This window comes from Streptomyces sp. NPDC059696 (genome assembly GCF_042733745.1).
In the GTDB taxonomy this organism is placed as follows: Bacteria; Actinomycetota; Actinomycetes; order Streptomycetales; family Streptomycetaceae; genus Streptomyces.
Genome location: NZ_JBHWFG010000001.1, coordinates 1 through 57,043 on the forward strand (window position 1 = coordinate 1; position 57,043 = coordinate 57,043).

At 72.4% G+C, this 57,043-nt stretch carries 48 protein-coding genes and 1 riboswitch (1 of these 49 cut by a window edge); of the genes, 30 read left to right on the forward strand and 18 right to left on the reverse strand.

Features of this window, described 5'->3' with window-relative positions; genetic code table 11:
• Positions 1-384 precede the first annotated feature (384 nt).
• Positions 385-693 carry a hypothetical protein gene (locus ACFV20_RS00005; RefSeq protein ID WP_385650480.1) on the reverse strand — a complete coding sequence of 103 codons (309 nt, stop codon included), beginning with the start codon at positions 691-693 and terminating at the stop codon, positions 385-387.
• A 345-nt stretch (positions 694-1,038) separates the two neighbouring features.
• Entirely contained in the window at positions 1,039-1,194 is a 156-nt protein-coding gene (locus tag ACFV20_RS00010) for a hypothetical protein (RefSeq protein ID WP_385650481.1), read from the reverse strand.
• Positions 1,195-1,891: 697 nt separating this feature from the next.
• Between ACFV20_RS00010 and sucC the strand changes: the two genes are divergently transcribed.
• A complete protein-coding gene (gene sucC, locus ACFV20_RS00015; protein ID WP_385650483.1) occupies positions 1,892-3,070 on the forward strand; it encodes an ADP-forming succinate--CoA ligase subunit beta in 1,179 nt (392 codons plus the stop codon).
• Positions 3,071-3,091: 21 nt separating this feature from the next.
• Positions 3,092-3,976: a succinate--CoA ligase subunit alpha gene (gene sucD, locus ACFV20_RS00020; RefSeq protein WP_385650485.1), complete on the forward strand. Its 885-nt coding sequence runs from the start codon at positions 3,092-3,094 to the stop codon at positions 3,974-3,976.
• A 279-nt stretch (positions 3,977-4,255) separates the two neighbouring features.
• Here the strand turns inward: sucD and ACFV20_RS00025 are convergent, their stop codons facing one another.
• Entirely contained in the window at positions 4,256-5,533 is a 1,278-nt protein-coding gene (locus tag ACFV20_RS00025) for a sigma factor-like helix-turn-helix DNA-binding protein (RefSeq protein WP_385650488.1), read from the reverse strand.
• Positions 5,534-5,629: 96 nt separating this feature from the next.
• Between ACFV20_RS00025 and ACFV20_RS00030 the strand changes: the two genes are divergently transcribed.
• Positions 5,630-7,585 carry a DUF6350 family protein gene (locus ACFV20_RS00030; RefSeq protein WP_385650490.1) on the forward strand — a complete coding sequence of 652 codons (1,956 nt, stop codon included), beginning with the start codon at positions 5,630-5,632 and terminating at the stop codon, positions 7,583-7,585.
• Between the two features lie 265 nt (positions 7,586-7,850).
• Here the strand turns inward: ACFV20_RS00030 and ACFV20_RS00035 are convergent, their stop codons facing one another.
• Entirely contained in the window at positions 7,851-8,660 is an 810-nt protein-coding gene (locus tag ACFV20_RS00035; RefSeq protein ID WP_385650493.1) for a hypothetical protein, read from the reverse strand.
• Between the two features lie 319 nt (positions 8,661-8,979).
• Here ACFV20_RS00035 and purN point away from each other — a divergent pair, with 319 nt between their 5' ends.
• Together purN and purH are read left to right on the forward strand one after the other, a co-directional pair.
• Entirely contained in the window at positions 8,980-9,618 is a 639-nt protein-coding gene (gene purN / locus ACFV20_RS00040; protein WP_385650495.1) for a phosphoribosylglycinamide formyltransferase, read from the forward strand.
• Positions 9,615-11,177: a bifunctional phosphoribosylaminoimidazolecarboxamide formyltransferase/IMP cyclohydrolase gene (gene purH, locus ACFV20_RS00045; protein WP_385650497.1), complete on the forward strand. Its 1,563-nt coding sequence runs from the start codon at positions 9,615-9,617 to the stop codon at positions 11,175-11,177. Before purN ends, purH begins: the two co-directional genes overlap by 4 nt.
• Positions 11,178-11,452: 275 nt before the next feature.
• Here purH and ACFV20_RS00050 read toward each other — a convergent pair whose 3' ends face one another.
• Together ACFV20_RS00050 and ACFV20_RS00055 are read right to left on the reverse strand one after the other, a co-directional pair.
• Positions 11,453-13,075 (reverse strand): protein kinase, encoded by a 1,623-nt coding sequence (locus tag ACFV20_RS00050; protein ID WP_385650498.1) that lies wholly within the window; start codon positions 13,073-13,075, stop codon positions 11,453-11,455.
• 255 nt (positions 13,076-13,330) lie between these two features.
• Complete coding sequence (locus tag ACFV20_RS00055; protein WP_385650500.1) at positions 13,331-13,906, reverse strand: proline-rich domain-containing protein; 576 nt, start codon at positions 13,904-13,906, stop codon at positions 13,331-13,333.
• Between the two features lie 274 nt (positions 13,907-14,180).
• Here ACFV20_RS00055 and ACFV20_RS00060 point away from each other — a divergent pair, with 274 nt between their 5' ends.
• The 4 genes from ACFV20_RS00060 to ACFV20_RS00075 all read left to right on the forward strand — a co-directional run bounded on the left by ACFV20_RS00060 (position 14,181) and on the right by ACFV20_RS00075 (position 18,766).
• Positions 14,181-15,035 carry a bifunctional methylenetetrahydrofolate dehydrogenase/methenyltetrahydrofolate cyclohydrolase gene (locus ACFV20_RS00060; protein ID WP_362046808.1) on the forward strand — a complete coding sequence of 285 codons (855 nt, stop codon included), beginning with the start codon at positions 14,181-14,183 and terminating at the stop codon, positions 15,033-15,035.
• 190 nt (positions 15,036-15,225) lie between these two features.
• Positions 15,226-15,696 carry a DUF3017 domain-containing protein gene (locus ACFV20_RS00065; RefSeq protein WP_385651233.1) on the forward strand — a complete coding sequence of 157 codons (471 nt, stop codon included), beginning with the start codon at positions 15,226-15,228 and terminating at the stop codon, positions 15,694-15,696.
• Positions 15,697-16,061: 365 nt separating this feature from the next.
• Positions 16,062-17,423, forward strand: a complete 1,362-nt coding sequence (locus tag ACFV20_RS00070) for a DUF2690 domain-containing protein (protein ID WP_385650502.1) — start codon at positions 16,062-16,064, stop codon at positions 17,421-17,423.
• A gap of 353 nt (positions 17,424-17,776) precedes the next feature.
• A complete protein-coding gene (locus tag ACFV20_RS00075; protein WP_385650505.1) occupies positions 17,777-18,766 on the forward strand; it encodes a malate dehydrogenase in 990 nt (329 codons plus the stop codon).
• Here the strand turns inward: ACFV20_RS00075 and ACFV20_RS00080 are convergent.
• Positions 18,759-20,207, reverse strand: a complete 1,449-nt coding sequence (locus tag ACFV20_RS00080) for an MFS transporter (protein ID WP_385650506.1) — start codon at positions 20,205-20,207, stop codon at positions 18,759-18,761. The two genes, ACFV20_RS00075 and ACFV20_RS00080, sit on opposite strands and share 8 nt — an antisense overlap.
• A 94-nt stretch (positions 20,208-20,301) precedes the next feature.
• Here ACFV20_RS00080 and ACFV20_RS00085 point away from each other — a divergent pair, with 94 nt between their 5' ends.
• The 6 genes from ACFV20_RS00085 to ACFV20_RS00110 all read left to right on the forward strand — a co-directional run bounded on the left by ACFV20_RS00085 (position 20,302) and on the right by ACFV20_RS00110 (position 28,666).
• Positions 20,302-21,225, forward strand: coding sequence for a LysR family transcriptional regulator (locus ACFV20_RS00085; RefSeq protein ID WP_385650509.1), 924 nt, complete (start codon positions 20,302-20,304; stop codon positions 21,223-21,225).
• A 266-nt stretch (positions 21,226-21,491) separates the two neighbouring features.
• Positions 21,492-23,012 (forward strand): aldehyde dehydrogenase family protein, encoded by a 1,521-nt coding sequence (locus ACFV20_RS00090; protein ID WP_385650511.1) that lies wholly within the window; start codon positions 21,492-21,494, stop codon positions 23,010-23,012.
• Positions 23,013-23,126: 114 nt separating this feature from the next.
• A complete protein-coding gene (locus tag ACFV20_RS00095; RefSeq protein WP_385650513.1) occupies positions 23,127-24,656 on the forward strand; it encodes a GMC family oxidoreductase in 1,530 nt (509 codons plus the stop codon).
• Positions 24,653-25,759: a glycine betaine/L-proline ABC transporter ATP-binding protein gene (locus tag ACFV20_RS00100; RefSeq protein WP_385650515.1), complete on the forward strand. Its 1,107-nt coding sequence runs from the start codon at positions 24,653-24,655 to the stop codon at positions 25,757-25,759. The genes ACFV20_RS00095 and ACFV20_RS00100 overlap by 4 nt, the downstream gene beginning before the upstream one ends.
• Positions 25,759-27,708 carry an ABC transporter permease gene (locus ACFV20_RS00105; RefSeq protein WP_385650518.1) on the forward strand — a complete coding sequence of 650 codons (1,950 nt, stop codon included), beginning with the start codon at positions 25,759-25,761 and terminating at the stop codon, positions 27,706-27,708. Before ACFV20_RS00100 ends, ACFV20_RS00105 begins: the two co-directional genes overlap by 1 nt.
• 1 nt (position 27,709) lies before the next feature.
• A complete protein-coding gene (locus ACFV20_RS00110; protein WP_385650519.1) occupies positions 27,710-28,666 on the forward strand; it encodes an ABC transporter substrate-binding protein in 957 nt (318 codons plus the stop codon).
• 6 nt (positions 28,667-28,672) lie between these two features.
• On the opposite strand, the gene ACFV20_RS00115 is transcribed toward ACFV20_RS00110, so the two are convergent.
• Together ACFV20_RS00115 and ACFV20_RS00120 are read right to left on the reverse strand one after the other, a co-directional pair.
• Complete coding sequence (locus ACFV20_RS00115) at positions 28,673-29,389, reverse strand: isocitrate lyase/phosphoenolpyruvate mutase family protein (RefSeq protein ID WP_385650522.1); 717 nt, start codon at positions 29,387-29,389, stop codon at positions 28,673-28,675.
• A gap of 26 nt (positions 29,390-29,415) precedes the next feature.
• A complete protein-coding gene (locus ACFV20_RS00120) occupies positions 29,416-29,934 on the reverse strand; it encodes a carboxymuconolactone decarboxylase family protein (protein ID WP_385650524.1) in 519 nt (172 codons plus the stop codon).
• A 47-nt stretch (positions 29,935-29,981) separates the two neighbouring features.
• On the opposite strand from ACFV20_RS00120, the gene ACFV20_RS00125 reads away from it, so the two are divergent.
• Positions 29,982-31,370 (forward strand): PLP-dependent aminotransferase family protein, encoded by a 1,389-nt coding sequence (locus ACFV20_RS00125; RefSeq protein ID WP_385650526.1) that lies wholly within the window; start codon positions 29,982-29,984, stop codon positions 31,368-31,370.
• A 130-nt stretch (positions 31,371-31,500) separates the two neighbouring features.
• Here ACFV20_RS00125 and ACFV20_RS00130 read toward each other — a convergent pair whose 3' ends face one another.
• Positions 31,501-32,346 carry a hypothetical protein gene (locus tag ACFV20_RS00130; protein ID WP_385651235.1) on the reverse strand — a complete coding sequence of 282 codons (846 nt, stop codon included), beginning with the start codon at positions 32,344-32,346 and terminating at the stop codon, positions 31,501-31,503.
• Positions 32,347-32,472: 126 nt separating this feature from the next.
• Here ACFV20_RS00130 and ACFV20_RS00135 point away from each other — a divergent pair, with 126 nt between their 5' ends.
• The 3 genes from ACFV20_RS00135 to ACFV20_RS00145 all read left to right on the forward strand — a co-directional run bounded on the left by ACFV20_RS00135 (position 32,473) and on the right by ACFV20_RS00145 (position 35,738).
• Entirely contained in the window at positions 32,473-32,826 is a 354-nt protein-coding gene (locus tag ACFV20_RS00135; protein ID WP_385650529.1) for a hypothetical protein, read from the forward strand.
• Positions 32,827-32,842: 16 nt separating this feature from the next.
• Entirely contained in the window at positions 32,843-34,027 is a 1,185-nt protein-coding gene (locus ACFV20_RS00140) for a glutathionylspermidine synthase family protein (protein ID WP_385650531.1), read from the forward strand.
• Between the two features lie 147 nt (positions 34,028-34,174).
• Positions 34,175-34,261: riboswitch (ZMP/ZTP riboswitch) on the forward strand.
• A gap of 31 nt (positions 34,262-34,292) precedes the next feature.
• Entirely contained in the window at positions 34,293-35,738 is a 1,446-nt protein-coding gene (locus ACFV20_RS00145; protein ID WP_385650532.1) for a glycine hydroxymethyltransferase, read from the forward strand.
• 186 nt (positions 35,739-35,924) lie between these two features.
• Here the strand turns inward: ACFV20_RS00145 and ACFV20_RS00150 are convergent, their stop codons facing one another.
• A complete protein-coding gene (locus ACFV20_RS00150) occupies positions 35,925-36,056 on the reverse strand; it encodes a hypothetical protein (RefSeq protein ID WP_385650534.1) in 132 nt (43 codons plus the stop codon).
• A gap of 92 nt (positions 36,057-36,148) precedes the next feature.
• Between ACFV20_RS00150 and trpS the strand changes: the two genes are divergently transcribed.
• Positions 36,149-37,162, forward strand: coding sequence for a tryptophan--tRNA ligase (trpS, locus tag ACFV20_RS00155; protein ID WP_385650536.1), 1,014 nt, complete (start codon positions 36,149-36,151; stop codon positions 37,160-37,162).
• Between the two features lie 140 nt (positions 37,163-37,302).
• Positions 37,303-37,881, forward strand: coding sequence for a 2'-5' RNA ligase family protein (locus ACFV20_RS00160; RefSeq protein ID WP_385650538.1), 579 nt, complete (start codon positions 37,303-37,305; stop codon positions 37,879-37,881).
• A 310-nt stretch (positions 37,882-38,191) separates the two neighbouring features.
• Here ACFV20_RS00160 and ACFV20_RS00165 read toward each other — a convergent pair whose 3' ends face one another.
• A complete protein-coding gene (locus ACFV20_RS00165) occupies positions 38,192-38,947 on the reverse strand; it encodes a decaprenylphospho-beta-D-erythro-pentofuranosid-2-ulose 2-reductase (protein WP_385650540.1) in 756 nt (251 codons plus the stop codon).
• A 20-nt stretch (positions 38,948-38,967) separates the two neighbouring features.
• Complete coding sequence (locus tag ACFV20_RS00170) at positions 38,968-40,350, reverse strand: FAD-binding protein (protein WP_385650542.1); 1,383 nt, start codon at positions 40,348-40,350, stop codon at positions 38,968-38,970.
• A gap of 133 nt (positions 40,351-40,483) precedes the next feature.
• On the opposite strand from ACFV20_RS00170, the gene ACFV20_RS00175 reads away from it, so the two are divergent.
• From ACFV20_RS00175 to ACFV20_RS00190, 4 genes are all read left to right on the forward strand, one after another.
• The gene (locus tag ACFV20_RS00175) at positions 40,484-41,005 is read left to right on the forward strand and encodes a phosphatase PAP2 family protein (protein ID WP_385650544.1); all 522 of its coding nucleotides are present in this window, start codon (positions 40,484-40,486) and stop codon (positions 41,003-41,005) included.
• On the forward strand, positions 40,998-41,942 hold the full coding sequence (locus ACFV20_RS00180) for a decaprenyl-phosphate phosphoribosyltransferase (RefSeq protein ID WP_385650546.1): 945 nt from the start codon (positions 40,998-41,000) through the stop codon (positions 41,940-41,942). The genes ACFV20_RS00175 and ACFV20_RS00180 overlap by 8 nt, the downstream gene beginning before the upstream one ends.
• A 125-nt stretch (positions 41,943-42,067) precedes the next feature.
• On the forward strand, positions 42,068-42,472 hold the full coding sequence (locus ACFV20_RS00185) for a GtrA family protein (RefSeq protein WP_385651238.1): 405 nt from the start codon (positions 42,068-42,070) through the stop codon (positions 42,470-42,472).
• Positions 42,460-43,377, forward strand: a complete 918-nt coding sequence (locus ACFV20_RS00190) for a YihY/virulence factor BrkB family protein (RefSeq protein WP_385650549.1) — start codon at positions 42,460-42,462, stop codon at positions 43,375-43,377. The genes ACFV20_RS00185 and ACFV20_RS00190 overlap by 13 nt, the downstream gene beginning before the upstream one ends.
• Here the strand turns inward: ACFV20_RS00190 and ACFV20_RS00195 are convergent.
• Positions 43,325-44,626 carry a D-alanyl-D-alanine carboxypeptidase family protein gene (locus tag ACFV20_RS00195; protein WP_385650551.1) on the reverse strand — a complete coding sequence of 434 codons (1,302 nt, stop codon included), beginning with the start codon at positions 44,624-44,626 and terminating at the stop codon, positions 43,325-43,327. The two genes, ACFV20_RS00190 and ACFV20_RS00195, sit on opposite strands and share 53 nt — an antisense overlap.
• Positions 44,627-44,717: 91 nt before the next feature.
• Between ACFV20_RS00195 and ACFV20_RS00200 the strand changes: the two genes are divergently transcribed.
• Positions 44,718-44,957 carry an SCO4848 family membrane protein gene (locus ACFV20_RS00200; RefSeq protein WP_385650552.1) on the forward strand — a complete coding sequence of 80 codons (240 nt, stop codon included), beginning with the start codon at positions 44,718-44,720 and terminating at the stop codon, positions 44,955-44,957.
• Between the two features lie 23 nt (positions 44,958-44,980).
• Positions 44,981-46,567 carry a metallophosphoesterase gene (locus ACFV20_RS00205; protein ID WP_385650555.1) on the forward strand — a complete coding sequence of 529 codons (1,587 nt, stop codon included), beginning with the start codon at positions 44,981-44,983 and terminating at the stop codon, positions 46,565-46,567.
• Between the two features lie 10 nt (positions 46,568-46,577).
• On the opposite strand, the gene ACFV20_RS00210 is transcribed toward ACFV20_RS00205, so the two are convergent.
• From ACFV20_RS00210 to ACFV20_RS00220, 3 genes are read right to left on the reverse strand one after another with little or no spacing between them, the layout of a single operon-like run.
• Positions 46,578-47,324 carry a TetR/AcrR family transcriptional regulator gene (locus ACFV20_RS00210; protein ID WP_385650556.1) on the reverse strand — a complete coding sequence of 249 codons (747 nt, stop codon included), beginning with the start codon at positions 47,322-47,324 and terminating at the stop codon, positions 46,578-46,580.
• Positions 47,325-47,356: 32 nt separating this feature from the next.
• Positions 47,357-47,866 (reverse strand): thiol-disulfide oxidoreductase DCC family protein, encoded by a 510-nt coding sequence (locus ACFV20_RS00215; RefSeq protein WP_385650558.1) that lies wholly within the window; start codon positions 47,864-47,866, stop codon positions 47,357-47,359.
• Between the two features lie 19 nt (positions 47,867-47,885).
• On the reverse strand, positions 47,886-48,293 hold the full coding sequence (locus ACFV20_RS00220) for a hypothetical protein (protein ID WP_385650561.1): 408 nt from the start codon (positions 48,291-48,293) through the stop codon (positions 47,886-47,888).
• Between the two features lie 119 nt (positions 48,294-48,412).
• On the opposite strand from ACFV20_RS00220, the gene ACFV20_RS00225 reads away from it, so the two are divergent.
• Both ACFV20_RS00225 and ACFV20_RS00230 read left to right on the forward strand, forming a co-directional pair.
• Complete coding sequence (locus ACFV20_RS00225; RefSeq protein ID WP_385650563.1) at positions 48,413-48,805, forward strand: hypothetical protein; 393 nt, start codon at positions 48,413-48,415, stop codon at positions 48,803-48,805.
• Entirely contained in the window at positions 48,805-51,294 is a 2,490-nt protein-coding gene (locus ACFV20_RS00230) for a DUF4132 domain-containing protein (protein WP_385650566.1), read from the forward strand. Before ACFV20_RS00225 ends, ACFV20_RS00230 begins: the two co-directional genes overlap by 1 nt.
• A gap of 58 nt (positions 51,295-51,352) precedes the next feature.
• Here the strand turns inward: ACFV20_RS00230 and ACFV20_RS00235 are convergent, their stop codons facing one another.
• Positions 51,353-54,841 (reverse strand): DNRLRE domain-containing protein, encoded by a 3,489-nt coding sequence (locus ACFV20_RS00235; RefSeq protein ID WP_385650570.1) that lies wholly within the window; start codon positions 54,839-54,841, stop codon positions 51,353-51,355.
• A 496-nt stretch (positions 54,842-55,337) separates the two neighbouring features.
• On the opposite strand from ACFV20_RS00235, the gene ACFV20_RS00240 reads away from it, so the two are divergent.
• Positions 55,338-57,043 carry the 5' portion of an HNH/ENDO VII family nuclease gene (locus ACFV20_RS00240; protein WP_385650572.1) on the forward strand. It continues 5,536 nt past the right edge of the window, so the window shows 1,706 of its 7,242 coding nt (coding positions 1-1,706); its start codon is at positions 55,338-55,340; the stop codon falls past the right edge of the window.

Consider the following 57,043-nt stretch of genomic DNA (forward strand, 5'->3'; position numbering starts at 1 on the left):
CGTGGGGGGTCGGCGGGGGGCGCCGCCGGCTCCGGCGCGGCGCGGGGCGCGGGGCGGGGGGGGCGGGGGGGGGGGGGGGGGGGGGGCGCCCCCCCCCGCGGCTCTCACGGGAACTGCTCCCACGAGAGCGACTCCCCCTGGGAGCGGCTGCCAGGGTCAAGGGCGAGGAACGGATGGCGACTTGTCGACGCATCGTCGTCCGCTGTGCGACAGCACAACGGACATGACGGCCCATCGGTGACGGACCTGACGATCCACCGGTAGCAAGGGCTTGCGCGACCTGCGCACCCCCGTGCGAGGATCGGCGCCTGCCTGACCGCGCGTGTGCCGGCCGGGCGGTGCCGCTTCCGTCGCACGGGAGGAAGCTTCCCCCTCTTGACCTGGTCAGCAGCCCTGTCTGATGCCGCTGTGCGCCTGCCGCGCACAGCGGCCGGACGCCGTGCCGTCCAACTGGTCCTGTTGGTGGGCGGGTTGCTGGCGGTCGGGCTGATCTGGGGCGACCGGGCGCATGCCGAGAGCGGCGTGGGCGCTGCGCTGCCGGGAGGCCGGGCCGTTCAGGTCGACAGCGGGGTTCACGACGCAGGGCCCGAGGGGGACCGGCTCCTCCGGCCCGAGGGTGTTCGGCTCCGCAGGCCCGCCCCGGACCGGCTTGTCCGGCCTGAGGGTGACCGGCTCCCCAGGTCTACGGCGCACCGGCTTGTCCGGGCTGCGGAAGTCCGGACCGTTCGGGTTGCCGCGGATGGTGTGAGGGAGCTGGTGGGTGAGCTGCCGGCTCCCCCGCGGGTGGGGGTGTCGCCGCCTTCCGCCCCAAGGGTGCCGTCGCTGCCGGTGGCGGACGCGGTGGCCGACGGGCATGAGCCACCCCCCACCGCAGCGACAAGCCCGGTCGGTCGCGATGAGACCCCCGCCCACCACCTCAGACGCGCGGACCACCGCACCAGTCGCGCCACTCACACAAGCGGCATGAGTCGCATCAGCATCAGCCTCAGCCGCAACAGCGATCCCAGCCACCTCGGTCACTTCCGTCACTCGACCCACTCACACCACCCAGACCACCCAGACCACCCACGCCATCTCCGCCACCCCGAACCGCTCACCCACTCCGGGCCTGCTCCGGCCGAGCACGCGCCCGGCGGGCAACCCGGCGGTCTGCTCGGCGAGCGGTGCGTCGTGGACGGCGGCGCGTCGCGGCACGGTGACGCGTACGCCGTCACAGTGAGCCTCGTGGCGCCGCTCGGGTTGGTGCCCGGCGCAGGGGCCCCGACGGACGAGGCAGGGGCTGGGAACGCCCACCGGGACATCTCGCTCTTCCCCGCCTAGCGCGCTGGCGCGGACCGGCCCCGTCGAGGCCGCACCGCCGTGAGCCGGTCCACGGGGCGCGGCGTCCGGTCGGCCGACCCCCGGGGTGTCACGGCGCCCCCTTCCCCCTCCTGCTTCACGAGGCGTCACGTCCGGACCGCTGAAAGCCGTCGGCGGTCCGCGGCCGAAACCTCGTGGAAGGGCCGGGTGGTTCCCAAAGGGGTGGGGACGACCCGGCCCGCGCTCCCCGGGAGCCGGGCCCTGAGCAGGGCCTTCCCGCTCCTGCGGGGGTGTCCGGCGGGCCTCACCGGGTCAACCCCAGCCCGGTGAGGCCCCTCACCCACCCGCCACTCGCGCCTCACGCCCGGCACGCCGTGCCAGAGAGGGCGGCATCATGTGACAGGTATCACCGCTCAGGTGTGACCCTCGATTTAGAGGCCCCCCGGAAGCAGCGATAACCTGCGAGACGGACATGCCGCGCGCTCGGACACCGTGTGCGCCTCCCTTGTGACAGACAGCGGACGTCACGTTGCCCTCGCGGCACGCCCACGCAGACAACGAACCGCGAGATCACTGATAGGGACGGAAGCGCGTGGACCTGTTCGAGTACCAGGCGAGGGACCTCTTCGCCAAGCACGATGTACCGGTGCTGGCCGGTGAAGTCATCGACACGCCTGAGGCGGCCCGCGCAGCCACCGAGCGCCTCGGTGGCAAGTCCGTCGTCAAGGCCCAGGTGAAGGTCGGCGGCCGTGGCAAGGCGGGCGGCGTGAAGCTCGCCGGCAGCGCCGACGAGGCGGTCGAGCACGCGACCAACATCCTCGGCATGGACATCAAGGGCCACACGGTCCACAAGGTGATGATCGCCGAGACGGCCCCGGAGATCGTGGAGGAGTACTACGTCTCCTTCCTCCTGGACCGTGCCAACCGCACCTTCCTCTCCATCGCGTCCGTCGAGGGCGGCGTGGAGATCGAGGAGGTGGCGGCCACCCGTCCGGAGGCCGTCGCCAAGACGCCGATCGACGCCAACGAGGGCGTGACCGAGGAGAAGGCCCGCGAGATCGTCGCGGCCGCCAAGTTCCCGGCCGAGGTCGCCGACAAGGTCGTGAACGTCCTGGTCAAGCTGTGGGACACCTTCATCAAGGAGGACGCCCTCCTGGTCGAGGTCAACCCGCTGGCCAAGGTCGCCTCCGGTGACGTCATCGCCCTGGACGGCAAGGTCTCCCTGGACGAGAACGCCGAGTTCCGCCAGCCGGAGCACGAGGCCCTCCAGGACAAGGCCGCGGCCAACCCGCTCGAGGCCGCCGCCAAGGAGAAGAACCTCAACTACGTCAAGCTCGACGGCGAGGTCGGCATCATCGGCAACGGCGCGGGTCTCGTCATGAGCACCCTGGACGTCGTCGCGTACGCCGGTGAGGCCCACGGCGGCGTGAAGCCGGCCAACTTCCTCGACATCGGTGGTGGCGCGTCCGCCGCCGTCATGGCGAACGGCCTGGAGATCATCCTCGGCGACCCGGACGTCAAGTCCGTCTTCGTCAACGTCTTCGGTGGCATCACCGCCTGTGACGAGGTCGCCAACGGCATCGTCCAGGCGCTGCAGCTCCTCGCGGACCGCGGTGAGGAAGTCACCAAGCCGCTGGTCGTCCGTCTGGACGGCAACAACGCCGAGCTGGGTCGCAAGATCCTCTCCGACGCCAACCACCCGCTCGTTCAGCGCGTGGACACCATGGACGGAGCGGCCGACAAGGCCGCCGAGCTCGCGGCTGCGAAGTAAGGGACGAGGGACTAAACAGCCATGGCTATCTTCCTCAACAAGGACAGCAAGGTCATCGTCCAGGGCATGACCGGTGCCACGGGCATGAAGCACACCAAGCTCATGCTGGCGGACGGCACGAACATCGTCGGTGGCGTGAACCCGCGCAAGGCGGGCACGTCCGTCGACATCGACGGCAACGAGATCCCGGTCTTCGGCACCGTCGCCGAGGCGATGGAGAAGACGGGCGCCAACGTGTCCGTCCTCTTCGTGCCGCCGGCGTTCGCGAAGGCCGCCGTCGTCGAGGCCATCGACGCCGAGATCCCCCTCGCGGTCGTCATCACCGAGGGCATCGCCGTCCACGACTCGGCCGCGTTCTACGCCTACGCCGTGTCCAAGGGCAACAAGACCCGGATCATCGGCCCGAACTGCCCCGGCCTCATCACGCCGGGCCAGTCCAACGCCGGCATCATCCCGGGCGACATCACCAAGCCGGGCCGCATCGGCCTGGTCTCGAAGTCGGGCACGCTGACGTACCAGATGATGTACGAGCTGCGGGACATCGGCTTCTCCTCCGCCGTCGGCATCGGTGGCGACCCGGTCATCGGCACCACGCACATCGACGCGCTCGCCGCGTTCGAGGCCGACCCCGACACCGACCTGATCGTCATGATCGGTGAGATCGGCGGCGACGCCGAGGAGCGGGCCGCGGCCTTCATCAAGGAGAACGTGACCAAGCCGGTCGTCGGCTACGTCGCGGGCTTCACCGCGCCCGAGGGCAAGACCATGGGCCACGCCGGCGCCATCGTCTCCGGCTCCTCCGGCACGGCCGCCGCGAAGAAGGAGGCCCTCGAGGCCGCCGGCGTCAAGGTCGGCAAGACCCCGACCGAGACGGCCAAGCTGGCGCGCGCGATCCTCGCGGGCTGAATCAGCCGCCGCGCTGAAGCACCGCCGTGCTGAAGCACCGTCGTGCTGAATCAGCCCCAGCGCTGAATCAGCCCCAGCGCTGAATCAGCCGTAGGGCCGAGCCTCGGAGCTCAGCGATGGGCCCGCCCCCATGCACGGGGGCGGGCCCATCGTCGTTTCCGGCCCCTCGCCCCTTGCCCCTCGCCCCTCACCCCTTGCCCCGAGCCCCTTGCCCTTCGCCCTCCTCCCGTCCCGTCCCTCGTCCTTTGTTTCCGAGGGGCGGCCATGGCCGTGTGCCGGTCAGCGCGGCTGTGGAAGCAGTCGGTCCGGCCCCTTCTGCTCCTCCTTGCGCAGCTTCGCGCGCAGTTCCCGCTCCGACTCCGACAGCGGTCCGGGCGCGACGGGCGGCGGTACTCCCTGCACCGTCTCTCCCGCCGGTACCGGTGGCTCGTAATGCGTGGGGGCCGTGCGGACGGTGAGGGCCGTCGTGCCGATCAGGGCCACCGTGAAGGCGATGGCGGCCCGGGTCCAGAAGCGGGCCCGGCGTTCCCCGCTCTTGCGTACCGCCGGCGGTTTGGCGGCGCGCAGCCGGTCGGTGGAAGCCAGTTCGACCAGCCGCCAGTGCAGCGTCTCCGGGTCCGCGAGCTCCGGCAGCCGCTCCGCCAGCGCCTCGCGCGCGTGTGCCAGCCGGTTCACGGCCGCGCGGGTGCTCGCCTCCGTCTCCGCCGCCGTCTCCGGCAGGCCGAGTCCGACGCCGTCGTAGAGCACGACGGTGCGGCGGTAGGACGGCGGGAGCTTCAGCAGGGCGTCCAGCAGCGCCCGGTCGAACACGTCCGGAGGTGGCGGCTCGGGGTGCCGGTAGCGCGGCCGGAGCCGGTGCCAGGGGGAGAGTGCGCACTCGTACGCCGTCGCGCGGACCCAGCCCGCCGGGTCGCGGTCGCGGGCCACCTCGGGCCAGCGTTGCCAGGCGACCTGGAAGGCCCGCTCCACCGACTCCCGGGCCAGTTCGCGGCGGCCGGTCAGCAGGTAGGTCTGCCGGACGAGCGCGGGGGCGCAGAAGGCGTAGAGCGCGTCGAAGGCCTGATCGGGGGTCAGCGCGGCGACGGCGTCGTCCGGCCGGCGCGGCGGTGTCGTGCGCGGGCGCTCGGTGAGGATGACGCGGTGTCCGTGCGGGACGGGGGTGTGGCTGCGGTCGGGGACGGTGACAGGGCCCCGTCCCCGGTCCTTCGCGGCGGGCCGCTTCCGGTCGGCGGCCGCGGTCTTGCGGCGGGCCCGGGCCGACCGGCGTGCGGACGCCGCCGCGGGTGCCGGCCCCGGGTCCGGGTCGACGTCGGCGTCGGCGTCGGCGGGCTCCTGAGGTGGAGTCATCTCCGGCTCGTCGCCCAGCGAGAGGAGCAGCTTCACGTACTTCTCGCCCTTGCGGCCACGCGGCGTGGAGCGGCCGGTCTCCCACCCGCGCACCGTCTCACTGGTGACGCCCACCCGGGAGGCCAGCTGAGCCCGCGTCAGCGAGGCGGCCTCGCGCAGGCGTCGGCGTTCCTTGGGGGCGGGGAGCGGGCGGGCAGGGCTCTGCGTCACAGGGCACGCCTCCGTCCGGAAAAGTACATAAACATATTTTTAGCGACACAGCGAAGGTTCGCCTGTTACGCCGGTAAAGCGCGTGTCGTTGGGAGCATGGCCGTCGTGATCGAGATGACCGCTCGCCGACGTTCGCCGTCACCCCTGCTCACCCGGATGCGCGACCGTTCGCCCGGACTGGCCGGTTGCCTGCTGGCGGGCGCTTTCGCGGCGGGCCTCGGACTCGCGTCGTTCGCCGTGCTCGTGACGCTGCTGTGGATCAGCTCGCCCTACCCGGACAGCGGACCGGGCGGGGCCATGCATGTGGCGGCGGCACTGTGGCTGCTGGCCCACGGCGCCGAGTTGCTCCGCACCGACACGCTCTCCGGCGTCCCCGCACCCCTCGGCGTGCCGCCCCTGCTGCTGCTCGCGCTGCCGGTGTGGCTGCTGTACCGGGCGGCGCGGGACGCCACGGACGGCGGCGGGGACGAGGACGACGACAGCTGCGAGGAGGACACCCGGACGGCCGCGAACTTGTTCCTGGTCCCCGCCCGCACCGCGTGGACGGGTGTCGTCGTCGGGTACCTCGCCGTCGCCGCGCCCGCCGCCCTCTACGCCGCGGGCGGTGTGCTGCGCCCGTCGTGGATGTGGGCCGGGGGGTGCGTTCCCGTGGTCGCCGTCGTGGCGGCGGGGGCGGGCGTGTGGTCGGCGTACGGCCGTCCGGGCCGGCCGCTGCGGCGGCTGCTGGGCGTGCTGCCCCGGGGCGTACGGCTCCTGGTGCTCGGCCCGGACGGGCGCCCCGGCGTCGCCGCCCGGGCCGCGGCGGCCGGGGCGTCGGTGCTCCTCGGGGGCGGGGCGCTGCTGCTGGTGGTGTCGCTGGTGGGGCACGCTGCGGCGACCCGGACGGCGTGGCTGGGGCTGACCGAGGGGTGGTCGGGGCGGTTCACCGTGCTGCTGCTCTGCGTGGCCCTGGTCCCGAACGCGGCGGTGTGGGGCGCCGCCTACGCCCTCGGACCGGGCTTCGCCCTCGGTGCGGGTCATGCGGTGGGCCCGTTGTCCTCGGCGCCGGCCCCGTTCCTGCCGCCGTTCCCGCTGCTGGCGGCGGTGCCGGAGGCGGGGGAGGGGACGCCGGTGCACTGGGCGGCCGGGGCGGTGCCGTTGGCCGCCGGGGTGGTGGTGGGCTGGACGGTGGTCAAGGGGGCGGCCTGCGCGGAGCGCGGCGGGGCGGGCCCGGGGGCTGCCGGGTCCGTGGCCTGGTCGGCCGGTCGCGGGGCCCGGGCCGCCGCCTTGGCGTCGCTCCTGTGCGCGGCCGTGCTCGCGGGGCTGGCCGCGCTGTCGGGCGGCCCCCTCGGCTCTGCCGTGCTGTCCCGCTTCGGGCCGGTGTGGTGGCAGGTCGGCGCGGCGACGCTGGCCTGGCTGGGCCTGCTGTCGATCCCGACGGCGTTGGTGGCGCGGGCCTGGCGGCGGCGGACGCCCCGGGCCGAGGAGCCGAGGATCGGCGAACAGCGGAAGAAGGCCGACCCGGACCCTCGAGGTCAGGGCAGGATCCGGCGGACCGGCCGCGGTTGGTTCACGCGTACCGGGGTCGCGGGGGTCGCGGGGGTCGCGGGGGTGGCCGGGGGGAGTGGCAGGGGCGAGTCCGCCCTCACGGACTCCAGTGGTCCCCGGGTCCGCGAGGGCTCCGCAGACCGCCGCGAGGTCGAGGTCGAGGTCGAGAACGACGGAGCCGCGTGGAGCACCGACCAGAGCCGGGAGCGAAACCAGGACCGGGACGGGAGCCCACGCCGGGAGGGGAGTCCAAGCAGGGACGGGAGCCCAAGCAGGGACGGGAGCCCAAGCAGGGACGGGAGCCCAAGCAGGGAGGGGGGCCCGGAGAGCAGCCGGAGTCGGAGCCGGGGTCGGCAGTGGGAGTTTGACCGGGACCCCGACCCGGGCCGGCAGTGGGACCCGGAGACGGACTTCGGCCTCTACGACTTCCTGCCCTTCGACCCGAATCCGGACCCGGACCCGAACCCGGACCCGACCGACCGATCCCCGCGCAGGAAGGCCCCTGAGGCGCAGGAAGGCCCTTGAGGCGCGGAATGCTCTGCGCGCCGAAAAGCCCCTCAACCCGATGCGCCCGAGCCGCACCAGTTACGCCCAGCCGCACCAGTTGTGCCCGAGTCCCACCCGAAGCGCCCAAGCCCCCGAGCCTCAGCCCTCCCTGCCCGCAAGCCCCCGAGCCGCACCATCTTGCGCCCGAGCCGCACCCGAAGCGCCCAAGCCCCCGAAGCCCCAGCCCTCTGTGCCCGGCAGCCCCCGAAGCCCCAGCCCTCCCTGCCCGGCAGCCCCCGAAGTCTCAGCCCTCCGAGCCCAGCAGACCTCGCAGTTCCTCCGGCAGCAGCTTGGAGCAGGACTGCTTCGCCTCGTTGGTGAGGGCGTCGTTGGTGCAGGTGTAGTAGTCGCGGTAGACCAGCTGCGCCGTGAAGGACGCGGCGACCAGGGCGATCGCCAGGGACGCTGTGACCAGGCCGGTCACCGCCGCCGTCGTCTGGGGGCGGCCGCCGCCCTGCTGCTCCGGGGCGGGGGCGTCCGGGTCCGTCCCGCGGGGCCCCGCGCGCAGGGCGCTGATGGCCCAGTAGAGGGCCAGCGCGCCGAGCAGCAGCGCCACGTACGGCCAGCTGAAGAGGGCGAAGAAGAAGGCCCACATGCCCGACAGCAGGGCGTAGCGCGCCCGGCGCTGCGCCGGATCCGTGGGGTCCCAGCGCATCGCGGGGCCGCCGCCGCCCTGGGGGCCGCCGCCCTGGCCCTCGGGCCCGCTGCGGGGACGCTCGCCGAAACCGCCCGAGGAACGGCCGGGCTGCTGGTCGCTCCACTGGCTGCCCCAGGGCGAGCGGTCGCGCCCGTCACCGTCCTGGGAGTCATGCCCATCCTGGGAGTCCTCGCCCGACGGGCGCCGCGGCTGCCAGGGCCGGTCCGGCGTGCCCTCGGGCGGCGGGGCGAAGGGGTTGTCCTCCTGGGAGCCGCGGCCCTTGCGGTCCTCGCCGTCGCTGCCCGAGGGCGCGTCGGGCGGTGAGCCGGGGCGCTCCCGCAGCAGCACGGCGCCGCGCTCCCCTCCCTGCGTCGACAGCTGGGGGAACGTGAGGAGTCGCAGGCTGCGGTCCGGCATCAAGTGAGCGTCTTCCCGTTGGTGAGGAGGAATCGGTGAGGAGGAACGAGTGGACAGAACGGAACGGCGTCGGACCCGGGTCCGTCACCTCCTGAACGCACCACGCCCGGACGTCGTTCCCGAACCGGCTCCGCCCAGACGCTACCTTCCGGCCCTGCCCCCGTCCCGTGGGGGCCGTCCGGTGTGCCGGTATCGTTGCTGACGGCCGGCCGGTTCGTAGGCTTCCCCGTATCCGGGGACGCAAAGCATTCGTATGAATGCACAAAGCGCCGGGTGCCGGCCGCCCTGGACAGACGCTCCCCCGAGAAAGGCCTCCACCGTGGCCGCCAAGCCCGTGGCCCCGCGCGCCAAGCGCCTCGTCGTGCTGGTCTCCGGATCCGGCACCAATCTGCAGGCGCTGCTCGACGGGATCGCCGCCGTCGGCGCGCAGGAGTACGGGGCCGAGGTCGTGGCCGTCGGCGCGGACCGCGAGGGCATCGAGGGGCTGGCGCGGGCCGAGCGCGCGGGGCTGCCGACCTTCGTGTGCAAGGTCAAGGACCACGGCAGTCGCGAGGAGTGGGACACCGCCCTCGCCGAGGCCGTCGCCGCGTACGAGCCCGACCTCGTCGTCTCCGCCGGGTTCATGAAGATCGTCGGCAAGGAGTTCCTCGCGCGGTTCGGCGGGCGGTTCGTCAACACCCACCCCGCGCTCCTGCCCAGTTTCCCGGGAGCCCACGGTGTGCGGGACGCGCTCGCGTACGGCGCCAAGGTCACCGGCTGCACCGTCCACTTCGTCGACGACGGCGTCGACACCGGGCCGATCATCGCGCAGGGCGTGGTGGAGATCCGGGACGAGGACGACGAAGGCGCTCTGCACGAGCGCATCAAGGAAGTCGAGCGAAGGCTGCTCGTCGAGGTCGTGGGGCGCCTCGCCCGCAACGGCTATCGCATTGAGGGACGAAAGGTAGTTATCCAGTGACCGCCGAGAGCAACAAGCGGCCCCTTCGCCGGGCGCTCGTCAGCGTCTACGACAAGACCGGACTCGAGGACCTCGCCCGCGGGCTCCACGAGGCCGGGGTCGAGCTCGTCTCCACGGGCTCCACCGCCGCGAAGATCGCCGCTGCCGGCGTCCCCGTCACCAAGGTCGAGGAGCTCACGGGCTTCCCCGAGTGCCTCGACGGCCGAGTGAAGACGCTGCACCCGCGTGTGCACGCCGGCATCCTGGCCGACCTGCGCCTGGACAGCCACCGCGAGCAGCTCGCCGAGCTGGGCGTCGAGCCGTTCGACCTGGTCGTCGTGAACCTCTACCCGTTCCGCGAGACCGTCGCCTCGGGCGCCTCGCCCGACGAGTGCGTCGAGCAGATCGACATCGGCGGTCCCTCGATGGTGCGCGCCGCCGCCAAGAACCACCCGTCGGTCGCGGTCGTCACCAGCCCGGCCCGGTACGCCGACGTGCTCAAGGCCGTCCAGAGCGGCGGCTTCGACCTCGCCACCCGCAAGCGGCTCGCCGCCGAGGCCTTCCAGCACACGGCCGCCTACGACGTGGCCGTCGCCTCCTGGTTCGCCTCCTCCTACGCGCCGGTCGACGAGTCGCAGTTCCCCGACTTCCTCGGCGCCACCTGGGAGCGCGAGCACACCCTGCGCTACGGCGAGAACCCGCACCAGCCCGCCGCGCTCTACGTCTCCGGCACGGGCGGCCTCGCCCAGGCCGAGCAGCTGCACGGCAAGGAGATGTCGTACAACAACTACACGGACACGGACGCCGCCCGCCGTGCCGCGTACGACCACGCCGAGCCCTGTGTCGCGATCATCAAGCACGCCAATCCCTGCGGCATCGCGATCGGCGCGGACGTCGCCGAGGCGCACCGCAAGGCGCACGCCTGCGACCCGCTGTCGGCGTTCGGCGGCGTGATCGCCGTCAACCGCCCGGTCAGCAAGGAGATGGCCGAGCAGGTCGCGGAGATCTTCACCGAGGTCATCGTCGCGCCCGGCTACGAGGACGGCGCCCTGGAGGCGCTCACCAAGAAGAAGAACATCCGCGTGCTGCGCTGCGCGGAGGGGCCCGCCGCCCCCGTCGAGGTCAAGCCGATCGACGGCGGTGCGCTGCTCCAGGTCACCGACCGCCTCCAGGCCGACGGGGACGACCCCGCCAACTGGACGCTGGCGACCGGCGAGGCGCTGAGCGAGGCCGAGCTGGCCGAGCTGGCGTTCGCCTGGAAGGCCTGCCGCGCGGTGAAGTCCAACGCGATCCTGCTCGCCAAGGACGGTGCCTCGGTGGGCGTCGGCATGGGTCAGGTCAACCGCGTGGACTCCGCGAAGCTGGCCGTCGAGCGGGCCGGGGCCGAGCGGGCCGCGGGCGCGTACGCCGCGTCGGACGCGTTCTTCCCCTTCCCGGACGGCCTGGAGATCCTCACCGCCGCCGGGGTCAAGGCCGTGGTCCAGCCCGGCGGTTCGGTCCGTGACGAGCTGGTCGTGGAGGCCGCGCAGAAGGCCGGCGTGACGATGTACTTCACCGGCACGCGGCACTTCTTCCACTGACGGTGCCCGGGCGGGCCGGCAGCAGACCGGCCCGCCCCGCACGACTCCGCGACCGAACCCCCACACGACTCCGCGACCGTGGCCCCACGAGCCGGTGGTCGTCCCCGCACGACTCCGCGACCGTGGCCCCACGAGCCGGTGGTCGTCCCCGCACGACTCCGCGACCGTGGCCCCACGAGCAGGTGGTCGTCCCCGTACGACTCAGGGCCGGCATGTTCCGTCCGGCCGCCGGACCGGTCAGTCGTGACGATGCGCCAACCGCCCTGCTCCTGCTGTCACTTCCGGCCCTCGGGGGTGTACAGCGCCAGGAAGTGTGCGACGCGGTCGGCGTAGGCGCGCACGTCCGGGGGGACGCCGCCCGTCGTGTTCACCGTCCGGTACGACGTGCGGTACGCGGCGGCGATCAGGACGCGCCGGTCGCCCGGCAGGTCCTCGTGCAGGCGCGGGGCGATCCAGCACAGGTAGCGGCCCATCGCCGGGATGGACTCGGCGGGCGGGAAGGGCGGCTGGGGAACCGTCTCGCCGGGGGTGCCGTCCTCGTTCATCCACCAGCGCAGGACGCGCGGGGTCCAGCGGGCGATGCCGTACTCGTCGTTGCCGGGGTCCGACAGGTCCGGGTCGAAGTCGCTCTCCACCTTCAGCATGGCGGCGATCAGGACCGGACTGACCTCCCGCTGGTCGCAGTCGTGCGCCGTCTCCACGATCAGCAGCCGGTAGGCGGGCGGAACACCCCGGTCGGTGCGCAGTTCGGACGCGCCGTACGCGGCCGCCGAGACGTTCGCGGTCGCGCCGGAGCCGCTGCCGCCGCCTCCGGCAGCGGAACCGGAACCGGGCCAGATCCCCGTGCCGTACGCGAGGGCGGTCACGGCCGCGACCACCCCGGCCAGGCCGGCCGCGACGGACCAACGACGCCGACGGCGGCCGGGGCGCGGGTGGCGGCCGGGGGGCAGGCGCAGGTGGGGCAGGCGGAGGGCGGCGCGCAGGCGGGGCAGGCGGACGGTGTGCCCGTCCGGGCCCGCCACCGAGGTCACCCGGCGTAGCAGTGCCGCGCCGCCGATGCGCTGCTGGTGCGTCCGGGTCAGGCAGGCGCGCACGATCTCCCGCCAGTCGTCGGGCAGTTCCGGCGACAGCCGCAACTCGTCGGCGCCGCGGGCGTACGCCACCGCCGCGTCCCGGCGGGCGGCCGGGGTGGCGCCGGGCAGTGGGAAGGCGCCGGTGAGCACGAGGTGGGCGAGGACCCCGAAGGCCCAGATGTCGGCGGAGGGCCGGATACGGCGGCCGCGCTCGCCGATCTCGGTCCACAGGAGTTCCGGCGGGGTGTAGTCGGGCGTGGAGAAGGCCGGGGTGTAGGCGTGGGTGCCCTCCAGTTCGGCGGCCATGTTGAAGTCGGCGAGGCGGGCCGAACCGTCGGCCATCAGCAGCACGTTGGCCGGCTTCAGGTCGCCGTGCACCCAGCCGGCGCCGTGCACCTGGGCGAGGCCCTCGGCGATCTGCCCGAGCAGCCGGGGTCCGGCGGCGGGCCGGGGCGAGGCGGCGAGCAGGGCCGACAGGGAGCCCGCGGCCCGTTCCAGGACGAGGACGGTGGCGCCGTCCAGGTCCGGACGGCCCGGGTCGTCGACCGTCAGCGTCTGGTACATCCGCACCAGCCGCGGATGCCTCAGCCGCCGGTACAGCTCGACCTCCCGCTCCATCAGTTCGCGCAGGTGGGTCAGCCTGCGGGGCGTGGCCGTGCCGGTCGGCAGGAACTTCAGCGCGGCCGTGGACGGCAGTCCGGTGCCGTCGCCGACGCGCCGGGCCGCGTAGACGCTGCCGAAGGCGCCCGTCGCGATGGGCTCGCGCACCTCCCAGACGCCGACCCGGTACCCCTTGGGCACGGGCACGGCGTACGCCTCGGTCACCGGATCGGCCCGGCCGGACGAAGGCCGCCGAAGAGCCGGACGGCGCGGCGCGCGAGCGGGTCGGGAGTGGGGTTTCGCTCGTCCTCCGTGGTCGGCGGAGGTACCACGACGATGCTGTACAAGGTGCTCTCCCCGTGCCTGAACAGCTACCACCGTCAGACTAGGGCGACGCACCAGGGCCGTGCCCCCCTCGTACGGGTGAGACACGGCCCTTGGAAGTGAATGGCGAGAACCGGTCCTGTCGACCGGGTCCGTTCAGTAGCGGGGGCGGTTGAACCAGGCCTTGCCGGCCGCGTTGCCGACGAACACGGCGACCAGGACGGCCAGGACGGTGTGCACCAGGCCGACGATGACGAACGGGTAGATGCCGAGGACCGCCGTGATGATGGCGAAGACCAGGATGGTGACCCGGGCGCCGTTGCCGCCGTTCTTGAACTTCGTCGCCAGGACGGCCGCGAACACCAGCCAGGCCAGGCCGAACACCACGTAGCCCCAGATGACGCCGGTCGAGTCGCCGACCAGGTCCTGGAACGCGGTGTTGTCCTTGAGCGACTCGTCGTCCTTCGCGGCGTTCAGGGCCACGGCGGAGAAGGCGAAGATGGCCACGCCGAGGACCTGCAGACCGACGATCACCCACATCATCACGCGGGCCGCGCTCACCGAGCCGGGCATCGTGGTCGGCGCGGCGGGGCCGCCGTAGGGGGAGACCGGAGGGGCCTGCGGGTAGCCGTAACCGGGAGCCTGCCCCTGGTCCTGCGGGTAACCGTAGCCCGGCTGCTGCGGCTGCCCCTGGGGAGCGCCGTAGGGGTTGTTGGGGTCGCCGTAGCTCATGGGGGCTTTCCTCCGTTGGTCCTGGTGCGGGGACGACGCGTGACATCCGCACGGAGGAAAACCTTCAGTATTGCGACCGTCCCCCCGTTGAGCTGCCCGCGGCACTTGTCAGGTCATCGTTCTGCACCACTGACCGGCTTGTCCAGCCGCATTCCCGATGTGTTGTGCAAGTGCAACATCACCGATCATGGGCGGATACGGGGCGGGGGAGCCCCCGGTGCCCGGATTGCGGGCGGATTGGAACCGCGGCGGGGTCATCCGCGAGGATGGGGTCATGACCGCCCAGATTCTCGATGGCAAGGCCACCGCAGCCGCGATCAAGTCCGATCTGACCGCCCGCGTGGCGGCGCTGAAGGAGAAGGGCGTCACGCCCGGCCTCGGCACGATCCTGGTCGGGGACGACCCCGGCAGCCAGAAGTACGTCGCCGGCAAGCACCGCGACTGCGCGCAGGTGGGCATCGCCTCCATCCAGCGCGAACTGCCCGCCACGGCGACGCAGGAAGAGATCGAGGCGGCCGTCCGCGAGCTGAACGAGGACCCCGCCTGCACCGGATACATCGTGCAACTGCCGCTCCCCAAGGGCATCGACGAGAACCGCATCCTCGAACTGATGGACCCGGACAAGGACGCGGACGGTCTGCACCCGATGAACCTCGGGCGCCTCGTCCTCAACGAGCCCGCCCCGCTGCCCTGCACCCCGAACGGCGTGCTCACGCTGCTGCGCCGCTACGGCGTGGAGATCAAGGGCGCCGAGGTCGTGGTCGTCGGACGCGGTGTGACCATCGGCCGGCCGATGCCGCTGCTGCTCACCCGCCGCAGCGAGAACGCGACCGTGACGCAGTGCCACACCGGCACGCGTGACCTGTCGGCACACCTCAAGCGCGCGGACATCATCGTGGCCGCGGCCGGCTCCGCCCACCTGATCCGTGCCGAGGACGTGAAGCCCGGCGCGGCCGTCCTCGACGTCGGTGTCTCGCGCAGCGCCGAGGGCAGGATCGTGGGCGACGTCCACCCCGACGTCGCCGAGGTCGCCGGCTGGATCTCCCCGAACCCCGGCGGAGTCGGCCCGATGACCCGTGCCCAGCTGCTCGTCAACGTGGTCGAGGCGGCGGAGCGCAGTGCCGGCTGAGCACCAGGCCCCCAGCGGGCACCGGGCCACCGGCGGGCAGCGGGCCACCGGCGGGCAGCGGGCCACCGCCGGTCACGAACCTCCCGGCGATCACGAGGCTTCCCCCCGGCCCGAGTCCCTGGGCGGGCACGAGTCCCCTGACAGGCCCGAGTCCCTGGGCGGGCACGAGTCCCCTGACAGGCACGAGTCCCTGGGCGGGCACGAGTCGCCGGAGGACATCACCGTCCGGGACCCCGTCAGCGCGCCCGACGCCGAGGGGCGGCCGCGCCGGGTCACCCGGCGTTTCCCACTGTTCACCAGGGACACCGCACGGCCCGAGGGCGGTGGCCGGGCCGCACCCGGCGACGCTCCCGCGCCGGCCCGGCAGTGGCCGGTGCTCGCCGTGCTGGGACTGGCCGGACTCGGACTGTTGGTGACCGCCTTCGGACAGTTCCGGCTGGGGACGCTGCTGATCGGCGTCGCGCTGCTCGGCGGCGGGGCGATGCGCTGGCTGCTGCCGGGCGTCGGCATGCTCGCCGTACGCTCCCGGTTCACGGACATCGTCACCTACGGCCTGCTGGGCACCGTGATCGTTCTGCTGGCGCTCATGGCCCAGCCGAATCCGTGGCTGCAGATCCCGTTCCTGAAGGACACCCTGCACTTCACGGTCACCAGCGAATGACGGGACGGCGGCCCGTCCTCTCCCCCGAGGAAGGACGGGCCGCCGTCACACACCACCCTCCTGCACGGCGAACGGCCTGTTCAACGGCTGTCTGTGCGCTGTGGCACGGAGGTGACCGTTCCGGTACGTCTGTCTTCCGATACCACACAAAGTGGTGCGACGGCGGGGTTGGCATGGACAATCGGGACGGTCCAGGGTGTATCGCGCGCGGTCACCACGCTCCTGTGCGCCCCTCGTCAGGGAACTGAGATCCTGACTGGGCGCATCCCTGTGGGTATCCAGAACGGGGACTCGGCCAAGGCCGCCACGCGCGGGGCGAACAGCGCGAGAAATATCAGCACGTTTCGGGGGGAAGAGGGGGAGCAATGCCTCGTTGGAAGGCCTTGCCGGATGAGCTCGATCCACAGATCAGGGAGTTCACCAGCCAGCTGCGCAGGCTCGTGGACCGGGGTGGGCTGAGCATCGCGTCGGTCGCGGACCGCACGGGCTACAGCAAGACGTCCTGGGAGCGTTATCTGAACGGCCGGCTGCTCGCCCCGAAGGGCGCGATCGTGGCCCTGGCCGAGGTCACCGGCACCAACCCGGTGCACCTGACCACGATGTGGGAGCTCGCCGAGCGCGCCTGGAGCCGCTCGGAGATGCGGCACGACATGACGATGGAGGCCATCCGGATCTCCCAGGCGCGCGCCGCGCTCGGGGAGTTCGGCGGGCAGGACTTCAGCGACCCCGCCGCCGGGGGCAAGACGTCCTCGGGGGGCGAGGGCAGAGCGGCCTCGGCGGGCAGCGGCAAGCCCGCCCGCCGGAGCGGCGGCACCACCGTCACGCCGGGCGTCGCGGGACCGGCCGGTGTGGCGCCGACCGTGCCGGTCCAGCCGACGGCTCCCGAGGTCCAGGACTCCACCGGCTCCGGCCTGCGGGAGGAGAGCGACCGGGCCGCCGAACCCGAGGTCAACTCGTGGGGCCTGGCCGGTTACCAGGGCCCGTCGCCGTCGGGCGGGCGCTCCGCCGGCACGGGCGCGGGCCGGGGGACCCGGCCCGGCTCGGCTTCCGGGACCTCCGCGGGATCGCCCTCGGGCCCCGGCAGGAGCGCCGGTGCCGGAACGGGCCCGTACGGCGAACCGCAGGACGCCGTCCCGGCCCGGGCCGGAGGGACCGGAGGGGCCGGTGGCGCCGGTGGCGCCGGTGCGAACCGCCGGGGAGCCTCCGCCTCCGCCGCCTCCTCCTCCGCTGCCGCGGGCAAGAAGCGGACCATGACGTTCCTCGCGGGTGTCGTGGGTGTGCTCGTGGTGATCGCCGGTGCCTTCTCCCTCATAGGCGGCGGTGGCGACGACGAGGCCAAGGGCGGCGGCGCGTCGCCCAAGCCGACCGTCAGCCGGGACCCGAAGCTGCCGCCCGGTGTGAAGTGCAGCGGCGACAGCTGCACCGGCAAGGACGCGGAGGCCATGGGGTGCAGCGGCGACCTGGTGACCACGGCGCAGAGGGCGACCGTCGGCACCACCACGGTCGAGGTCCGCTACAGCGAGACCTGCAAGGCGGCCTGGGGGCGGATCACCCAGGCCGCACAGGGCGACGAGGTGCAGATCAGCTCGGGCAAGGCGAAGCAGACCGGCAGCATCACCGAGGCCGGGGACGCCATCGCCTACACCCCGATGGTGGCCGTGAAGAGCGCCGCGGACGCCAAGGCCTGCGCCACGCTGACGGCCGGCCAGAAGGGCTGCACCGGCTGACCGGGCGCTGACGTGCGGTCCGCCCGCGATCGGCCGGGAAATTCCTGAGGGGAGGAATGCCCGCCTGGATCGTGGGCAGGCGAACCGTACCCCCACGGGAGTCCGGCACGGTCGGTACCCCCCCAGGCGGCCGCCTTCGTCCTCCTCTCCCGGACGGGCGGCCGCCTCTCGCATGGGGCCCGTACGCGTGTGCGGGCGGACGCCGTTGTGGGCCGGGCCACACCGACCCGGACGTACGAGATCCCGGATGCGCGATAGCCTGACCGCTGGTCGGATCTCTTGACGCCAAGAGATCGATCAAACGTCCGGGGCAGGGACCCCGCCCCACCGCCAGCTGTCATACGGAGAACGCCATGACCCGCACTCCCGTGAACGTCACCGTCACCGGCGCGGCCGGCCAGATCGGTTACGCCCTGCTCTTCCGCATCGCCTCCGGTCAGCTGCTCGGCGCGGACGTGCCGGTGAAGCTGCGCCTCCTGGAGATCACGCCGGCGCTGAAGGCGGCCGAGGGCACGGCCATGGAGCTGGACGACTGCGCGTTCCCGCTCCTCCAGGGCATCGACATCACCGACGACCCGAACGTCGCCTTCGACGGCGCCAACGTCGGTCTGCTCGTCGGCGCCCGCCCCCGCACCAAGGGCATGGAGCGCGGTGACCTGCTGGAGGCCAACGGCGGCATCTTCAAGCCGCAGGGCAAGGCCATCAACGACCACGCCGCGGACGACATCAAGGTCCTGGTCGTCGGCAACCCGGCCAACACCAACGCCCTCATCGCCCAGGCCGCCGCGCCGGACGTCCCGGCCGAGCGGTTCACCGCGATGACCCGCCTCGACCACAACCGCGCGCTGACGCAGCTCGCGAAGAAGACGGGCTCGACGGTCGCCGACATCAAGCGCATGACGATCTGGGGCAACCACTCCGCCACGCAGTACCCCGACATCTTCCACGCCACGGTCGCCGGCAAGAACGCCGCCGAGGTCGTCAACGACGAGAAGTGGCTGGCCGAGGACTTCATCCCGACCGTCGCCAAGCGCGGCGCCGCCATCATCGAGGCCCGCGGCGCCTCGTCGGCCGCCTCCGCCGCGAACGCCGCCATCGACCACGTCTACAGCTGGGTCAACGGCACCGCCGACGGCGACTGGGTCTCCATGGGCATCCCGTCCGACGGTTCGTACGGCGTGCCGGAGGGGCTCATCTCCTCCTTCCCCGTCACCACCAAGGACGGCCGGTACGAGATCGTCCAGGGCCTGGAGATCAACGAGTTCTCCCGCGCCCGCATCGACGCCTCCGTCAAGGAGCTCGAGGAGGAGCGCGAGGCGGTCCGCGGCCTCGGCCTCATCTGACGCCACGGCCGAGAGCCTTCTCTCCGCGTTCGTACGCAGGCCCCGTACCGGTCGCTTCCGGTGCGGGGCCTGCGGGCTTCCCGCGGCCGCAGTCCCCGCCGGCCCGGCCGTGTCCCACGGTGACCGCCACCGTGGCCGCCAGGACCAGCAGGCCCACGACGCGCAGCGCCGGTGCCATGCCGCTGTGCAGATCGCCGTGGGAGGTCAGGACCGTGCCGGTGACGGCGACGCCGAGGGCCGCGCCGATCTCGCGTGCGGAGGTGCCGAGGCCGGAGCCGAGTCCCGCCTGGTGGGGCGGCAGGGACGTGACCACTCCCAGGGTCAGCGTCGGCATGCACAGTCCCGTGCCGGACGAGATGACCAGCAGCCAGCAGGCGTAGAGCGGGTAGGGCGTTCCCGCGCCGGCCGTGGAGACGCCCAGCAGGCCGGTGCCGATGAGGGCGAGGCCGACGCCGATGACGGGACGCGGGTGGGCGGACCAGCGGGCCGCCAGCCGGGGCACCAGGGCCATGCCGATGATGAGCGGCACGATCGCGACGCCGGTGCGGGCGGGGCCGTAGCCCTTGACGCCTTGCAGGTACTGCGAGTTGACGTAGAAGAGGGAGAACAGGCCGAAGAAGCCGGTCGCCATGCCGAGGGTCGTCGCGCGCAGCCGGGGCGCTGCGAAGACGCGCGGGTCGAACAGCGGGGCCCGCGAGCGCAGGGACACGAGCGTGAACAGGGCGACGAGCAGGGCGCCCGCCGCGAACGCGAGCAGGATCCGGGGCGAGGTCCAGCCGTACGCCGGGCCCTCGATGATGCCGAAGAGGACCGCCACCAGCCCGCCGGTGAGGAGCAGCGTCCCGGCCGGGGCCAGGGTGCTGTGCGGGGAGCGGTCCGTGCGCGGGGTGGTGACGGCGACCGCGACGACGAGCAGTGCGGCCAGCGGCACCATGGCCGCGAACAGGACCCGCCAGGACGCGTACTGGCCGGCGAGACCACCGCCCAGGTTCCCGGCCAGCCCGCCCAGGCCGAGCGCCAGCGTCCAGGAGGCCATCGCGCGGGCGCGCCCGCCCGCTCCGGCGAGGTGCACCAGGATCGACATCGTCGCGGGCGTGATCAGCGCGGCCCCGGCCCCGGAGACGCCGCGCCCGGCGATCAGCAGGGCGGGGTCCCGGGCGAGGGCGCTGAGGGCGGCCCCGGCCGCGAACAGGGTGAGCCCGGCGAGCAGGGCGCCCTTGCGGCCGTACCGGTCGCCGAGGGCTCCGGCCGGGATGAGGAGTCCGGCGAAGACGATGACGTAGGCGTCGACCGTCCACAGGATCTCGCCGGTCGAGGGGTGCAGGGACGAGGCGCTCAGCTGCGGGATCAGCAGGTTGACGGCCGCGACCATGCTCTGTGCGACCAGGGCGCAGGCGCACAGGGCGAGCAGGGCCGGCCGTGTCAGGGCGTACGAGGGCAAGGCTCCTCCCTGGAGCTCGGTGGGTGGGGATGCGCACTGCCGACCGTAGGCTCGGGAGGTACCTGTACTCCAGTGCAACCTTTGCAAGGGATCGATGCGTGTGACGCAATCAGGCGGTCTGGATCTGAATCTGCTGGTCGCGCTGGACGTGCTGCTGGAGGAGCAGAGCGTCGGCGGGGCGGCGCGGCGGCTCCATCTGTCCGAGCCGGCGATGAGCCGCACTCTGGGCCGGATCCGCAAGGCGCTCGGGGATCCGGTGCTGGTGCGGGCCGGGCGGCGGATGGTGCCGACCCCGCGGGCGCTGGCCGTGCGGGCCGAGGTGAGTGCCGTGGTCGAGCGGGCGCGGGCCCTCTTCGCGCCTCCCGCCGACACCGACCTGCGCACGGTGAGCCGGACGTTCACCGTGCTGTGCCACGACGCCGTGGCCGCCGCCTGCGGTCCCGGCCTGTTCGCGCGGGCCGCCCGCGACGCGCCCGGCATCCGGTTGCGGTTCCTCGCCGAGAGCCATGTGGACGCGCCGCTGCTGCGGGAGGGCACCGCCGATCTGGAGGTCGGGGTGATCGACACGGTGGCACCCGAGGTTCATGTGGAACCGCTGTACGAGGACCGGATGCTGGGTGTCGTGCGGGCCGGACATCCTTTGCTGGAGGGCGAGTTGACGCCCGAGCGGTTCGCCCGGGACGCCGATCACCTGATCGTCTCCCGGCGGGGCAGGCTGCACGGCCCGGTGGACGAGGCCCTCGCCGGCCTCGGTCTGACCCGGCGGGTGGTGGGCTCGGTGGGCACCTTCCCGGCCTCCCTCTTCGTCGTCCGGGCCACCGACCTGACGGGGCTGATCAGTTACTGGAGCGTCCCCATGGCGCGGGCCCTCGGGGTGGCCACCTTCGAGGTGCCGCTGCCGCTCCCGCCGCTGCCGGTCGGGCTGGCCTGGCACCCGCGTCACGACGCCGATCCCGCGCACGCCTGGCTGCGGGGCGCGGTGCGGGAGATCCTGGCCGACTGGTCGCGCGGGGAGTGATCATCCGGGCCGGCCGGACGGGTCGGTGACCGTCAGGTCACACTCCGTCCGCCGGGCTGCCCGGTCGCCCTGGGTTGCCCGGTCGCCCTCATCGCCCGGTGTGTGATGAGAGGTTGGCCCTCGTTTGTCCGCATTTTCAGTGACGCAGCGCACTTTCGGCCACGGGTGCGCATGCAATTGCGGGACCCGGGCAGGCGAACTCGGTCTCTTAGTGACACGAATGTGACACAGGGGCGCTGATCAGGAACGGAAGGCGAAGAGCGATCATGGCGGAAAGTACCGAACTTCAGGCGCGTCAAACCATCCATGCGGGAGGAGAGTGGCGCGCGGCCACCTCCGGGGCCACCCGCGAGATCCTCGACCCCGCGGACGCGCAGCCCTTCGCCGTCGTCGCGGAGGGCGACGAGAAGGACACCGATCTGGCGATCGCCGCCGCCCGGCGCGCCTTCGACGAGGGGCCCTGGCCGCACACGCCCGTCTCCGAGCGGGCCGCGCTGCTGCGCCGCGTCGCCGATCTCCTCGTGCGGGACCGCGAGAAGCTCGGCCGGCTGGAGGCCCAGGACGCGGGCAAGACCGTCGAGGAGGGCCGCGTCGACATCGACTGCGTCGCCGACGCCTTCCGCTACTTCGCCGACCTCGTCGCCGGTGAGGCCCCCGGCCGGGTCGTGGACGCGGGCTCGCCCGACATCCACAGCGTCGTCGTGCACGAGCCCATCGGCGTCTGCGCGATGATCACGCCCTGGAACTACCCGCTGCTCCAGGCCAGCTGGAAGATCGCCCCCGCCCTCGCCGCCGGCAACACCTTCGTCATCAAGCCGAGCGAGATCACGCCGATGACGACGATCGCGCTCATCGACCTGCTCGTCGAGGCCGGGCTGCCCGAGGGCGTCGCCAACATCGTCACCGGCCCGGGGCATTCGGTCGGCGCGCGCCTGTCCGAGCACCCCGACGTCGACCTGGTCTCCTTCACCGGTGGCCTGGTCAGCGGCACCAAGGTCGCCCAGGCCGCCGCCCCCACGGTCAAGAAGGTCGCCCTCGAACTGGGCGGCAAGAACCCCAACGTCGTCTTCGCCGACGCCTGCGCCACCGAGGAGGGTTTCGACACCGCCGTCGACCAGGCCCTCAACGCCGCCTTCATCCACAGCGGCCAGGTCTGCTCGGCCGGGGCCCGCCTCATCATCGAGGAGTCCGTCCGGGAGCGCTTCGTCACCGAACTCGCCCGGCGCGCCGAGAAGATCCGCCTCGGCCGCGGCACCGAGGACGGCGTCGAGTGCGGCCCGCTCGTCTCCGAGCAGCAGCGCGCCAAGGTCGAGATGTACGTCGAGTCCGCCCTCAAGGAGGGCGCGGTGCTGCGCTCCGGCGGCAAGCGCCCCGAGCCGTCCCCGCAGCGCCCCGAGAACGGCTACTTCTACGAGCCGACCGTCCTCGACCACTGCCACCGCGAGATGCGCGTCGTACGGGAGGAGGTCTTCGGGCCGGTCCTCACCGTCGAGACCTTCCGCACCGAGGACGAGGCCGTCGCCCTCGCCAACGACACCGAGTACGGACTCGCGGGCGGCGTCTGGACCGCCGACCCGGGCCGCGCCCGGCGCGTCGCCGGACGGCTGCGCCACGGCACCGTCTGGATCAACGACTTCCACCCCTACCTGCCGCAGGCGGAGTGGGGTGGCTTCGGCAAGAGCGGAGTGGGCCGGGAACTCGGCCCGGCCGGACTCGCCGAGTACCGAGAGACCAAGCACGTCTACCAGAACCTCGCTCCGAAGCCGGTGCGCTGGTTCGCGGGCTGAACCCCGTCCCCCGCGGGACCGCCGACCGCCCATCCCGGGCTGACCCCCACATCCCGGGCTGACGTCCCCGTCCCCCGAGCCCGTTCACTTCCTCCCCACTGGAGCACGTACGCCATGTCCCACACCCATGAGTACGACTATGTCGTGATAGGCGGCGGAACCGCTGGTTCCGTGATCGCCTCCCGCCTGACCGAGAACCCGGACGTCACCGTCGCCGTCATCGAGGGCGGCCCCAGCGACGTCGGCCGTGACGACGTACTGACCCTGCGCCGCTGGATGGGTCTGCTCGGCGGCGAACTCGACTACGACTACCCCACCACCGAACAGCCACGCGGAAACTCGCATATCCGGCACAGCCGGGCCCGCGTCCTGGGCGGCTGCTCCTCGCACAACACCCTGATCGCCTTCAAGCCGCTGCCCGCCGACTGGGACGAGTGGGAGGCCGCAGGTGCCAAGGGCTGGGGCGCGGTGCAGATGGAGGCGTACTTCGCCCGGCTCAACAACAACATCGTCCCGGTCGACGAGAAGGACCGGAACGCCATCGCCCGCGACTTCGTCGACGCGGCCCAGGAGGCGCTGGGCGTACCGCGCGTGGAGGGCTTCAACCAGAAGCCGTTCACCGAGGGCGTCGGGTTCTTCGACCTCGCCTACCACCCCGAGAACAACAAGCGGTCCTCGGCGTCGGTGGCCTACCTGCACCCCGTGATGGACGAGCGTCCCAACCTGACGATCATGCTGGAGACCTGGGCGTACAAGCTCCAGCTGGACGGCAACCGTGCCGAGGGCGTGCACGTGCGCACCAAGGACGGCGAGGAGATCCTCGTCAAGGCCCGGAGCGAGGTCCTGCTGTGCGCCGGCGCCGTCGACTCGCCCCGGCTGCTGATGCACTCCGGCATCGGCCCCAAGGCCGACCTGGAGAAGCTCGGCATCCCCGTCACCCACGACCTGCCGGGCGTCGGCGAGAACCTGCTCGACCACCCCGAGTCGGTCATCGTCTGGGAGACGAACGGCCCCATCCCGGAGAACTCCGCGATGGACTCCGACGCGGGCCTGTTCGTGCGCCGCGACCCCGAACTGGCGCACCCGGACCTGATGTTCCACTTCTACCAGATCCCCTTCACGGACAACCCGGAGCGACTGGGCTACCAGCGGCCGGAGTTCGGCGTCTCCATGACCCCGAACATCCCGAAGCCCAAGAGCCGCGGCCGGCTCTACCTGACCAGCGCCGACCCCGAGGTCAAGCCCGCGCTGGACTTCCGCTACTTCACCGACGAGGACGACTACGACGGCAGGACCCTCGTCGACGGCATCAGGATCGCCCGCGAGATCGCCAAGACCGAGCCGCTGGCCGGCTGGCTCAAGCGCGAGGTGGCCCCCGGCCCGGACGTCACCGGCGACGAGGAGCTCAGCGAGTACGCGCGCAAGGTCGCGCACACCGTCTACCACCCCGCCGGGACCTGCAGGATGGGCGCCGCCGACGACCAGCAGGCCGTCGTCGACCCCGAGTTGCGCGTCCGCGGCCTGGAGGGCATCCGCATCGCGGACGCCTCCGTGTTCCCCACGATGACCACCGTCAACCCGATGATCGGAGTCCTCATGGTCGGTGAGAAGGCCGCCGAGCTGATCGGTGGTGGTTCCCGATGACCGCGACCCTCGAACCCCCCACGGAGCAGACCATGGACACCGCACCCGTCTTCTCGGTGGAGGGCCTGTGGAAGGTGTTCGGCCCCAAGGCCGACCGCGTTCCCGGCGACCCCGAGCTCACCGCCCTCGACCCGGCCGAGCTGCGCTCCCGCACCGGCTGCACGGCCGCCGTCCGCGACGTCACCTTCGACGTGCGCAAGGGCGAGGTCTTCGTCGTCATGGGTCTGTCCGGCTCCGGCAAGTCCACGCTGGTGCGCTGTCTGACCCGGCTGATCGAGCCGACCGCCGGCACCATCGCCATCGACGGCGAGGACGTCCGCGCCATGGACCGCTCCCGGCTGCGTGAACTGCGCCGCCACCGCGCCGCCATGGTCTTCCAGCACTTCGGCCTGCTGCCGCACCGCACGGTCCTCGACAACGTCGCCTACGGCCTGGAGATCCAGGGCATGGGCAAGGCCGAGCGGCGCGAGCGGGCCGCCGAGGTCGTCGCCAAGGTCGGTCTGGACGGCATGGAGCACCGCCGCCCCGGCCAGCTCTCCGGTGGTCAGCAGCAGCGCGTGGGCCTCGCCCGCGCCCTCGCCGTCGACCCCGAAGTGCTGCTCTTCGACGAGCCGTTCAGCGCCCTCGACCCGCTCATCCGGCGTGAGATGCAGGACGAGGTCGTCCGGCTGCACCGCGAGGAGGGCCGCACGATGGTCTTCATCACCCACGACCTCCAGGAGGCCCTCAAGCTGGGCGACCGCATCGCCCTGATGCGCGACGGCCGGGTCGTGCAGCTCGGCACGCCCGAGGAGATCGTCGGTTCGCCCGCCGACGACTACGTCCGCGAGTTCGTCCGGGACGTCCCGCGCGAGCAGGTCATGACCGTCCGCACCGCCATGCGCAGCCCCGCGGCGGACCAGGACGGCGGCGGACCGGCGATACGCCCCGACGCGACGGTGTCCCAAGCCATCGAGGCGGTCGCCCGCGCCGGCGCCCCGGCCCGGGTCGTGGACCAGGGCCGCTGCGTGGGCGTGGTCGACTCCGACACGCTCCTCGGCGTCGTCGCCGGGACGGAGCAGCCCGCTCCGCCCGGGACACGGCAGCCCGAGGAGGCGGTGTGATGGCCACGATCACCGCGAATCCGCCCCGCGTCGGGCTGCCCGGCCTCCTCAAGCACCGGGCCGTCCACAAGCTGCTGCTGCTCGCCGTCGCCGCCGCGATCCTCGTGCCCCTGGCCAACGCCCGCTGGGCCAGCGGCACCTGGCCGAGCGCGCTGACCGTCGACTTCTCCGAGCCGCTCGCCAAGGCCAGTGACTGGATCATCGACAACCGCGACAGCCACCCGCTGTTCCTCTACTTCTTCGGCCACGTCAGCAATGTCGTCGTCATCGCCGTACGGGCTGTCTACCTCACCCTCCTGGCCGTCGGCTGGGCCGGCGTCACGGCCATCGGCGCGCTGGTGGCCTGGCGCGTGGCGGGCGTGAAGCTGGCGCTCGGCACGGCAGCCGCGTTCCTCGCCTGCGGCCTGCTCGGCATGTGGGTGCCCACCATGCAGACGCTCGCCCTGATGGTCGTCGCGGTCCTCGCATCGGTCGTCGTCGGCGCGCTGCTCGGGCTCGCCGCCGGGCTGTCCGACCGGATGGACCGCATGCTGCGCCCGGTCCTGGACACCATGCAGGTGCTGCCCGCCTTCGCCTATCTGCTGCCGGTCGTCCTGGTCTTCGGCATCGGCGTCCCGGCGGCCGTCCTGGCCACCGTCATCTACGCCGCCCCGCCCATGGCCCGCCTGACCTCGCTCGGCCTGCGCGGCGCCGACAAGGGGGTGCTGGAGGCCGTCGAGTCGCTCGGCTCCACGGCACGCCAGCGCCTGCTGACGGCCCGGCTCCCGCTGGCCCGCAAGGAACTCCTCCTCGGCCTCAACCAGACGATCATGATGGCGCTGTCCATGGCCGTCATCGCGGCCGTCATCGGCGCGGGCGGTCTCGGTGACCGCGTCTACCAGGCCCTGGCCTCGGTCGACGTCGGCGCCGCGCTCGCCGCCGGCATCCCGATCGTGCTGCTGGCCGTCGTCCTGGACCGCGTCACCGGCGCGGCGGGGGAGAAGCTCGGCGCCGAACCCGCACCGCACAGCGGACGCGGCTGGCTCTACGCCCTCGCCGGTGCCGTCGCCGTGGCGGTCGCCGGGCGGCTCGCGGGCCGCCTCGACTGGCCCGACTCCTGGGTCGTCGGCATCGCCGAGCCCGTCAACCGGGCCGTGGACTGGATGACCGCGCACCTGTACTCGGGCGTCCCCGTCGTCGGCGGCACCGCCGACTGGGCGGGCCACTTCACCACCTGGGTCCTCGACCCGATGCGCGACGGCCTGCAGGCGCTGCCCTGGTGGGGCGTCCTGCTGATCGTCGCCGCCCTGGCCTGGGTCATCGGCACCTGGCGCACCGCGCTCACCGCCGTCCTCGCCATGGCCGCCATCGGCGTCCTCGGCGTGTGGAAGCCGTCCCTGGACACCCTCTCCCAGGTCCTGGCGGCCGTCGCCGTCACCCTCGTCGTCGGCTTCGCCGTGGGGATCGCCGCGGCCCGCAGCGACCGGCTGGAGCGGGCGCTGCGCCCGGTCCTCGACGTCTTCCAGACGATGCCGCAGTTCGTGTACCTGATCCCGGTCGTCGCCCTGTTCGGCGTCGGCCGCGCCCCGGCCGTCGCCGCCGCGATCGTCTACGCGCTGCCGGCCGTCGTCCGCATCACCACCCAGGGCCTGCGCCAGGTCGACCCGGCCGCGCTGGAGGCGTCCGGCTCGCTGGGCGCGACCAGCTGGCAGCAGCTGCGCCAGGTGCAGCTCCCGCTGGCCCGCCGCTCGCTGCTGCTCGCCGTCAACCAGGGCCTCGTGCTGGTCCTCGCCGTCGTCGTCATCGGCGGCCTGGTCGGCGGTGGCGCCCTCGGCTACGACGTCGTCTTCGGCCTCGCCCAGGGCGACCTGGCGACCGGTCTGGTGGCCGGCGCGGCGATCGTCTGCCTCGGCCTGATGCTCGACCGGGTGACCCAGCCCACCGAACGCCGTGCGAAGAAGGGAGCGTGACATGCGCGTCCGTACCACTGCCGCGGTCGCCGCGGTGAGCTCCCTGGCGTTGCTCACCGGCTGCGGCGCGGCCGACATGACCAAGCAGGCGTCGCCCTTCGCCAACGCGCAGGGATCGAAGACGGTGACCCTGTCCGTGCAGTCCTGGGTGGGCGCCCAGTCCAACGTGGCCGTCGCCCAGTACCTCCTGGAGCACGAGCTCGGCTACCGCGTCGACACCGTCCAGGTCGACGAGGTGCCCGCCTGGGACGCCCTCAGCCAGGGCCGCGTCGACGCGCTCCTGGAGGACTGGGGCCACCCCGAGCAGGAACAGCGCTACGTCAAGGACAAGAAGACGATCGCGCCCGGCGGCGGACTCGGCGTCACCGGCCACATCGGCTGGTTCGTCCCGACGTACCTCGCCAAGCAGCACCCGGACATCACGAACTGGAAGAACCTCAACAAGTACGCCGACCTCTTCCGCACTCCGGAGAGCGGCAACAAGGGCCAGCTGATGGACGGTTCACCGTCCTACGTCACCAACGACAAGGCGCTGGTGAAGAATCTGAAGCTGGACTACCAGGTGGTGTTCGCCGGGTCCGAGGCGGCGCAGATCACGCAGATGAAGCAGTTCGCCAAGGAGAAGAAGCCCTTCCTCACCTACTGGTACTCCCCGCAGTGGCTCTTCAAGAAGGTCCCGATGACCGAGGTGAAGCTGCCGCCGTACAAGGAGGGCTGCGACGCCGACCCGGAGAAGGTCGCCTGCGCCTATCCGCACACTCCGCTGCAGAAGTACCTCAACGCGGACTTCGCGAAGAAGGGCGGCAAGGCGGCGGCGTTCCTGAAGAAGTTCAAGTGGACGACCGAGGACCAGAACGAGGTCTCCCTGATGATCGCCGACAAGAAGATGACGCCGGAGGACGCGGCGAAGAGGTGGGTGGACAGCCACGAGTCCACGTGGAGGAAGTGGCTGTCCTGACGGCTCCTACGCCAGCCGGTCGGCGATCTCTCGCAGGGCCCGCGCGGCCTGCCGCTGGAGCCCCGGCCCGAAGGTGATCCGGGTGGCCCCTCGCGCGCCGAGTTCGGCGGGCGAGGGGCCACCGTCGGCAGGGGCCCACGCGTTGACCGGCCCCTGGATGCCGGCCCGCAGCAGGGGCAGCACCTCCGGCGGGGCCCCGATCGGATACACGCAGTCGGCCCCGGCCGCCACGTACAGCGCCGCCCGTTCGATGGCCGCGCCCGGGTCGTCCACCCCGCGGACGAAGGTGTCGATGCGGGCGTTGACGAACAGCCGGTCACCGGCCGCCTCCCGCACCTCGGCCAGCCAGGCGGCGTGCGCGTGGGGATCCTTCAGCACCCCGTCCGCGGAGTCCTCCAGGTTGCATCCGACCGCCCCCACCTCCAGCAGCCGCTCCACGAGCTCCTTCGGGGCGAGCCCGTAGCCTCCCTCCACGTCCGCCGACACGGGCACGTCGACGGCCCGGACGATCCGGGCGACCGCCGCGAACATCTCGTCGGCCGGGACCTGCCCGTCCTCGTACCCGAGGGAGGCTGCGACCCCGGCGCTGGGCGTGGCGAGCGCCGGGAAGCCCGCGTCGGCGAACACTCGCGCACTGGCCGCGTCCCACGGCCCGGGCAGCACCAGCGGATCCCCGGGCACCCGGTGGTGGTGCAGGGCGCGGAATGTCTCGGCCTTGCTCATCGGCGGGCCCTCCCGATCGCCGGTCGTCACGTGTACTGGCCCGGCTCGTAGTGACCCGGCGCCATGCGGCAGGTCACCCCGAACCGGTTCCAGGCGTTGATCACCGTGATCGCGGCGATGACCTGCGCCAGCTCGGCCTCCTCGAAGTGCTTGGCCGCGTTGTCGTAGACCTCGTCCGGCACGAAACCGTCCGTCAGGACCGTCACCGCCTCCGTCAGCTCCAGCGCGGCGAGCTCCTTCGCGGTGTAGAAGTGCCGCGACTCCTCCCACGCTCCCAGCTCGATGATCCGCTCGACGCTCTCCCCGGCGGCGAGGGCGTCCTTGCTGTGCATGTCGAGGCAGAACGCGCAGCCGTTGATCTGCGAGGCGCGGATCTTCACCAGCTCCAGCAGCTTGGGGTCCAGGCCCTGCCGGGCCGCCACGTCGAGCCGGACCATGGCCTTGTAGACCTCGGGCACGTGCTTGGCCCACTCCAGACGGGCGGGCCGTTCGGGGGCGTACGCCACGCTGTCCGGGGCCGTCGTTTCGTCGGTGTGCGTCGTCATGACCTCGACCCTAGGGAGGAAGCAGCCCAGGAGTATGGTCCATTTCCATGGCGGAATCCTGGGCCACTCTGGGGCTGGACCTGCATGTCGAGCCGACCGGGCCGGGCCTGCGCCGGGGGCTGACCGATGCCCTGCGCGAGGCCGTGCGCTCCGGCCGGCTGGCCCCCGGCACCCGGCTGCCGTCCTCCCGGGCCCTCGCCGCCGACCTGGGCATCGCCCGCAACACCGTCGCCGACGCCTACGCCGACCTGGTCGCCGAGGGCTGGCTCACCGCCCGGCAGGGCTCGGGGACCCGGGTCGCCGAGCGGCGGGTCGTCCCGCCCGCCGGCACCGCCCCGCACCCCCGCGCTCCCGGCCGCCCGGCCTACGACCTGCGTCCCGGCAGCCCCGACCTCGCGTCCTTCCCGCGGACGGAATGGCTGAAGGCCGCCCGCCGCGCCCTCACCACCGCCCCGTACCAGGCCCTCGACTACGGCGACCCGTACGGCCGACCGGAGCTGCGGGCCGCGCTCGCCGGGTACCTCTCCCGGGCCCGGGGTGTGCGCGCCGACCCCGACCGGATCGTGGTGTGCGCCGGGTTCGCGCACGGCCTGAAGCTGCTCGCCGGCGTCCTGCGGGCGCGCGGGGCGCGAACGGTCGGGGTCGAGTCGTACGGCCTCGACGTGCACACCAGAATTCTGTCCGGCTCCGGTCTGGCCACCGCCCCGCTGCCGTTCGACCGGCTCGGCACCGACCCGGGGGAGCTGTCCGGAGCGGACGCGGTCCTCCTCACGCCCGCCCACCAGTTCCCCATGGGCGTGCCCCTGCACCGCGACCGCCGCAGGGCCGTCGTGGACTGGGCGCGCAGCACCGGCGGTCTGGTGCTGGAGGACGACTACGACGGCGAGTTCCGTTACGACCGGCAGCCCGTCGGCGCGCTCCAGGGCCTGGACCCGGACCGGGTGGTCTACCTGGGCACGGCGAGCAAATCCCTCGCGCCCGGGCTGCGGCTGGCCTGGATGGTGCTGCCGCCGGGCCTCGCGCAGGAGGTCGCGGCGGCCAAGGGCGGCGTCGACCTGTGCGGTGCGCCGGACCAGCTGACCCTGGCCGAGTTCCTCACGTCCGGTGCCTACGACCGTCATGTCCGCGCGGCCCGCCTGCGGTACCGGCGCCGGCGGGACGCCCTGGTCGCCGCCGTCACGGCCCGGGCCCCCGAGGCGCGCGTCAGCGGCATCGCGGCTGGTCTGCACGTCCTGCTGCGGCTGCCGCCGGGTACCGAGCAGTCGGTGGTGCAGGCGGCGCACTGGCGAGGTCTCGCGCTCCACGGACTCGCCCGCTACACCCACCCCGGAGCGCGGGCCGAGCCCGTCGACGCCCTGGTCGTCGGATACGGCACCCCGCCGGACCACGCCTGGTCGGGAGCCCTGGACGGACTCTGCGCGGTACTGCCGGAATGACACCGGCACCCCCTCCGGCCGCGCCGGCCGGGGGCGCGCCGTACCCCTGGCCCGGGTTCGGCGCGGCCCGTCGGCTGTTCGCGGAATCGCCCCCTGGGGGCGCTTTTCGGCGGCCGGAATGCGCCTGCCCTCACGGCCGGGCGGGTGCCCTTTCCTCCACTTCCACCGGCGCCTCCCCGAACCGCGACAACGCCAGCGCCCCCGCCACCGCCACCGCGAACCCGACGATCGCCAGCCACCCCAGCCCCGGCCGCGTACGGTCCCCGAGCCACACCACCCCGATCAGCGCGGGCGCCACGGTCTCCCCGAGCACCAGCCCGGCCGTCGCCGTGGTCACCGACCCGCGCTGCAGGGCCGTGGTCAGCAGCAGGAACGCCGCCCCGCCACCGAGCAGCAGCGCGTACGTCGCCGGATTCGGGAACAGCTCCCCGGGCGAGAAGCCGTCGATCAGCCGCACCGACACCTCCACCACCCCGAACCCGAGCCCCGCCCCCAGCCCGAGTGTCAGCGCCCGCCCCCGCTCCGGAAGCCGCCCGCCGAACACCCCGAGCAGCAGCACCCCCGCCGCCGCACCGAGCATCGCCCACGGCAGCCAGCCCGGCCCGGACTCGTCGCCCTCCGCCCCCGACGCCAGCCCCAGCAGCGCGAGCCCGGCGCACACCACCGCCACCGCCGCCCACTCGAGGCGGCTCAGCCGCACCTTGAGCAGCCGCGCCGCCACCACCGCCGTCACCGCGAGACTCGCGGCCAGCGCCGCCCCCACGGCGTAGATCGGCACCGACCGCAGCGCCAGGATCTGCAGCAGGAAGCCGAGCCCGTCCAGCGCCAGACCGGCCAGATACCGCCACTGCCGCAGCGCCCGCCACAGCAGCGCCACGTCCCCGCCGGGCCCGCTCGCCGCCGCCGACCGCGCGGCGATCGCCTGCAACACCGTCGCCGTACCGAAGCAGACCGCCGCACCAAGGGCGCACACCATTCCAAAGATCACAAAACGACAGTAGGGGAGCGGCCACGGCCGGGGGGCCATGCGCGCCCGTCCGCACCCCTCTCTAGGCTGACCGTCTGTCAGTGCACGGACAGGGAGACACGGGGAGACACGCACATGGCTGAAACACGGCGACGGCTGCGCTCGAGCACGGTGGTCCTGGGCGGCATGGGCGTCCTCGCGGCGGCCCTGTCCGCCTGCGGCTCCGACCCGGACCGCCGCTGTGTGGACCGGGACAGCTACGACTACATCAACGGCTACAAGATCGTCGCCGACAAGAACTGCTCGTCCGGCACGTCCTCCTCCGGCAAGGGCCGCAAGAAGACCGGCAAGACCAGGGTCGCCGACGCCGACTGGTACTACGACGCCGACGTCAGCGGCGGCTACGCCGACCACGGCACGTTCAGCCGCAGCGAGGCCGTCGACCGGGGCGGCTTCGGCTGCTCCGGCTCGGGCAGCGGCGGCGGCTGACGGGCGGGTACGGCACATGGAACGCAGAACCGCCGAGCCCCGCCCCGGCTGGCAGCAGACGGTCGAGGAACAGGGCCTGATCTACCCCCTGACCCGCTACCCCGACGACTCCCTGCGCCCCTACTGGGACGAGAGCGCGTACTACGTCTTCTCCCTGGAGGAGGTCGAGGCGCTGGAGGAGGTCGTCGAGGACCTGCACCGCATGTGCCTGGCGGCGGCCGGCCACATCGTCGCCGAGGACCGCTTCGCCGACCTCGGCATCACCGACCCCCGCGTGGCCCGCAGGGTCGCCGAGGCCTGGCACCGCCGCGCCGAACTCCCCTCCGTCTACGGCCGCTTCGACCTCCGCTACGACGGCACCGGCCCGGCCAAGCTGCTGGAGTACAACGCGGACACGCCCACCTCGCTGGTCGAGGCCGCGTCCCCGCAGTGGTTCTGGATGGAGGACCGCTTCCCCGGCGCCGACCAGTGGAACTCCCTCCACGAGCGCCTCGTCGACGCCTGGAGGAAGCAGGCCGCCCTCCTCCCGCCGGGCAGCCCCCTGTACTTCGCGTACTCCTCCGCCGACGAGCTCGGCGAGGACATGATGACGGTCGCCTACCTCAAGGAGACCGCCGAGCAGGCGGGCCTGGCGACCGACTGGATCGCCATGGAGGAGATCGGCTGGGACCGCCTCTCCGGCCGCTTCGTCGACAACCGCCTGCGCTTCATCCGCAGCATCTTCAAGCTCTACCCCTGGGAATGGCTCACCACCGACCGCTTCGCCGACCACGTCCTGGCCACCCTGGACAACGGCGGCGGAACGGGCTCCACCCTGTGGATCGAGCCGGCCTGGAAGATGCTCCTCAGCAACAAGGCGCTGCTCGCGATCCTCTGGGAGCTGTATCCGGACCACCCGAACCTCCTCCCCGCGTACCTGGACGGCCCCCGGGACCTGTCCGCCTCCGAGGGCTGGGTCGCCAAGCCCCTCCTCGGCCGCGAGGGCGCGGGCGTCACCGTCCACGAGCCCGGCTCCGCCCTCACCCTCCGCGACGAGCCCTGCTGCTACCAACAGCTGGCCCCCCTCCCCGACTTCGACGGCAACCGCGTCGTCCTGGGAGCCTGGGTGGTGGAGAACGAGTCGGCGGGCCTGGGCATCCGCGAGTCCTCGGGCTTGATCACGGACGAGTACGCGAGATTCCTGCCCCACGTGATCTTGTAGACGGGGTTCGGGGGCGTGCCCCTCAGGGGGGCGGGGCTGTGACATGTGCGGCTCCGCCGCGTGGGCGCGATCAACCACGGCGCACCCGCACCCGGCACCGAAGAGCAACCCGGCAGATGATCCCCCGGCCCCCCACCCGGTAGGCTGACCGAGGGCCGTGACTGGCGCGCTGGGATGGGACCAACCATCGGGGAGCGGCCCGAGCAGACAGAGCCGTGCGCCTGGGCCGTACCGTGAACGCTGAACGCAACGTCCGGAGGTCCCCATGTCAGCAGAGCTCAGCCCCGCTTCCACCGCCTACCGCGCCGCCCTCGACGTGATCCGCGCCGTGGAACCCCGCGTGGCGGACGCCATCGGCCAGGAGGTCGCCGACCAGCGCGAGATGCTCAAGCTGATCGCCTCCGAGAACTACGCCTCCCCGGCCACCCTCCTGGCCATGGGCAACTGGTTCAGCGACAAGTACGCCGAGGGCACCATCGGCCGCCGCTTCTACGCCGGCTGCCGCAACGTCGACACCGTCGAGTCCCTCGCCGCCGGGCACGCCAAGGAGCTCTTCGGCGCCCGCCACGCCTACGTCCAGCCGCACTCCGGCATCGACGCCAACCTCGTCGCCTTCTGGTCGGTCCTCGCCCAGCGCGTCGAGGTCCCCGCCCTGGAGAAGGCCGGCGCCCGCCAGGTCAACGACCTGTCCGAGGCCGACTGGGCCGAGCTGCGCCGCGCCTTCGGCAACCAGCGCATGCTCGGCATGTCCCTGGACGCCGGCGGCCACCTCACCCACGGCTTCCGTCCCAACATCTCCGGCAAGATGTTCGACCAGCGCTCCTACGGCACGGACCCGGCCACGGGCCTCATCGACTACGAGGCGCTGCGCACCTCCGCCCGCGAGTTCAAGCCGCTGATCATCGTCGCGGGCTACTCGGCTTACCCCCGTCTGGTGAACTTCCGGATCATGCGGGAGATCGCCGACGAGGTCGGCGCGACGCTCATGGTCGACATGGCGCACTTCGCCGGCCTGGTCGCGGGCAAGGTCCTCACCGGCGACTTCGACCCGGTCCCGCACGCCCAGATCGTCACGACGACCACCCACAAGTCGCTGCGCGGCCCCCGCGGCGGCATGGTGCTGTGCGACGACTCGCTGAAGGACCAGGTCGACCGCGGCTGCCCGATGGTCCTCGGCGGCCCGCTCCCGCACGTGATGGCCGCGAAGGCCGTGGCCCTCGCCGAGGCCCGCCAGGAGTCCTTCCGCGACTACGCCCAGCGCATCGTCGACAACTCCCGCGCGCTGGCCGAGGGCCTGATGCGCCGGGGCGCGACGCTGGTGACGGGCGGCACGGACAACCACCTCAACCTGATCGACGTCGCCACCTCCTACGGCCTCACCGGCCGCCAGGCCGAGGCCGCCCTGCTCGACTCGGGCATCGTCACCAACCGCAACGCCATCCCCGCCGACCCGAACGGCGCCTGGTACACCTCCGGCATCCGCATCGGCACCCCCGCCCTGACCACCCGTGGTCTCGGCACGGCGGAGATGGACGAGGTGGCCGGGCTGATCGACCGCGTCCTCACCACCACGGAGCCGGGCACGACCAAGTCGGGCGCGCCCTCCAAGGCGTCCCACGTCCTCGACGCGAAGGTGGCGGACGAGATCTCCCAGCGCGCCACCGACCTCGTGTCCGGCTTCCCGCTGTACCCGGAGATCGACCTCGGCTGACCCCGACGGCCCACGACCCGCCCAGGACCTGGACGGCGCGCTGCCCGCGACCCGTCCAGGACCGTGGACGGCGCGCTGCCCGTCACCCGCCCAGGGCACGGCCGGCGCGCTGCCCGCGACCCGTCCAGGGCTTGGCCGGCGCGCTGCCCGTCACCCCTCCAGGAGCGGGCCGGTGCCGGTGGCCTCTCACTCGTCCAGGTCGATCAGCACCTGACGCGGTTCCTCCCGCGGCGGTCCGGCTTCCCGCCGGGCCGCCGCGCGGCGTATCAGCAGCGTGCCGGCGGCACCGGCCGCGAGCCCCCCGGCCCCTGCCGCCACGGCCCACTTGTTACACCGCCGGAGCCGAACGGGCGCCCTGCTGTTTCCAGCCGGTTCCGGACCGGCCCCCGGGACCTGAGAGAATGGTGAGCATGGCCTCTGACCGACCTCGCGTGCTCTCCGGGATCCAGCCCACCGCCGGCTCGTTCCACCTCGGCAACTACCTCGGCGCCGTCCGCCAGTGGGTGGCCCTGCAGGAGACCCACGACGCGTTCTACATGGTCGTCGACCTGCACGCGATCACCGTCCCGCAGGACCCGAAGGACCTGCGCGCGAACACGCGCCTGGCCGCGGCCCAGCTCCTCGCGGCGGGTCTCGACCCGGACCGCTGCACGCTCTTCGTGCAGAGCCACGTCCCCGAGCACGCCCAGCTCGCCTGGATCATGAACTGCCTCACCGGCTTCGGCGAGGCCGGCCGGATGACCCAGTTCAAGGACAAGTCCGCCAAGCAGGGCGCCGAGCGCGCCTCGGTCGGCCTGTTCACGTACCCGATCCTCCAGGTCGCGGACATCCTGCTCTACCAGGCCAACGAGGTCCCCGTCGGCGAGGACCAGCGCCAGCACATCGAGCTCACCCGCGACCTCGCCACGCGCTTCAACGGCCGCTTCGGCGAGACGTTCACGCTGCCCAAGCCGTACATCCTCAAGGAGACGGCGAAGATCTACGACCTCCAGGACCCGTCGATCAAGATGAGCAAGTCGGCGTCCACGCCGAAGGGCCTCATCAACCTCCTCGACGAGCCCAAGGCCACGGCCAAGAAGGTCAAGAGCGCCGTCACCGACACGGACACCGTGATCCGCTACGACGCCGAGAACAAGCCGGGCGTCAGCAACCTGCTCACGATCTACTCGACCCTCACCGGCGAGAGCATCGCCGAGCTGGAGGAGAAGTACACCGGCAAGATGTACGGCGCCCTCAAGACGGACCTCGCCGAGGTCATGGTCGACTTCGTCACGCCGTTCCGGGAGCGCACCCAGCAGTACCTGGACGACCCCGAGACGCTCGACTCGGTCCTCGCCAAGGGCGCCGAGAAGGCCCGCGCGGTCGCCGCGGAGACCCTCGCCCAGGCGTACGACAGGGTCGGGTTCCTGCCCGCCAAGCACTGAACCGGCCCCCCGCGCACAGCCGTACCACCGAACAGCGCTGTACATCACTCCGGTTGCGCCTGCCCGTAACCCGGCCGTGGCCGTACAGTCGATAACCGGGTGGTCGTATCAGCGGCCACACTGACACGACAGGAGACGACGTGGGGACCGTAACGATCGGTGTCTCGATCGCGGTCCCGGAGCCTTACGGCAGCGAGCTCCAGCAGCTGCGCGCGGGCTTCGGCGACGCCGCTGCTCACGGCATCCCCACACATGTCACCCTGCTGCCGCCGACGGAGGTCGACGAGGCCTCCCTGCCGGCGGTCGAGGCGCACCTGGCCGAGGTCGCCGCGGCCGGCCGCGCGTTCCCCATGCGGCTGTCCGGCACCGGCACCTTCCGGCCCCTGTCGCCGGTGGTGTACGTCCGGGTCGTCGCGGGCGCGGAGGCCTGCACCTCGCTCCAGCAGCAGGTCCGCGACCCCGCCGGGCCGGCCGCACGCGAACTGCAGTTCCCGTACCACCCGCACGTCACCGTGGCGCACGGCATCGACGAGGCGGCCATGGACCGGGCCTTCGAGGAACTCGCCGGGTACGAGGCCGAGTGGCCCTGCACCGGCTTCGGCCTCTACGAGCAGGGCGCCGACGGCGTCTGGCGCAAGCTCCGCGAGTTTCCCTTCGGCGGCTCGGTGGTCCCCCCGCAGACCGGCCGGACAGAACGCGGCTCGGTCCCCATCCGCTGACCCTTCCAACCGCCGAGCCGCCCCCGCCGGAACACCTCGCGGACGGACCGGCAGCCGCGATGGCCCCGGCCGGTCAGACAGCGACACCCGCCGCACCACTCGCCCGCCGGTCAACCGCGGCGGACGCCGGTACGCCTCGCGCGACGAACGGCGGCCGCAGAGGCCCCGGCCGGTCAACCGCGGCGGACACCGGAACACCTCGCGGACGGACCGGCAGCCGCGGAGGCCCCCGCCGGTCAGACCGGCAGGCGGCGGAACACCCAGGCCCGCCGGTCAGACCGGCAGGCGGCGGAACACCCAGCCCCGCCGGTCAGACCGGCAGGCGGCGGAACACCCCGCGGGGGAGGTGCCGCAGGGCCGCCATCACCACGCGCAGCGTCCCGGGCACCCACACCGTCTCCGTGCGGCGCCGCAGCCCCAGCTCGACGGCCGTCGCGACCGCCTCCGGCGTGGTCGCCAGCGGTGCCTCGGGCAGCCCGGCGGTCATCCGCGTCCGCACGAAGCCCGGGCGCACGACCATGACGTGCACCCCCGTGCCGTGCAGCGCGTCGCCCAGGCCCTGCGCGAACGCGTCCAGGCCGGCCTTGCTGGAGCCGTAGATGAAGTTCGCCCGGCGGGCCCGCTCACCCGCCACCGACGACATCACGACCAGCGAGCCGTGCCCCTGGGACTGGAGCGAGCGGGCGCACACCAGCCCGGCCGAGACCGCGCCGGTGTAGTTGGTCTGCGCCACCCGCACCGCCGCTTCGGGCTCGCGCTCGTCACGGGCCTGGTCGCCCAGCAGCCCGAACGCGAGCAGCACCATGTCGACGTCGCCCTCGGCGAAGACCTTGCCGAGCACGGCTTCGTGGGAGGCCGGGTCGAGCGCGTCGAAGGCCACGGTGTGCACGTCGGCCCCGAGCCCGCGCAAGTGCCCGGCGGCCTCCTCCAGGGCGGGGGAGGGGCGGCCCGCCAGCCAGACCGTGCGGGTGCGGCGGGCGATCAGCCGGCGGGCGGTCGCCAGCGCGATCTCCGACGTACCGCCGAGGACGAGCAGGGACTGGGGGAGGCCGAAGGCGTCCTTCATGACAGCTCCTAGGGGAGGGCTCAGAGACTGAGGCGGCGGGCCAGGTCGGACACGAACACCCCGCTCGGATCCAGCCGGGCGCGCAGCTCGCGGAAGTCGTCGAGACGCGGGTACATGGCCGCGAGCAGCTCCGGGCGCAGCCGGGCGTCCTTCGCGAGGTAGACGCGTCCGCCCGCGGCGGCGACCTCCTCGTCCAGTTCGTCGAGGAACGCGCCGAGGCCGGGCAGGCCCGCCGGGATGTCCAGCGCCAGCGTCCAGCCCGGCACCGGGAAGGACAGCCAGCCCGGGTCGGACTCCCCGAAGCGCTTGAGGACGGCGAGGAAGGACGGGCAGCGGCGTTCGGAGATGCGGCGCACGATGCGGCGCAGGGCGTCCTCGCGGCCGTAGCCGACGACGAACTGGTACTGCACGAAGCCGCCGCGGCCGTAGACCCGGTTCCAGTGGGGCACGCCGTCCAGGGGGTGGAAGAAGCCGGAGATCCGCTGGAGTTGGCCGGTCCGGGCGCGCGGGGCCTTGCGGTACCAGAGCTCGTTGAACAGGCCCACGGTCGTCCGGCTGAGCAGGCCCTCGGGGAGGATCGCGGGGGTCGCCGGGAGCCGGGGGGTGCGGAAGGCGAGCGGGTCCCGGCGCAGGCGGGCGGGGAGCGCGTCCAGGGGCGCGTGGTCGCCGCGGGTGAGGACCGCGCGCCCGGTGGCGGCGCCCCGGGCCAGCAGGTCGATCCAGGCGACCGAGTAGCGGTAGCGGTGGTCGGTGGCCGCGAGCCGGGCCATCAGGTCGTCGAGGTCCGACGCCCGCTCGGTGTCGACGGACATCAGTGACGTCTCGACCGGCTGGAGCCGGATCGTCGCGGTGAGGATCACCCCGGTCAGGCCCATGCCGCCGGCCGTCGCGTCGAACAGCGGCGTGCCGGGGATCACCGTGTGGATCTCGCCGTCGGCGGTGAGCAGTTCGAGCGCGAGCACGTGCCGCGCGAAGGAGCCAGAGACGTGGTGGTTCTTGCCGTGGATGTCGGCGCCGATCGCCCCGCCGACCGTGACGTAGCGGGTGCCGGGGGTGACCGGCACGAACCAGCCGAGCGGCAGCAGCACCTCCATCAGCCGGTGCAGGGAGACGCCCGCGTCGCACAGCACGGTCCCGCCGTCGGCGTCGATCGCGTGCACCCGGTCCAGGGCCGTCATGTCGAGCACGGAACCGCCCGCGTTCTGCGCCGCGTCCCCGTACGCCCGCCCCAGGCCCCGGGGGATCCCGCCGCGCGCCCCGCAGTCCCGGACGGCTGCCGCGGCCTCCTCGTACGTCCGGGGACGGACCACCCATGCGGCGGTGGGGGCGGTGCGGCCCCAACCCGTGACGGTGGTGTGGTCCAGGCCCATGACGTCCGGGTCGTAATCGGTGTCGGCAGACATGTCCGTGACCGTATCGCCCTAGTCTGGGCGATCAGTTCGGGAACATGGCATCCCTCCCCGAAATGGGTGATTAATGGGATGTCGCTCAATATTGCCGGAGTTCAGGCCTGATGGGCGTGAACAGTGAGTCCACATGGACGACCTCGACGACCTGCACGACATGGACCACCGGATCGTTACGGCGCTCAGGGAGTGCGGCACCGACCCGCGCGTCGCCGGCGCCGCCCGTGCCCTGTCCTGGGCGGGGGAACACGCGGCGCTGTGGCTCGCGGCGGGGCTCGCCGGAGCCGCCGTGGACGGCGGGCGACGCGGCGCCTGGCTGCGCGGCACCGCCCTCACCGCCGGGGCGCACCTGGTCAGCATGGGGGTGAAACGGGTCGTGCGCCGGCCGCGCCCCGCGCACGTCGAGCCCCTGGTGCGCACCGCCGGCCGGCACTCCTTCCCCAGCTCCCACGCCACCTCCGCCGCGGCCGCCGCCGTCGCCTTCGGCGCCCTGGGCGCCCACGCGGTGCCGCCGCTCGCCGGCCTGGTGTGCGTCTCACGGCTGGTGGCCGGCGTCCACTTCCCCACGGACATCGCCGCCGGGGCCGCGCTCGGCGCCCTCACGGCCCGGCTCGGCGCCCGCTGGATGCGGGGAGGCGTCGACCATGACTGAGACGGCCGTCCTGCGGCAGCGCACCCACGAGGAGCGGCCCGCACCACCCCACAAGGGGGGCCTCCTGGCCGGGCTCCTCAGGACCGCGCGCCCCAAGCAGTGGGTCAAGAACGTCCTCGTGACCGCCGCCCCGGCCGCCGCCGGCGAACTCTTCTCCCGCCACGCCCTGATCCGACTCGCCCTGGTCTTCGTCCTCTTCACCGCCTGCGCCGCCGCCGTCTACCTCGTCAACGACGCCCGCGACGCCGACGCCGACCGCGCCCACCCCGTCAAACGGCACCGTCCCGTCGCCGCGGGACAGGTCCCCGTACCCGTCGCGTACGCCGTCGGCGGCTGCCTCGGCGTCCTCGCGCCCTGCGCCGCGGCCTGGCTGTGCGGGCCCGCCGTCGCCGCCCTGCTGACCGCCTACCTCGCGATGCAACTGGCCTACTGCGTCAGCCTCAAGCACGTCCTCGTCGTCGACCTGGCCGTCGTCACGACCGGCTTCCTGATGCGGGCCATGATCGGCGGACTCGCCCTCGGCATCCCGCTGTCCCGCTGGTTCCTGATCACCACCGGCTTCGGCGCGCTGTTCATGGTGTCGGCCAAGCGCTACTCGGAAGCCGTCCAGATGGCCGGAAAGGCGGGCGCCACGCGGGCGTTGCTCACCGAGTACACCACCGGCTACCTCCGCTTCGTCTGGCAGCTCGCGGCCGGTGTCGCCGTCCTCGGCTACTGCCTGTGGGCCATGGAGGAGGGCGGCGTCCCGCACACCAGCGTGCTGCCCTGGCGCCAACTGTCCATGGTGGCCTTCATCCTGGCGGTCCTCCGATACGCCGTCTTCGCCGACCGCGGCACGGCCGGCGAACCCGAGGACGTCGTGCTGCGCGACCGCGCCCTCGCCCTCATCGGCGTGGTCTGGATGGCGATGTACGGCCTGGCCGTGGCGAATTGGTGACCACACCCACGCGGCGAGGCCCCGCCGACCCCATCCGCCAGGCCCGGGCGGGCCGAACCCCCGGCACCCCCGCCCCCCGGGACCGGGCGTGGCGGCGAGGCCCCGGCACCCCGGCCCGCCGGGAGCTGCTCGGCTTCGCCGCCGTCGGGATGCTCGCCTACGCCGTCGACCTCGCCCTGTTCAGCACGCTGCGCGGCCCCGCCGGACTCGGGCCGATCACCGCCAAGTCCCTGTCGTTCCTGGCCGCCTGCACGGTCGCCTACGCGGGCAACGCCCTCGGCACCTACCGCACCGCCCGCACACCCGGCCTGCGGGCGTACGGGGTGTTCTTCGCGGTGAACCTCGCCGGAGCCGCCGTCCAGCTGCTCTGCCTGGCCGTGAGCCACTACGGCCTCGGCCTCACCTCGCAGCGCGCGGACACCGTCTCCGGAGCGGTCGTCGGTATGGCGCTGGCCACAGTCCTGCGGTTCTGGGGTACCCGTACATGGGTGTTCCGGGCGGAGGGCAGAGTCGGATCATGGACTGGCTGAAAAGACTCCCGGTGGTCGGGCCGTGGGCGGAGCGGCTGATGATCACCCACGCGTGGCGGTCGTACGAGCGGCTCGACCGCGTGAAGTGGACGCGGCTGGCCGCCGCGATGACCTTCACCAGTTTCGTCGCGCTGTTCCCCTTGCTGACGGTGTCCGCCACCATCGCCGCCGCCACCCTCAGCACGCAGCAGGAGCACACACTTCAGGACAAGCTCGCCGAACAGGTCCCCGGCATCTCCGACCAGCTGGACATCGCCGGCCTGGTCGACAACGCCGGCACCATCGGGCTCATCGCGGGCGGCCTGCTGTTCTTCACCGGCGTCAGCTGGGCCGGGTCGATGCGCGAGTGCCTGCGGGCGGTGTGGGAACTGCCCGACGAGGAGGAGAACCCCGTCGTGCGCTACGGCAAGGACGCGGGCGTCCTGATCGGCCTCGGCGGCGCGCTCCTGGTCACCATCGCCGCCTCCGCCGTCGCCTCCGCGATGATCGGCTGGATCATCCGGGAACTCGGCATCGACGAGGGCGGGTGGGGCGGGGTCCTGCTGCACCTCGCCGCGTTCCTGATCGCCGTGCTGGCCAACTTCCTGCTGCTGCTCTACGTCCTGACCCTGCTGCCCGGCGTCGAGCCGACGCGCCACCGCCTGTTCGTGGCCGCACTGACCGGCGCCATCGGCTTCGAACTGCTGAAACTGCTGCTCAGCGGCTATCTGCAGGGCGTGGCGGCGAAGAGCATGTACGGCGCGTTCGGAGTGCCCGTCGCGCTGCTGCTGTGGATCAACTTCACCTCGAAGCTGGTGCTGTTCTGCGCCGCGTGGACGGCGACGCAGAGCAAGGCGGACGAGGTCCCCGAGGTCACGGACGGGTGCGGCGGCGCACCAGATCCGGCAGCGGCCACCGGCGGTTGACCAGGAACGCGGCGCCCGCGAGCACCACCAGCACCCCGCCCGTGATGCCGAGCGCGGTCCCGATGCCGCTGGAGCCGTCCGCGGCCGGGGCGCTCGCCGCCGGCTTCGAACCAGTCCCGGCCGTACCGCCGCCGCCGTCCCCGGATCCCCCGGCCTCGCCGGAGGGGTTCGCCCCGGGCTTGGCCTGGGCCGCGCCCTTCGGCGGCACCAGCTCACCCACCGGCTGCACCTTCCCGGCCGCCTTGAAGCCCCAGTCGAACAGCCGGGCGGTCTCCTTGTAGACCTCGTTGTGCTCGGGCTTCTCCGGGTTCATCACCGTCACCAGCAGCACCTTGCCGCCGCGCTCGGCGACACCGGTGAAGGTGGCCCCGGCGTTGGTGGTGTTGCCGTTCTTGACGCCCGCGATGCCCTGGTAGACGGGCACGTCCGAGTCGCCGGACAGCAGCCGGTTGGTGTTCTGGATCTCGAAGGACTCGCGGGTCTTCTTGCCCTTCTTGCCCTTCTTGGTCTCCCCGGGGAACTTGGCCCGCACCGTCGAGGCGTACTCGCGGAAGTCCTTCTTCTGCATCCCGGACCGGGCGAACAGGGTCAGGTCGTACGCGGAGGAGACCTGCCCCTCGGCGTCGTAGCCGTCCGGGCTGACGACGTGCGTGTCGAGGGCCTGGAGTTCCTCGGCGTGCTCGTTCATCTCCTTGACGGTGTTGTCGACGCCCTGGTTCATGGCGGACAGCACGTGCACGGCGTCGTTCCCGGAGCGCAGGAAGACGCCCAGCCACAGGTCGTGGACCGTGTACGTCTCCTCCTCCTTTATGCCGACCATGCTGGAGCCCACGCCGATGCCGGCCAGGTCGGCGGGCACGACCTTGTGCTTGGTGTCGCTCGGGAACTTCGGCAGCAGGGTGTCCGCGAACAGCATCTTCAGCGTGCTCGCCGGGGCGAGGCGCCAGTGCGCGTTGTGCGCGGCCAGGACGTCACCGGACTCCGCGTCGGCGACGATCCAGGAGCGGGCGGTCACGTCCTTCGGCAGCACCGGCACGCCGCTCGCCAGGTTCACCTGCGTCCCCGGCTTGCCGAGCCGGGCACCGCCCACGCTCGACATCGACGCCGGGGGCGTGGCCGAGGGGCTCGCCGACGGGCTGCCCGAGGGCTTCGGGGCGGCGACGGCGGCGGGCGCGGCCAGGGCGAGGGACGACAGGACGGCGGAGGTGACCAGCAGGGATCGCCTGACGGTCTGCTTCGGAGCGTGCACGGTCGGAAACGTACATGCCGTACGGGGGGAAGTCCCGCCTCCGGCCCCACCCCGCGAACGGAACCGGACAGGTCCTGGCGATACTGGGTGCATGAAGCTCAGCCGCCCCGTGTCCTGGTTCCTGCTCGCCTTCGGAGTGTGGAGCTGGGTCATCTGGATCACTTTCGTCAAGAACCTCGTCGCGGACGGCAGCGGACTCGCCTTCGACGACGGTGATCCCACGGCCTACTTCTGGGTGCACCTGCTGCTCGCCGTCGTTTCCTTCGTATTGGGGACGGTCATCGGGGCCATCGGGTTGCGTGGTCTGCGCGCACTGCGCCGGACGTCATAGCGGCGATCGGGAGACTCGACACCGTGGTCATCGTTTTCGTGCTCGTCGCGATCGTGGTCCTGGCCGTCGTCGTGACGGCCAACTGGTACGTGTGGCGCCGCCTGTTCCGCGACACGACCGGGGGCCCGGGCCTCGTCCGCCGCGCGGGCGCGGTCCTGATCGCCGGCGGCTGGGTGCTGGCGGTCGGGGCCCTGGTCGCCGAACGCTCCGGCGCCCCCTTCCGGCTTCAGCAGGTCCTCGCCTGGCCGGGCTTCCTGTGGCTGGCCCTGTCGATATACCTGCTGCTGGCGGTGCTGGCCGGCGAGATCGTCCGGCCGCTCCTGCGCCGCTTCCTGGAACACCGGGCGAGACGGACGGGCACGGACCGGCAACCGGGCGGCGCCACCGCGCCGCAGGCGAACGCCGGCGGCGCGACCCCCGTCCGCGCGGGTGCCGCGACGCCCGACGGCGCTGCCGGCACCGCCTCCACCGCCGTGCCCACGTCCGTTTCGCAGCCCCACCGTGCCACCGCGCCGCAGCCGAACGGCAGCGGCGCCGCCCCCGTCCCCGCCCCCGAGACCGCGACCGGCGAAGCCGGCGGAGCGCCCGCCCCCGAGACCGCGACCGGCGTAACCGGCGGAGCGCCCGCCCCCGAGACCGCGACCGGCGTAACCGGCGGAGCGCCCGCCCCCGCCGGGGACACCCCGTCGGAGGGCGCTCCGGAGCCCCCCGCCACCTCGGACCCGGCCGGCGCCACCTCGGACCCGGCCCGCGCCACCTCGGACCCGGCCGGCGCCGCCACCCCCGTCGGCCCGTCCCGCCGGCTGTTCGTCTCCCGGGTCGTCGCCGGGGCCGCCGCGGCCGCAGCCGTCGGGACCGTGGGGTACGGGACGTACGGCGTGCTGCGCGGGCCGAAGGTCAAGCGGGTCACCGTGCCGCTGGCCAAGCTGCCGCGCGCCGCGCACGGCTACCGGATCGCCGTCGTCAGCGACGTGCACCTCGGCCCGGTCCTGGGGCGCGGCTTCGCGCAGAAGGTCGTCGACACCATCAACGGCACCCAGCCCGACCTGATCGCGGTCGTCGGCGACCTGGTCGACGGCAGCGTGAAGGACCTCGGCCCGGCGGCGGCCCCGCTCGCCGGGCTGAGGGCCCGTCACGGGTCCTACTTCGTCACCGGCAACCACGAGTACTTCTCCGGCGCCGAGCAGTGGGTCGAGGAGGTCCGCCGCCTGGGCATCCACCCGCTGGAGAACGCTCGCCTTGAGATGCCGTACTTCGACCTGGCCGGGGTCAACGACGTCGCGGGCGAGGGCGAGGGGCAGGGCCCCGACTTCGCGAAGGCGCTCGGCGACCGGGACACCGCACGCGCGTGCGTCCTGCTCGCCCACCAGCCCGTGCAGATCCACGACGCCGTCGAGCACGGCGTCGACCTCCAGCTCTCCGGCCACACCCACGGCGGCCAGCTCTGGCCGGGCAACCTCATCGCGTCCGGCGCCAACCCCACCCTCGCGGGCCTGGACCGCTACGGCGACACCCAGCTCTACGTCTCCCGCGGTGCCGGCGCCTGGGGCCCGCCCACCCGCGTCGGCGCACCCTCGGACATCACCGTCATCGAGCTCGCGTCGCTCTGACGGCCCGCCCTCAGGACTCGGTGCGCCGCCGGGCCGCCGGATCGGGGACGGCGTTCGTCATCCCCGGCAGGAACTCCGTGAACAGCTCGTGCACCTCGCGCACGAGCGGCCGCAGCACCCGGAAGCGGGCCAGGGCGACACCCCGCGCGGTGAGCCGGGCACCGCGCTCGGCCAGCCGGTAGCTGCGCTCGCGCCCCTCGGTGCGGTCGAAGATCCAGTACAGGACGAGCCCCATCTGGGACAGCCACATCAACTCGGGCAGGACGTCCCGCAGTTCCTCGGGGACCTTGGTCTTCGTGGCCCCGGCGAGGACCTCCCGGTGGACGCTGATGGCCTCCTCGCGCGCGTGCTCAGACTCGGGGGAGAACGGGCTGAGCGGGCTGTCCGGGTCGGCGGCGTTCTTGAAGAACTGCACCGCGAACTCGTGGTACGGCGCGGCGATGTCGAGCCAGGCCCGCAGCACCCCGGCGAGGCGGGTCTCCAGGTCGCGCTCCCGGTCCAGGATCTCCCGGACCGCCACCTGGTGCTCGGCGGCGATCCGGTCGTAGAAGCCCTGGATCAGGTGCTCCTTGCCCGCGAAGTAGTAGTACGCGTTGCCGACGGAGACCCCGGCCTCCTTGGCGATGGCCCGCATCGTCGTCTTGTCGTAGCCGCGCTCCTGGAACAGCCGCATGGCCGTTTCCAGGATCAGGGCGCGGGTCTGCTCGGACTTGCTGGGGTGGGCGCCGTCGTCGGGGCCGTCGTTCTTCGCGGACACGGGAAGAGAGCCTAACGTCAGCGGGGGTCCGGCTACCGGGGGGCGCAGCTGCCGTCGGCGCAGCCGGGCGCGGTGTAGCTCCAGCCCCCGTCCGGGTCGTACGACCAGCCGTCCGCCCGCCGGTAGACCCGGCCGCCCCACTGCGTCCCGCCCCACCGTGCCCCGCCGCCCTGCCCCCGGTGCCACTGCGCGCCGCGCCATCTGGCGGCGGCGAGCACCGCGCCCTTGGCGAGCCGGGCGCCGGCCGGGGTGCTCAGCCGGTGGGCGAGCGGCCGGTGCTCGCGCAGCGCCCACAGCGTGACCACCCAGGCGGCGGGGCCGCGGTAGACCTGCCCGGCGTCGCCGACGACGGTGATCTCGTCGAGGGTGGCGCCGTGGTCGAGGCCGGGAAAGCGCCGCCTCGCCTCCTCGGAACCGGCCGGGACCGGCTCCAGCGGCACCAGTTTCGGCTGCCGCAGGAGCCAGTCGCGCAGGAACGCGCACAGGGAGCACTCGGCGTCGTAGAGGACGGTGAGGCGCCGGACCGGTGCGGATGCGTTCATGCCGTCGTCCCCTGTCCGCTCAGGCCTGCGCCTGCGGGGCGACCCAGCCCTGCGGCGGCACCGGCGGCACCTGCTCGCGTTCCATGGTGCCCCGGCGGCGGATCCGGTTGAGCACGTAGACGTTGGCCAGGTGCATCACGCCGAGGACCAGCAGCACCACACCGAGCTTGGTCGACAGGGCCTCGAAGACGCCGCGGGCGTCGGTGATGGTCCCGTCGCCGCTCAGGTACAGCGCGACGAACCCGAGGTTGACGAGGTAGAAGCCGACCACCAGAAGGTGGTTGACGGCGTCGGCGAGCTTCTCGTTGCCGTGCAGCACGTCGGCGAGGAAGACCTTGCCGTTCCGGCTGAGCGTACGGGCCACCCAGACGGTCAGGCCGATGCTGACCAGCAGGTAGATGACGTAGGCGATGACCGTGCGGTCCATTGCCCCACCCTTCTTGAACACGTTCAAAACGCTGTCGGGGATGACTCTAGACCTACTTTTGAACATGTTCAACACGCGGCCCGGGGTGATTGTCAGTGGTGCCTCGTACTGTCGTCCGCATGGGAATCGTGACGTTCGTCGACGAGACGACGACGGGGGAGCGGCGCACGGCCTGGGGGCTGGAGATCGCCGAAGAGCGGCTGACCGTAAGGGAACTGATCCGGCGCCGGGTGTTCCAGGAGGTCGCGGAGTACAACGCCCGCACGCCGGAGGTCTTCCAGGGGCTCGTGCAGCCCGAGGGCACCGAACGCGTGCTGAACGGCTACGCGGTGCGCACACCCCGCCGGATCGACCCCGAGAGGCAGACGGCCCTGGCCGAGCGCGCCTTCGCGGGGAACGGCTTCCTGGTGCTGGTGGGGGACCGTCAGGTCACCGACCCGGCCGAGGAGATCGACCTCGCCCTCGGCACCGAGGTCACCTTCCTGAAGCTCGTCCCCCTGGTCGGTGGCTGATGAGCTCCTTCCGCACGCCCCGGTCGCACGCGGACCGGCTGCGCGACAGGATCGCCGACGGCGACATCGACCGGGTCGCCGACGAGGCGCTGCGCGTCATGGACTCCAGCCGCGGCGCCTGGAGCGGGGGCTGGGAGAAGGCGCTGGACCAGCTCCGGTCCCTGCCGGCCGGGCACCGCCGCGCGCTGCTGCACGCCCTGGCCGACCGTTTCCACCAGGCCGGTGACGACACGGAGGCCCGCTGCCGCCATCTCGCCCTGTGCACCCTGATCGCCGAGGGCCTCGACGGTGCCGAGCGGCTCACCGACGATCCGCTGGCCGCCGAGCGCCGCAAGGCCCTGGACGACCTCGCCCGCCACCAGTCCTTCTGGTACGTCGCACGCTTCGAGGTCCTGATCCGGGCCGAACTGGCCGCGGGGCGCCCCCTCCCGGCCCCCGTGGTGGCCGTTGTCCGCCGCGCGGCCCTGGACGCCTACCGCGGGGCCGACCTCGTGGCGCTGGCCCGGCAGCTCACCGACCCCGTCCTCAACGTCGGCGAGGCCTGGGCGGAACAGGCCCTGAGCGATGCCATCGGCCCCGACTGGCAGGCCCTGCTGGCCCACGTCCTCACCGCCACCGCCTCGAAACCCACGGCCAGGTGGGACAAGCGGGCCCATGCCCTGCTGGACGCCCTCGGCACCGACCGCGTCCGCGAGACGGTCCTGTCCTGGCTCGCCCTCGCCGGCCGCCCCCGCACCTTCCCCCTGGAACGCCAGGAGTGGCAGCCGGACATCAACAACGCCTACGACCCGTACAACGCGACGGCCCTGCGCGGCCTGGCCTGGCTCCTCTCCCTGCTGCCGCCCGACGCGGGCACGGCACGGGCCCTGGGCGCCCTGGTCGAGACGTCACTGAAGAAGGTCGCGGGCCTCGGCCCCCGCAATCCGAAGGTCGCCAACGCCGGTGTCGTCGCGCTGGCCCGCATCGACTCCGAAGCGGCCCTCGCCGAACTCGCCCGGCTGGCCACCCGGGTGACGTACAAGAACACGGCCAAGCTCCTCGACACCGCCCTGGAGGCCCGCGCCACCGCGCTCGGCCTCGCCCGCGAGGAGATCGAGGAACTGGCGGTACCGGCGTACGGCCTGACGGACGTCGGCCGCGCCGAACACCGCCTGGGCGAGACGACGGCACTCCTCGAAGTCCGCGGCACCCGAGCCGTGCTGAGCTGGCGCAACGCCGCGGGCAAGCCGGTCAGGACGGTGCCGGTGGCCGTGAAGCGCGACCACCCGGACGAACTGAAGGACCTCAAGACGGCGGTCAAGGACATCGACAAGATGCTCTCCGCGCAGAGCGAGCGCCTGGACCGCCAGTTCCTGGCCCGCCGCAGCTGGCCGTACGCGGTGTGGCGCGAGCGGTACCTCGACCACCCCCTGGTCGGCACCCTGGCCCGCCGCCTGCTGTGGACGATCGACGGCACCACGGCCGGCTGGGCCGACGGTGAGCTGCGCACGCTGGCCGGCGACCCCCTGACGGGGGGCGACCGGGTCGAGCTCTGGCACCCGGTCGGCCACGAACCCGCCGAGATCGTCGCCTGGCGCGACTGGCTGGAGCGGCACGGCGTCACCCAGCCGTTCAAGCAGGCCCACCGCGAGGTCTACCTGCTCACGGACGCCGAGCGCGCCACCGGCACGTACTCCAACCGCTTCGCGGCCCACATCGTGCGCCAGCACCCGTTCCACTCCCTGGCCGCGCTGCGCGGCTGGCACAACAAACTCCGCCTGTGCGTCGACGACTCGGCCCCGCCCGCCACGCGCGAGCTGCCCCGGTGGGGTCTGCGCGCCGAGTACTGGATCGAGGGCGACGGCGAGGAGTACGGCGTCGACACCACCGAATCCGGCAGCTACCTGCGCCTGCGCACCGACCAGGTCCGCTTCTACCCCATCGACGCCCCGCAGAACTCGGCCCACTGCTACGGCGGCGCGTACACCATGTGGCTCCGCGACGGCCAGGACCGGGCCGACCCGATCCCCCTCCGGGACATCCCGCCCCTGGTCCTCTCCGAAGTCCTGCGCGACGTGGACCTGTTCGTCGGCGTGGCCAGCGTCGGCAACGACCCGACCTGGCAGGACGGCGGCCCCGGCGGCCGCTTCCAGGAGTACTGGACGTCGTACGGCTTCGGCGAGCTGAACGCGAGCGCCGAGACCCGCAGGCTCCTGCTCGAACGCCTGGTCCCGCGCCTGGCGATAGCCGACCGCTGCACGCTGGAGGGCCGCTTCCTCCACGTCCGCGGCGACCGCCACACCTACAAGATCCACCTCGGCTCGGGCAACATCCTCATGACCCCGAACGACCAGTACCTCTGCATCGTCCCGAAGCCGGACCCGGCAGCCCTCCAGCCCGGCTACCTCCCGTACGAGGGCGACCGCATGCTGTCGGTGATCCTGAGCAAGGCGATGCTCCTGGCAGCCGACACGAAGATCACAGATCCTTCGATCCTGAGTCAGCTGTGAACGGACCGCTGGGGCCGGCACGCTCGGAGCAGCCGACCCCAGCTCCCTGCTCAGCCCGTCACCCGATGCCGATCCGGGTCTTCCAGTAGTCGGCCCGGGCGATGACCTCGGTACCCGAGCCGCTCAGCGCGGCCTTGCCACCCGCGTGGAAGCGCACGGATCCATCGGCCAGTACGGCCCAGATGTCCGGGACCGTGTCGCCGTTGGCGCTCGGGGTTCCCATCAGGTGAGGCTTGGCGCTGCTCGCCCAGCCGGATGCGCCGTACTCGTTGTCCTCACCACCGGAGGAGTCCGCCGCTGTCGCCAGTGAGGTGAGATTGACTCCGCCCCCGGAAGCGGCGATGCCCTTGCGGAGCCACAACTTCCCGGAGACGTCCGATCGGTAGACGAGGTCGGTGACGCCGTCGCCGGAGACGTCCTGGGTGACGACGAGGTCGCGCTCCTTCCAGGCGGAGGAGTTGAGGCGGACGGCCGCGTCCACGGTCGCGCCGTGGTAGCCGGTGAGGGCCCAGAGTTCGTCGTCGCTCCCGGCGGAGCCCCGCACCGTGGCGAAGAAGTCGGGGCGGCCGTCTCCCGTGACGTCCCCGGCGCAGACGATCTGAGTGAAGTCGGCAGGGCTGGGGGCCCCTTCGGGCAGAAGGATCTCCTGACGCCGGTCGATGTTGACGGCGCCGTAGCCGTCCCCGGGGTAGACCCATAGCTTGCCGGACAGGCGCACGACGAGGTCCTGCAGGCCGTCACCTCCGTAGATGTCACCGTTGTGAGTGATCAGGGCTCCCTTGAAGTGCCCTGAGGGTGCCGGGACGTACGGGGGCAGGTCGTCGCCGTTGGGGTCCTTGTCGGGGTTGGACCGGTAGGCGCCCGCCATCGAATAGTCCAGGTCGCCGGTGCCCTTGGCCAGATCGTCCTTGTCGGCCTGGGACGGGTACATGGCCAAGTTGCCACCTTCGGTGACGACCATGAGATCGGGCAGCTTGTCTCCGGTGAAGTCACCGGGGCTGTCAGCCTGATCCCGCGGCGAGACGTAGAAGAAGTACTTCGTGGGATCCGATGGGTTGCCCGCGCTGTCGACGGTACGAACGTAGAGGACGTTGGGTCCTGCCGCGGGCGGCTTGGCCCCGGACAGAGCGGCACTCACGCTCGTCGCCGCCCCGTTGTCGCGGCCCACGCTTCCGGTGTACGTGGCTGAGTTGAAGCCGTACTCATAGCGCACGACATCGCTGTTCAGGGCACGCACGGTGAACGAGCCCGGAGTGCCGAACTTCTTGGTCGACCAGTTGGCGTCCTCGGCGTCGTTGCCGAAGCCGTTCTGATTGCCGTCCGCGTTGGGATAGTCGGTGGAAGTGACCACGGGCGGTCGAGGCGCGGAGGTGTCCAGCACGAACCGGCAGGGTGTCTTGGCCGGGTAGTACGAGGACGTCGTACCGGCATCGTCGATCGCCCGGACTCGCCACGAGTACGTGGTTCCGTTCTTGAGTTTGCTCGTGGAGAACTCCTTCGTCGACCGCAGGGCCGTTCCCGTATCGCCTCCGACGGACACTTTCCCGGTCGAGCCGAGCAGATCGCCGGCGGAGTCCCACTGCCCGGTCGGCCAGAGGTCGAAGTCGAGGGCGTCCAGGTTCTTGTCCTTGTCCGTGCCCTTGGCGGTGAAGGTCAGTCCCCCGGAACCCATGCGGACGTACGGCTTGGTGGTGGTGCACTTGCCGTCCGGGCCGATGTCCAGCGAGTTCGAGACGATCGAGGGGCGGCGGTTGTAGACCAGCTCGAGGATGGGCGGGTACTCGCCGTTGGCCTGGAACTTCTTCCATGCGTACTGCGACTTCTCGTCGCGGGCGCGCAGGCCGAAGGTGAGGGTGTCGTCCCCCCGGTCGGCTGCCTTCTGGGCGCCCTTCTTCACGTCGAAGCCTTCGAAGGCGTCCCGGCAACCGGATTTGTAGCCGTGCGCGAAGCTCTTGGTCGCCAGTTTGTTGCCGTCGTGGAGCTTGGGGGCGTTCTTCCAGTTGGTGTGGGAGTCGATCTCGCCGGTGAGGTGCACGCTCATCGAGCGTGCGCTGCAGGACCAGGAGTAGGTCTCCAGGACACGCAGCGTGGCCTTGGTGATCTTCGTGCCCTTCAGGTCCTTGTCGAAGTACATGTTGAAGAAGGACCGGGAGGTGCCCCACGTGTCGGACTCGAAGCCGACGCGGGCCTCGTGAGTGCCGCCCTTGTTGAAGCCCTTGCCGTTGTAGAACGTGGCGTGGGGGTGACGGTCGTAGGCGGTGGTCCAGTTCTGGACCTGCTTCTTGACCGACGGGTCGACGAACACCGGATAGGTGGTGGCCGGGTCGGTGAGGAAATCCTGGTCCGGCGTCAGCGTCCACTGCCCCGTGGACAGATCTGCTTCGACGAGCTCACCCCGCGAGTCGGGAGAAGGGCCCTCCAGCGAGGCAAGACCCAGGGTCGCGGCAGCACCTGACGGTGCCGGCGCCGGCGCCGTCTCCGCCGGGGCGGAGGGCAGTGGCGCCCCGGACGGTTCGGCGGCGGGGCCGTCGGTCGCCGACGGCAGTACCTCGACGTCAGTGTCGCTCTGCTCGTCGGACTCGACCGCATCCTCTTCGGCGGTGGGGGCCGGGCTGTCGTCGGGGAGTTCCCCGCTGTCCGTCGGTCCGGGGGACTCGGGCCCGCTCGGCTGAGCCGTCGCCCCCACGCCGCCGTCGGTGACGGCCGGTTGCCCACTGCTGTCCCACATCAGCGGGGTCGGCGACATGGCGACCTCTTCGTCATCGGCGTTCTCGGCGCTGACGATCCCCGTTACCGGGTCGAGACGGAAGGAGAGCTGGGCGGAATGCAGGCCGTACACCAGGCGCTTGACGTGCGGGTCGGACGCGGCTTGACGGTTCTTCAGCACCACCAGCTGGCCGAACCCGTCGTCGTCGGCGGTGAGCACGAGGTCTCCGCCGGGGAAGATCTCCGGGTACAGCGCGCGGTTGCCGTCGATGATCGGCGTCGGGACGGGGCCGGGCCACGTGAGCTCGATCTTGTACTCACCGCCACCCCCGACATACAGGGTGACCAGCGGGTTCTCGGCTGCGTCCGCCGTGCTCTGCCTCACCAGGGACACTCGGCGCGCGGTGGAGCGGGATGCCCGCCGTCCGTCCTGCTCGCCGGTCCCCGGTGAGAACACCATGCGGGTGTTGGTGGCCTTCGGTTCCCACCCGGCCCCCGTGCGGCGCAGACCTGCGTCGATCTTCTTCCATTCGCCGCCCACCTTGGCTCGAACGGGCGCGGAGTACAGCTGCTTGGCCATCTGGCCGTCCGGGCGTGCCCATGTGGTGGAGCGGGCGGCGCGCTCGGTGGTGACCTCGACGGGCTTCCCGGTCCGTGCCGCCTGCTTCAGGGCGGTGCGTTCCGTGACGGTGCCCGCGCCCGGCCTCTGGTCACGGCTGTCGTGAGCGGGACCGTCGTCCGGCCGTACTCCGGCGTAGACGATGCCGGTGGTGGCGACCGCGGCGGCGAGTAGCACCACACCGCCTCGACGGCCGGGCCTCAGGCGCCAGTTGCGCGTCATCGGGCGGACTTCCCTTCCCCCGTAGTTCCCCCTGGAATCCGGCGTGCGACTGGGCGCGGCCGGGCGAGCCGATGATGACCCATGGGGGATCTGTCGTCACCCTGTGGAGATTCGGGTGGTGCGACGTGAGAGCCGGTGGTCGCGCATCCGTACAGAAGGAACGAGAAGCTTGCGGGCGAGAAGTCCTGGGTCGGCGCGTGTCCACAAAAGGGGGCGAAGCGGTCCTGGACGGCTTCTATTGCGGACTGCTTTGTGGGTGACGGTCTTGTACATGCCAAAAACATCGGTAAAGGGCAGAACTGTCCTTCCGTGAAGCGCTTTTCGGATTGGCCTGCCTTCGTCAAGTAACGGTCCGTTACCTTCCGTGATGATGATCACAGCAGGGCGTCACCTCTGGCTTTCCTTCACGGGGTGATCACAGAATCTTCCGCATCTGATATGTCGTCACGCGTGGTCCGTCGCCGGTCCCGCTCCACTGGTCCGGGGGGACCTCGCCGTGTTCGATCGACATTCGCGTGCCCGCAAGCCGCGCCTGGCGCGCAGTGCCGTGCCGGTGACCGCTGCCGCACTGCTGTTGGGGCTGCTGCCCGCGCCGGCGGCGCTGGCCCTTCCGCCGGATCCGGCCAGGGAGGAGGTCGGGCGGGAATCGCTGACTCTCGAGGAACTCGAACGCGAGGAGCCCGTTCCGGGCGGCGAGTTCAGCCGGCACCTCAGCACGCTGAAGGCCGACGTACCCGAGGATCTGCTCGCCCCCCCGACGGGCACCATCAATCCGCCCTCCAACCAGACGGACACGATCACCTTCGGTGCCGCCCCGACGCCCGCGTCGGTGCGAACCGCCGCGGCCACCGCCGAGCCGACTGCTCTGAACCCGGTCGGGTCACTGCCCGTCAGCCTGGGCCCGGCCCCCGACCAGCCCGCCCCGACCGGCACATGGCAGGTCACCATCCCGGACCGGACGTCCTCGGTCGCCCAGGGAGTGGACGGCGGCCTCCTGCTGGTGCAGGCACCCGACAACGGCTCGGTACCCGTCTCGGTCAAGCTCGACTACGCCAAGTTCAAGAACCTCTACGGCGCGGACTGGGCGTCCCGACTGAGCTTCGTCATGTTCCCCGACTGCTACTGGACCACGCCGGACGACGAGGCGTGCCAGACGTACGAGGAACTGGAGACGACCAACGACACGGCGGCCAAGTCCCTCATGGCCACTGTCGACCCGGCGGCGGACGGGACGGTCACCCCCGCTGTCGCGCCCTCGTCCCGACCCGGTTCCTCCGGTGTGACGCAGGCGTCCTACGGCAGAGCTTCCGCAGCGACCCCCGTGGCCGCCGCAGGAAGCACCGCGGTCGTCGGAGTGGTCGACTCCGGCAACAGCGGTGGCGGCACCTTCAAGGCGACGCCGCTCGCCTCCGACGGAAAGTGGGAGGCCGGTGGCTCATCCGGCGCTTTCACCTGGTCCTACCCGCTGACCGTGCCCAGCCCGCCGACGGGCCCCGCGCCCACGATCTCCTTCAACTACAGCTCGCAGACCGTGGACGGGCGTACGGCCGTCTCCTCGCCCCAGGCCTCCTGGATCGGTGAGGGCTGGTCGTACGACCCGGGCCACATCGAGCGCCGCTATCGCTCCTGCCGGGACGACCGCAAGGCCCTCAATGCGGGCACTCCCAACAACACCGCCAAGAAGGACAAGACGTCCGACCTGTGCTGGGTGTCGTACAACGCGGTGATGTCCCTCGGCGGCCGGACCACCGAGTTGGTACGCGATGCGAGCTCCGGCAGCGATCCGGACAAGGACACGGAGATCTACCGTCCCCAGCAGGACGACGGCACCCGGGTCGAGCACCGCGTCGGCGGCAGCAACGACGACAACAACGGCGAGTACTGGGTCGTCACCACGACCGACGGCACCAAGTACTACTACGGCCAGAACAGCGTCGGCGGAGGTCACGCCGACACGTCCTCCGTCTCCACCGTGCCGGTCTTCGGCAACCACCCCGGCGAACCGTGTCACGCCGACGGCTTCGCGGACTCGCGCTGCGGCTCAGGCAAGCAGCAGGCCTGGCGCTGGGGCCTCGACAAGGTCGTCGACGTCAACGGCAACACGATGATCGTCAACTGGAAGCAGGAGACGAACCACTACGCCGTCCGCAAGAAGTTCAAGTCGCCGGAGCAGTACGACCGCTACGCCTACCCTTCCTCGAT

Excerpts from the sequence above, each read along its gene's own strand:
- ACFV20_RS00170 (WP_385650542.1), bottom strand. The coding sequence starts at position 40,350 with ATGTCTGCCGACACCGATTACGACCCGGACGTCATGGGCCTGGACCAC.
- ACFV20_RS00090 (WP_385650511.1), top strand. The coding sequence starts at position 21,492 with ATGGCGGAAAGTACCGAACTTCAGGCGCGTCAAACCATCCATGCGGGA.
- ACFV20_RS00060 (WP_362046808.1), top strand. The coding sequence starts at position 14,181 with ATGACCGCCCAGATTCTCGATGGCAAGGCCACCGCAGCCGCGATCAAG.
- ACFV20_RS00055 (WP_385650500.1), bottom strand. The coding sequence starts at position 13,906 with ATGAGCTACGGCGACCCCAACAACCCCTACGGCGCTCCCCAGGGGCAG.
- ACFV20_RS00145 (WP_385650532.1), top strand. The coding sequence starts at position 34,293 with ATGTCAGCAGAGCTCAGCCCCGCTTCCACCGCCTACCGCGCCGCCCTC.
- ACFV20_RS00135 (WP_385650529.1), top strand. The coding sequence starts at position 32,473 with ATGGCTGAAACACGGCGACGGCTGCGCTCGAGCACGGTGGTCCTGGGC.
- sucD (WP_385650485.1), top strand. The coding sequence starts at position 3,092 with ATGGCTATCTTCCTCAACAAGGACAGCAAGGTCATCGTCCAGGGCATG.
- ACFV20_RS00235 (WP_385650570.1), bottom strand. The coding sequence starts at position 54,841 with ATGACGCGCAACTGGCGCCTGAGGCCCGGCCGTCGAGGCGGTGTGGTG.
- ACFV20_RS00165 (WP_385650540.1), bottom strand. The coding sequence starts at position 38,947 with ATGAAGGACGCCTTCGGCCTCCCCCAGTCCCTGCTCGTCCTCGGCGGT.
- ACFV20_RS00070 (WP_385650502.1), top strand. The coding sequence starts at position 16,062 with ATGCCTCGTTGGAAGGCCTTGCCGGATGAGCTCGATCCACAGATCAGG.
- ACFV20_RS00225 (WP_385650563.1), top strand. The coding sequence starts at position 48,413 with ATGGGAATCGTGACGTTCGTCGACGAGACGACGACGGGGGAGCGGCGC.
- ACFV20_RS00105 (WP_385650518.1), top strand. The coding sequence starts at position 25,759 with ATGGCCACGATCACCGCGAATCCGCCCCGCGTCGGGCTGCCCGGCCTC.
- ACFV20_RS00115 (WP_385650522.1), bottom strand. The coding sequence starts at position 29,389 with ATGAGCAAGGCCGAGACATTCCGCGCCCTGCACCACCACCGGGTGCCC.
- ACFV20_RS00200 (WP_385650552.1), top strand. The coding sequence starts at position 44,718 with ATGAAGCTCAGCCGCCCCGTGTCCTGGTTCCTGCTCGCCTTCGGAGTG.
- ACFV20_RS00180 (WP_385650546.1), top strand. The coding sequence starts at position 40,998 with ATGACTGAGACGGCCGTCCTGCGGCAGCGCACCCACGAGGAGCGGCCC.
- ACFV20_RS00140 (WP_385650531.1), top strand. The coding sequence starts at position 32,843 with ATGGAACGCAGAACCGCCGAGCCCCGCCCCGGCTGGCAGCAGACGGTC.
- ACFV20_RS00125 (WP_385650526.1), top strand. The coding sequence starts at position 29,982 with ATGGCGGAATCCTGGGCCACTCTGGGGCTGGACCTGCATGTCGAGCCG.
- ACFV20_RS00175 (WP_385650544.1), top strand. The coding sequence starts at position 40,484 with ATGGACGACCTCGACGACCTGCACGACATGGACCACCGGATCGTTACG.
- ACFV20_RS00220 (WP_385650561.1), bottom strand. The coding sequence starts at position 48,293 with ATGGACCGCACGGTCATCGCCTACGTCATCTACCTGCTGGTCAGCATC.
- ACFV20_RS00100 (WP_385650515.1), top strand. The coding sequence starts at position 24,653 with ATGACCGCGACCCTCGAACCCCCCACGGAGCAGACCATGGACACCGCA.
- ACFV20_RS00035 (WP_385650493.1), bottom strand. The coding sequence starts at position 8,660 with ATGCCGGACCGCAGCCTGCGACTCCTCACGTTCCCCCAGCTGTCGACG.
- ACFV20_RS00215 (WP_385650558.1), bottom strand. The coding sequence starts at position 47,866 with ATGAACGCATCCGCACCGGTCCGGCGCCTCACCGTCCTCTACGACGCC.
- trpS (WP_385650536.1), top strand. The coding sequence starts at position 36,149 with ATGGCCTCTGACCGACCTCGCGTGCTCTCCGGGATCCAGCCCACCGCC.
- ACFV20_RS00130 (WP_385651235.1), bottom strand. The coding sequence starts at position 32,346 with ATGGTGTGCGCCCTTGGTGCGGCGGTCTGCTTCGGTACGGCGACGGTG.
- ACFV20_RS00085 (WP_385650509.1), top strand. The coding sequence starts at position 20,302 with ATGCGTGTGACGCAATCAGGCGGTCTGGATCTGAATCTGCTGGTCGCG.
- ACFV20_RS00120 (WP_385650524.1), bottom strand. The coding sequence starts at position 29,934 with ATGACGACGCACACCGACGAAACGACGGCCCCGGACAGCGTGGCGTAC.
- ACFV20_RS00030 (WP_385650490.1), top strand. The coding sequence starts at position 5,630 with ATGGCCGTCGTGATCGAGATGACCGCTCGCCGACGTTCGCCGTCACCC.
- ACFV20_RS00230 (WP_385650566.1), top strand. The coding sequence starts at position 48,805 with ATGAGCTCCTTCCGCACGCCCCGGTCGCACGCGGACCGGCTGCGCGAC.
- ACFV20_RS00095 (WP_385650513.1), top strand. The coding sequence starts at position 23,127 with ATGTCCCACACCCATGAGTACGACTATGTCGTGATAGGCGGCGGAACC.
- ACFV20_RS00110 (WP_385650519.1), top strand. The coding sequence starts at position 27,710 with ATGCGCGTCCGTACCACTGCCGCGGTCGCCGCGGTGAGCTCCCTGGCG.
- ACFV20_RS00075 (WP_385650505.1), top strand. The coding sequence starts at position 17,777 with ATGACCCGCACTCCCGTGAACGTCACCGTCACCGGCGCGGCCGGCCAG.
- ACFV20_RS00190 (WP_385650549.1), top strand. The coding sequence starts at position 42,460 with ATGGACTGGCTGAAAAGACTCCCGGTGGTCGGGCCGTGGGCGGAGCGG.